52 protein-coding genes and 1 tRNA gene (1 of these 53 only partly in view) are annotated in these 56952 nt (G+C 62.1%); 26 read left to right on the top strand and 27 right to left on the bottom strand.

Annotated features, from left to right (window positions below):
* The 5 genes in view from H597_RS0106555 to H597_RS33980 are tightly spaced (at most 26 nt apart) and all read right to left on the bottom strand, a layout consistent with a single transcriptional unit that may run on beyond the window.
* Positions 1-853: the 5' portion of a DUF4350 domain-containing protein gene (locus H597_RS0106555; RefSeq protein WP_028101425.1), read on the bottom strand. 458 nt of this gene lie to the left of the window's left edge; the window shows 853 of its 1311 coding nt (coding positions 1-853); its start codon is at positions 851-853; its stop codon lies beyond the left edge, outside the window.
* Positions 850-2454 (bottom strand): hypothetical protein, encoded by a 1605-nt coding sequence (locus tag H597_RS0106550; protein WP_028101424.1) that lies wholly within the window; start codon positions 2452-2454, stop codon positions 850-852. The genes H597_RS0106555 and H597_RS0106550 overlap by 4 nt, the downstream gene beginning before the upstream one ends.
* The gene (locus H597_RS0106545; protein WP_028101423.1) at positions 2441-3400 is read right to left on the bottom strand and encodes a stage II sporulation protein M; all 960 of its coding nucleotides are present in this window, start codon (positions 3398-3400) and stop codon (positions 2441-2443) included. The genes H597_RS0106550 and H597_RS0106545 overlap by 14 nt, the downstream gene beginning before the upstream one ends.
* A complete protein-coding gene (locus H597_RS0106540; protein ID WP_028101422.1) occupies positions 3397-4089 on the bottom strand; it encodes an RDD family protein in 693 nt (230 codons plus the stop codon). The genes H597_RS0106545 and H597_RS0106540 overlap by 4 nt, the downstream gene beginning before the upstream one ends.
* Positions 4090-4115: 26 nt before the next feature.
* The gene (locus H597_RS33980; protein ID WP_083940978.1) at positions 4116-4901 is read right to left on the bottom strand and encodes a substrate-binding periplasmic protein; all 786 of its coding nucleotides are present in this window, start codon (positions 4899-4901) and stop codon (positions 4116-4118) included.
* Positions 4902-5066: 165 nt separating this feature from the next.
* Here H597_RS33980 and H597_RS0106530 point away from each other — a divergent pair, with 165 nt between their 5' ends.
* The 7 genes from H597_RS0106530 (at position 5067) to H597_RS0106500 (ending at position 12442) form a co-directional block, all read left to right on the top strand.
* Positions 5067-7619, top strand: coding sequence for a TonB-dependent receptor plug domain-containing protein (locus H597_RS0106530; protein WP_035373340.1), 2553 nt, complete (start codon positions 5067-5069; stop codon positions 7617-7619).
* A gap of 84 nt (positions 7620-7703) precedes the next feature.
* Positions 7704-8627, top strand: coding sequence for a class I SAM-dependent methyltransferase (locus H597_RS29990; RefSeq protein WP_051293590.1), 924 nt, complete (start codon positions 7704-7706; stop codon positions 8625-8627).
* Between the two features lie 16 nt (positions 8628-8643).
* Positions 8644-9462 carry a GNAT family N-acetyltransferase gene (locus tag H597_RS0106520; protein WP_229632115.1) on the top strand — a complete coding sequence of 273 codons (819 nt, stop codon included), beginning with the start codon at positions 8644-8646 and terminating at the stop codon, positions 9460-9462.
* A gap of 68 nt (positions 9463-9530) precedes the next feature.
* Entirely contained in the window at positions 9531-10220 is a 690-nt protein-coding gene (locus tag H597_RS29985; RefSeq protein WP_154667994.1) for an alpha/beta hydrolase family protein, read from the top strand.
* A gap of 48 nt (positions 10221-10268) precedes the next feature.
* Positions 10269-10427, top strand: coding sequence for a hypothetical protein (locus tag H597_RS35465; protein ID WP_211232018.1), 159 nt, complete (start codon positions 10269-10271; stop codon positions 10425-10427).
* 61 nt (positions 10428-10488) lie between these two features.
* Positions 10489-11100, top strand: a complete 612-nt coding sequence (locus H597_RS29975) for a DUF1579 domain-containing protein (protein ID WP_051293588.1) — start codon at positions 10489-10491, stop codon at positions 11098-11100.
* Between the two features lie 208 nt (positions 11101-11308).
* Positions 11309-12442 carry a hypothetical protein gene (locus tag H597_RS0106500; RefSeq protein WP_028101418.1) on the top strand — a complete coding sequence of 378 codons (1134 nt, stop codon included), beginning with the start codon at positions 11309-11311 and terminating at the stop codon, positions 12440-12442.
* A 72-nt stretch (positions 12443-12514) separates the two neighbouring features.
* Here H597_RS0106500 and H597_RS29970 read toward each other — a convergent pair whose 3' ends face one another.
* Both H597_RS29970 and H597_RS0106490 read right to left on the bottom strand, forming a co-directional pair.
* A complete protein-coding gene (locus H597_RS29970; protein ID WP_229632114.1) occupies positions 12515-14122 on the bottom strand; it encodes a methyl-accepting chemotaxis protein in 1608 nt (535 codons plus the stop codon).
* A 115-nt stretch (positions 14123-14237) separates the two neighbouring features.
* Positions 14238-15890: a M28 family metallopeptidase gene (locus H597_RS0106490; protein ID WP_028101417.1), complete on the bottom strand. Its 1653-nt coding sequence runs from the start codon at positions 15888-15890 to the stop codon at positions 14238-14240.
* A 176-nt stretch (positions 15891-16066) separates the two neighbouring features.
* Between H597_RS0106490 and H597_RS0106485 the strand changes: the two genes are divergently transcribed.
* Complete coding sequence (locus H597_RS0106485) at positions 16067-18091, top strand: M13 family metallopeptidase (RefSeq protein WP_028101416.1); 2025 nt, start codon at positions 16067-16069, stop codon at positions 18089-18091.
* 190 nt (positions 18092-18281) lie between these two features.
* Here H597_RS0106485 and trhP read toward each other — a convergent pair whose 3' ends face one another.
* The 3 genes from trhP to H597_RS29965 all read right to left on the bottom strand — a co-directional run bounded on the left by trhP (position 18282) and on the right by H597_RS29965 (position 20960).
* The gene (gene trhP, locus H597_RS0106480; protein ID WP_028101415.1) at positions 18282-19577 is read right to left on the bottom strand and encodes a prephenate-dependent tRNA uridine(34) hydroxylase TrhP; all 1296 of its coding nucleotides are present in this window, start codon (positions 19575-19577) and stop codon (positions 18282-18284) included.
* 73 nt (positions 19578-19650) lie between these two features.
* Positions 19651-20415, bottom strand: coding sequence for a ParA family protein (locus H597_RS0106475; RefSeq protein WP_028101414.1), 765 nt, complete (start codon positions 20413-20415; stop codon positions 19651-19653).
* A gap of 68 nt (positions 20416-20483) precedes the next feature.
* Positions 20484-20960 carry a hypothetical protein gene (locus H597_RS29965; RefSeq protein WP_154667992.1) on the bottom strand — a complete coding sequence of 159 codons (477 nt, stop codon included), beginning with the start codon at positions 20958-20960 and terminating at the stop codon, positions 20484-20486.
* Between the two features lie 172 nt (positions 20961-21132).
* Here H597_RS29965 and H597_RS0106465 point away from each other — a divergent pair, with 172 nt between their 5' ends.
* Positions 21133-22104, top strand: a complete 972-nt coding sequence (locus tag H597_RS0106465; protein ID WP_229632113.1) for an MYG1 family protein — start codon at positions 21133-21135, stop codon at positions 22102-22104.
* A 73-nt stretch (positions 22105-22177) separates the two neighbouring features.
* Positions 22178-25033, top strand: coding sequence for an EAL domain-containing protein (locus H597_RS33135; protein ID WP_051293586.1), 2856 nt, complete (start codon positions 22178-22180; stop codon positions 25031-25033).
* Positions 25034-25099: 66 nt separating this feature from the next.
* Here H597_RS33135 and H597_RS0106455 read toward each other — a convergent pair whose 3' ends face one another.
* The 6 genes from H597_RS0106455 to H597_RS29955 form a co-directional block, all read right to left on the bottom strand.
* Positions 25100-26680, bottom strand: coding sequence for an isocitrate lyase (locus tag H597_RS0106455; RefSeq protein WP_028101412.1), 1581 nt, complete (start codon positions 26678-26680; stop codon positions 25100-25102).
* A 240-nt stretch (positions 26681-26920) separates the two neighbouring features.
* A complete protein-coding gene (locus H597_RS0106450) occupies positions 26921-27904 on the bottom strand; it encodes a DUF4424 family protein (protein WP_028101411.1) in 984 nt (327 codons plus the stop codon).
* On the bottom strand, positions 27901-28914 hold the full coding sequence (locus H597_RS0106445) for a DUF4424 family protein (RefSeq protein WP_028101410.1): 1014 nt from the start codon (positions 28912-28914) through the stop codon (positions 27901-27903). Before H597_RS0106445 ends, H597_RS0106450 begins: the two co-directional genes overlap by 4 nt.
* Positions 28915-29045: 131 nt before the next feature.
* Positions 29046-29630, bottom strand: coding sequence for an outer membrane beta-barrel protein (locus H597_RS0106440; RefSeq protein ID WP_028101409.1), 585 nt, complete (start codon positions 29628-29630; stop codon positions 29046-29048).
* 200 nt (positions 29631-29830) lie between these two features.
* The gene (locus H597_RS0106435; protein WP_028101408.1) at positions 29831-30406 is read right to left on the bottom strand and encodes a PEP-CTERM sorting domain-containing protein; all 576 of its coding nucleotides are present in this window, start codon (positions 30404-30406) and stop codon (positions 29831-29833) included.
* Between the two features lie 219 nt (positions 30407-30625).
* Entirely contained in the window at positions 30626-31165 is a 540-nt protein-coding gene (locus H597_RS29955) for a hypothetical protein (RefSeq protein ID WP_154667990.1), read from the bottom strand.
* Between the two features lie 1051 nt (positions 31166-32216).
* Here H597_RS29955 and H597_RS0106425 point away from each other — a divergent pair.
* Genes H597_RS0106425 through H597_RS0106415 form a run of 3 tightly spaced genes read left to right on the top strand, consistent with a single transcriptional unit; the run spans position 32217 to position 33572 of the window.
* Positions 32217-32708 (top strand): Hcp family type VI secretion system effector, encoded by a 492-nt coding sequence (locus H597_RS0106425; RefSeq protein ID WP_028101407.1) that lies wholly within the window; start codon positions 32217-32219, stop codon positions 32706-32708.
* A gap of 10 nt (positions 32709-32718) precedes the next feature.
* A complete protein-coding gene (locus tag H597_RS0106420; protein WP_028101406.1) occupies positions 32719-33198 on the top strand; it encodes a penicillin-insensitive murein endopeptidase in 480 nt (159 codons plus the stop codon).
* Positions 33195-33572, top strand: a complete 378-nt coding sequence (locus H597_RS0106415; RefSeq protein ID WP_035373331.1) for a hypothetical protein — start codon at positions 33195-33197, stop codon at positions 33570-33572. Before H597_RS0106420 ends, H597_RS0106415 begins: the two co-directional genes overlap by 4 nt.
* A gap of 452 nt (positions 33573-34024) precedes the next feature.
* Here the strand turns inward: H597_RS0106415 and H597_RS0106410 are convergent, their stop codons facing one another.
* Positions 34025-34768: an SDR family oxidoreductase gene (locus tag H597_RS0106410; protein WP_035373432.1), complete on the bottom strand. Its 744-nt coding sequence runs from the start codon at positions 34766-34768 to the stop codon at positions 34025-34027.
* A 100-nt stretch (positions 34769-34868) separates the two neighbouring features.
* Here H597_RS0106410 and H597_RS0106405 point away from each other — a divergent pair, with 100 nt between their 5' ends.
* The 3 genes from H597_RS0106405 to H597_RS29950 all read left to right on the top strand — a co-directional run bounded on the left by H597_RS0106405 (position 34869) and on the right by H597_RS29950 (position 36773).
* On the top strand, positions 34869-35786 hold the full coding sequence (locus H597_RS0106405) for an AraC family transcriptional regulator (protein WP_028101403.1): 918 nt from the start codon (positions 34869-34871) through the stop codon (positions 35784-35786).
* A 269-nt stretch (positions 35787-36055) separates the two neighbouring features.
* Entirely contained in the window at positions 36056-36154 is a 99-nt protein-coding gene (locus H597_RS36200) for a hypothetical protein (protein WP_371850720.1), read from the top strand.
* Positions 36114-36773: a helix-turn-helix transcriptional regulator gene (locus tag H597_RS29950; protein ID WP_229632122.1), complete on the top strand. Its 660-nt coding sequence runs from the start codon at positions 36114-36116 to the stop codon at positions 36771-36773. Before H597_RS36200 ends, H597_RS29950 begins: the two co-directional genes overlap by 41 nt.
* 145 nt (positions 36774-36918) lie before the next feature.
* On the opposite strand, the gene H597_RS0106395 is transcribed toward H597_RS29950, so the two are convergent.
* Positions 36919-36994 (bottom strand) — tRNA-Phe (locus H597_RS0106395).
* A 75-nt stretch (positions 36995-37069) separates the two neighbouring features.
* On the opposite strand from H597_RS0106395, the gene H597_RS0106390 reads away from it, so the two are divergent.
* The 7 genes from H597_RS0106390 to H597_RS0106360 all read left to right on the top strand — a co-directional run bounded on the left by H597_RS0106390 (position 37070) and on the right by H597_RS0106360 (position 45517).
* On the top strand, positions 37070-38275 hold the full coding sequence (locus H597_RS0106390; protein ID WP_028101402.1) for an FAD-dependent monooxygenase: 1206 nt from the start codon (positions 37070-37072) through the stop codon (positions 38273-38275).
* A gap of 12 nt (positions 38276-38287) precedes the next feature.
* On the top strand, positions 38288-39010 hold the full coding sequence (locus H597_RS0106385) for a DsbC family protein (RefSeq protein WP_028101401.1): 723 nt from the start codon (positions 38288-38290) through the stop codon (positions 39008-39010).
* Between the two features lie 9 nt (positions 39011-39019).
* Positions 39020-39478, top strand: coding sequence for a (2Fe-2S)-binding protein (locus H597_RS0106380; protein WP_028101400.1), 459 nt, complete (start codon positions 39020-39022; stop codon positions 39476-39478).
* An 11-nt stretch (positions 39479-39489) separates the two neighbouring features.
* The gene (locus H597_RS0106375; protein ID WP_028101399.1) at positions 39490-41694 is read left to right on the top strand and encodes a xanthine dehydrogenase family protein molybdopterin-binding subunit; all 2205 of its coding nucleotides are present in this window, start codon (positions 39490-39492) and stop codon (positions 41692-41694) included.
* Positions 41695-41708: 14 nt separating this feature from the next.
* Complete coding sequence (locus H597_RS0106370; RefSeq protein ID WP_051293584.1) at positions 41709-42311, top strand: nucleotidyltransferase family protein; 603 nt, start codon at positions 41709-41711, stop codon at positions 42309-42311.
* A complete protein-coding gene (locus H597_RS0106365) occupies positions 42308-44095 on the top strand; it encodes a M61 family metallopeptidase (protein ID WP_028101397.1) in 1788 nt (595 codons plus the stop codon). The genes H597_RS0106370 and H597_RS0106365 overlap by 4 nt, the downstream gene beginning before the upstream one ends.
* Before the next feature lie 279 nt (positions 44096-44374).
* On the top strand, positions 44375-45517 hold the full coding sequence (locus tag H597_RS0106360; protein WP_028101396.1) for a hypothetical protein: 1143 nt from the start codon (positions 44375-44377) through the stop codon (positions 45515-45517).
* A 34-nt stretch (positions 45518-45551) separates the two neighbouring features.
* Here H597_RS0106360 and trpC read toward each other — a convergent pair whose 3' ends face one another.
* The 7 genes from trpC to rpe all read right to left on the bottom strand — a co-directional run bounded on the left by trpC (position 45552) and on the right by rpe (position 51695).
* The gene (trpC, locus tag H597_RS0106355; RefSeq protein WP_028101395.1) at positions 45552-46352 is read right to left on the bottom strand and encodes an indole-3-glycerol phosphate synthase TrpC; all 801 of its coding nucleotides are present in this window, start codon (positions 46350-46352) and stop codon (positions 45552-45554) included.
* 8 nt (positions 46353-46360) lie between these two features.
* On the bottom strand, positions 46361-47038 hold the full coding sequence (locus H597_RS0106350) for a LysE family translocator (RefSeq protein ID WP_028101394.1): 678 nt from the start codon (positions 47036-47038) through the stop codon (positions 46361-46363).
* A 3-nt stretch (positions 47039-47041) separates the two neighbouring features.
* Entirely contained in the window at positions 47042-48079 is a 1038-nt protein-coding gene (gene trpD / locus H597_RS0106345; protein WP_028101393.1) for an anthranilate phosphoribosyltransferase, read from the bottom strand.
* 14 nt (positions 48080-48093) lie between these two features.
* Positions 48094-48660 carry an anthranilate synthase component II gene (locus H597_RS0106340; RefSeq protein ID WP_028101392.1) on the bottom strand — a complete coding sequence of 189 codons (567 nt, stop codon included), beginning with the start codon at positions 48658-48660 and terminating at the stop codon, positions 48094-48096.
* A gap of 1 nt (position 48661) precedes the next feature.
* Complete coding sequence (gene trpE, locus H597_RS0106335; RefSeq protein ID WP_028101391.1) at positions 48662-50158, bottom strand: anthranilate synthase component I; 1497 nt, start codon at positions 50156-50158, stop codon at positions 48662-48664.
* 180 nt (positions 50159-50338) lie between these two features.
* Entirely contained in the window at positions 50339-51025 is a 687-nt protein-coding gene (locus H597_RS0106330) for a phosphoglycolate phosphatase (protein ID WP_028101390.1), read from the bottom strand.
* A gap of 4 nt (positions 51026-51029) precedes the next feature.
* Entirely contained in the window at positions 51030-51695 is a 666-nt protein-coding gene (gene rpe / locus H597_RS0106325) for a ribulose-phosphate 3-epimerase (RefSeq protein ID WP_028101389.1), read from the bottom strand.
* Positions 51696-51797: 102 nt separating this feature from the next.
* Between rpe and apaG the strand changes: the two genes are divergently transcribed.
* Both apaG and mltA read left to right on the top strand, forming a co-directional pair.
* Positions 51798-52172: a Co2+/Mg2+ efflux facilitator ApaG/CorD gene (gene apaG, locus H597_RS0106320; protein WP_028101388.1), complete on the top strand. Its 375-nt coding sequence runs from the start codon at positions 51798-51800 to the stop codon at positions 52170-52172.
* Positions 52173-52286: 114 nt separating this feature from the next.
* Positions 52287-53519 carry a murein transglycosylase A gene (mltA, locus tag H597_RS0106310; protein WP_028101387.1) on the top strand — a complete coding sequence of 411 codons (1233 nt, stop codon included), beginning with the start codon at positions 52287-52289 and terminating at the stop codon, positions 53517-53519.
* Here mltA and H597_RS0106305 read toward each other — a convergent pair.
* Both H597_RS0106305 and H597_RS0106300 read right to left on the bottom strand, forming a co-directional pair.
* The gene (locus H597_RS0106305) at positions 53516-55150 is read right to left on the bottom strand and encodes a hypothetical protein (protein ID WP_028101386.1); all 1635 of its coding nucleotides are present in this window, start codon (positions 55148-55150) and stop codon (positions 53516-53518) included. The two genes, mltA and H597_RS0106305, sit on opposite strands and share 4 nt — an antisense overlap.
* Before the next feature lie 59 nt (positions 55151-55209).
* On the bottom strand, positions 55210-55647 hold the full coding sequence (locus H597_RS0106300; RefSeq protein WP_028101385.1) for a universal stress protein: 438 nt from the start codon (positions 55645-55647) through the stop codon (positions 55210-55212).
* A gap of 116 nt (positions 55648-55763) precedes the next feature.
* On the opposite strand from H597_RS0106300, the gene H597_RS0106295 reads away from it, so the two are divergent.
* Complete coding sequence (locus tag H597_RS0106295) at positions 55764-56540, top strand: enoyl-CoA hydratase (RefSeq protein WP_028101384.1); 777 nt, start codon at positions 55764-55766, stop codon at positions 56538-56540.
* The last annotated feature ends 412 nt before the right edge of the window (positions 56541-56952 follow it).

The raw sequence follows: 56952 nt of genomic DNA, 5'->3' as shown, positions 1-56952 counted from the left end.
CCTTGGCGCCGCCTTGGCCGGCCAGCAGGAGCAGCAGCTCGGCGTGGTCGAACTGGCGCAGGGTGCCGTTGTCGAAATAGCTGTCGTCGTCGGCGGCAACCATCGCCACCTTGCCGCGGCCCTCGGCATAGACCAGCACGGCCAGCCCGTAGGTATCGCCCCACAGCGGCGCCGGGCCTTTGCCTTCCAAGCGCAGCAGGTTGTCGTCGTGCTGGCGCAGCTCGATGGTGTTGGGTGCGCCGGGCGCGTTCAGGCAGACCAGGCGCGCCGGCGCTTCCGGCTGCCCCTCGTCCTCTTCCTCTTCATCCTCGTCGTCCTGGTCTTTTTTCTTGGCCGCTTCGGCCTTCGCGGCAGCCAGTTTGGCGCGGCGCTTCGCTTCCACCGGGTCGAGGCGGCAGCTGTCGTCGACGCGCACGCGGCCCGACATCGCCACGCCGAAATGCTTGCCGAGCGGGTCGGCCAGCTCTTCGCTGATGGCGTCCGGCTGGTCCGCCTTGTCGACAGCGTTCTGAATCCGGCCCGGCGTCATGATCAGGGTATTGCCGCGCCGCACCCAGTCGAGCAGCAGCCTGGCCTGCTGTTCGTCCGGCTGGCGCGCATAGGGCGACAGCAGCAGCACGCCGTCCGGCAGCTTGTTCAGCAGCTGGTAGGTGAGCATCGGCTCGACGCGCACCGCGTGGCCGCCGGCCTCCAGCAGGCGGGTCGCCACCAGCATCGGATTCTTTTCCTGGGCCGGGGACGTGTAGAGTTCGCCGCGCCACACTTTGTGGAACAGTGCGTGCCACAGCTCGTAGCCGCCGCCGAGCAGCAGCAGGGAAACCAGGGCGATCAGGATGGCATGGCTGCGCTTCATGCTGCCTCGCCGTCAAAATGGGCTTGCCAGCGGCCGCACAGCGCAGCCACGGCATCGCCGTCCGGCCAGCGCGCGCCATAGGCGGCGTTCAGCCACAGCGTGGTGGCCTGGTCGGCCAGGGCCAGGCTGGCGCTATCGAGGGTGCCGGCCGTCTGCGCGCTGCGGGCAAGCGCCAGGCATTCGCCCTCGGTGGCGCCCTGGTGCAGCTGCAGTGACTGGCGGGTGACCAGGCGCGACAGCGTGGCGCGGTACAGCAGGGCCAGCGCGGCGCGCTGCTGCCCTTGCTGCCACAGGCTGCGCACGGCGCCGGCGACATCCGCCGGCAGGCTCTCTTCGCGGATATCGAGGCCGCCGATTTCGGTGGCCAGCTTGGGCGACGGCGCGGCCGAGAAGTTGAAACGCAGCGGCGCCGCGTAGCGCCACAGCAGCCAGGCCACCAGCGCCACGGCGCCAGCGATCAGGGCGGCCTTGAAGATGCCTGCCAGGATCGCGACCAGCCAGCGCGGCAGCAAGGGCGGCGACGCTTTCTTCTCTTTCTTCTCCTCCTTGGGCGGATCGCGCAATTCCCACACCTTGGTGCAGCGATAGCCGCGCAAATCCTCGTGGGCCAGCACTGCGGCCAGCTGGCGGCGTATCTCGGCCTGCTGCGGTGTGCGGGCCGCTGCCTGGCCGGTCTCTTCCAGCAGGAGGCCTTCCGGCGGCGTGCACTCGGCGGGAACCTTGGCGGCGACCACGGCAGGCGCCGCGGCCTGCACGGGCGGCGGCATGCCCAGCATGGCCATGGCCAGCAGCGGCGCCGCCATCAGCACGGCGGCGGCCGTCTGGCGCGCCGCGGGACGGGCTGCCGGAGCGCGCAGCTGGCGCAGCACGATTTCCAGATCCCAGGCTTCCAGCGTGGCGCGGCGGTTCAGGTACAGGGTGAAGGTGCAGGCAGTGTAAATCGGGCCCATTGTGCCGAAGGCCAAGCAGCCGGCGCCGGTGACCAGCGCCCATTGCAGCGCTAGATTGTCTTGCATGAGGAACACAGCGAACGGGTTAGACGTTTCGCCGGGCATGAACAGGCCGATCAGGGCCAGCACACCGATTGCCAGTACAAATTCAAACATCCAGAAGCAACCCATACCGAACCAGAAGGCGGAGCCGCCGGTGCCGTTGCGCGCGATGGTGGCGCGGCGCGCCGTGGCGGTCTTGCCGCGCGCCCGCTCCAGCACCCATACCGGCTGGTGCAGACCGCGCCCGGCCATGAATGGGCGCCACCAGGTCAGCATGCGGAACCAGCCGCCGCCCAGTTCGCGGGGCCAGGCGCGCAAGGCGGCACGCCAGCTGGTCTGCTCTCCGAACACCTGGCGCGCCAGCACGTACAGCGGCGCCCGTTCCAGGATAGGGCGCAGCCACCAGGGCAGCAGCAAGCCTAACAGGCAAGCCGGCGAGCCGGCGAAATGCCAACTGATCATGATGCCCAGCGCCGACAGCGGCAGCCAGAGCGCCAGCCAGGCCAGCCAGACGTCGGCGCCGCCAGCATGCAGGAGGGCAAAGCCGAGGTCCAGGCCTTGGGTATTGCTGCGCGGGCGCAGGTCCAGACGTACCTTATCGAGTTGCATGCGTGCCTTTCTCGCGCCCGGCGAACCCAAAGAACAGGAACACGCTGGCCCAGCACAGGGCGCCGACACTGTATTTGACGGCCGGCGCAAAGGCGCTGGCCGACCAGAAGGCCTCGAAGAAGGCGGCCAGCACGGTGAGCAGGGCGGCGCCCGCCACCACCGGATACATCTCGATGCTGGCTTCCTGCAGCGCGCGGCGGCGGCTCAGGCGGCCCGGTTTGATGAGCGCCAGCCCCAGGCGCATGCCGGCCAGGCCGGACAGCACCAGGCCGGTCAGCTCGAAGCTGGAGTGGGTCACCACGAAGGACCAGAAATTGGTGCGCGTGGCCGGATCAAGGCTGAGCCATGCGGCCACCACGCCCATCTGCATGCCGTTGAACAGCACGCTCAGCATGGCCGGCACACCGCCGAAGATGCCGCTGGCAAAGGTGCGGAAGCCGATCGAAACATTGTTCCAGATGTAGTGGCCGAACATCTGCAAGTCGCCTTCGCTGCCACCGCGGCCGGTCTTGACGCTAGAGGGCGAATACATCTGGTGCATGCGCGCCAGGTCTTCCGGCGACGAGAACAGGTAGGCGTTGTGGGCGTCGTGCCAGACCAGCAGGCCGATGGCGACGGCCGGGCCGAGCAGGCACAGCAGGACCAGCAGCAAGAGCTTCCACTCGGCGCGCACGCGGCGCGGCAAGTCGAGGCGCAGCCATTGCAGCAGCACGGTGGGCCGCTCGGCGGCCACGCCATACAGGGCATGGTGGCAGCGCGCCACCAGCCCGTGCAGGTAGGACACCAGCTGCGGCGAGTAGCCGCGCTGGCTGGCCAAGGCCAGGCACTGGCACAGCCGGCGGTATTGTTCCGGCAAGGCTTCGCGTCCGGCGGCGCCTTTGCCCAGCAGGAGGTCGATCTCGGTCCACAGCGGCCCGTAGGTGGATTCAAACTGCGCTTGTTTCATCGAACCAATCCAGCGGCCATGCCGCGCAAACGTTCCAGCGAGGCTTCGCCCTCGCGCCCCGTCAGCGGGGCGGCGATGTCGGCCAATTCCAGCATGCGCCCGTGCGGCAGGCGGCTTTCACGCGCGAACAGGTCAGCCAGGGCGCGCTGCTGCTCCACTGTGAGGGGGAAGGGCAGGGGCAGGGGCGTGGCGTCGGGCACGTCGACCCGCTGCGGCGCTTTGTCGCGGTACACCACCTGGGTGCCGGCCACGATATCGCCCAGGCGGCGGAAATGGCGGTCGCATAGCATGCTCAGCAAGCCGGACGCATAGAAGATCGGCAGGAAGTCGGCCACCAGCAGCAGGTTGCGCAGCACAGATTCGCGCCAGCGCAGCGGCAGGCCGTCGGCGCGCAGTACCTGCAGGCCGACCACATATTTGCCAAGGGTACGGCCGCCGGCGTACACCTCGCACAGCACCGGATAAGCCCAGTAGGCCAGGAACAGGCCAATCGAGAACAGGCCGCTAGATAGCTTGGCGGAGGGCACGATGGCGCCCAGCAGGGTGGCCAGCAGGGCGGTGCCGGCACCCCAGACGGCAAAATCGATTGCCCAGGCGTAGGCGCGCACCGCCGGCCCAGCGGGCGTCAGCTGCAAACGTACACCTTCGGGGGTTGTCAGGGAAAGGCGGCCATCAAGGAGGAAACTCATGCCATTTATTTAACCATAAAATTGCCTCAATGAAAATGTCTAACGCCGGCATCTTCCTCTAATTGTCGATAATCTTTGGATTGGCGCACGGTGCCGATGGCTTGCCAGATGGCTTCGATGCGCTGCGGATCGCGCTGGTAGACCCCGCGCGCCACCATCAGGTGCAGGTTGACGGTGGCATAGGGCAGCTCGGCCTGCTGGACGCGGCCGACGAAGCGGGCGTCCTCATGCGCCAGCCGGCTGGCCTCCAGGCCTTGCAGGATGGCGACATCGTAACTGCCGTTGGCCAACATGCGTAGCGCGTCGGCGGCCGATTTGACGCTGTCGCGGGCGGCAAAGCCCTTGTCGCGCAATTGCTGCGCGATCAGGTAGCCCGATTGCACGATCACCAGTTTGCCGGGGGCAATTAATTCATGGCCGTCCCAACTGCCATTTCCGCCGACGCGTAAAAATACCAGGGCGGCATCGTCAAATAATGCTCGCGAGGAATCTTCACGTCCATCGGGTAATTCGGGGATGCGCGACCAGGGGCGCCGGTCAACGGCATCGGCGGCTCCCACTACACCATCCACCTGGCCAAGTTTTAATTCGCTAAGGCAACGCTTCCAGGGTTTTGGGAAATAAATAAATTGTTCATTAAGGAGTGTTTCAACCCGCTTTAACAATTCGAAATTCAAGCCTTTTCCCTTGGGCGTACTCCAGGGGCGCTGGTCGACATCTTCGAAGCACAGGCGCAAAGGGGGCGCCTTCGCGGCATGGGCTGCCATGCCGGTCAGCAACGCCAGCATTATGCAGAGGCTTTTATAGCTCATGGCACAAAGATTATCACGCTGCTTTTTAGTTACAGCGCCGCTTCATAAAAAAGATCCATCGATGTTGTATTTGCGCATGTATTACTTGAAATAATGGACGTAAGAAAATGTTGCATATAAATTCCGGCTGGTAGCTTTATAAATCTGTATGGAAGAGAGATATACATGAATAAACATTTTCCGATTGCAGCATTGATGTTGTCGGCCAGCCCGTTTGTGCTGCTCGGCCAAGCGCACGCCCAGGCACAGGCGGCCGTGCCGGCCCTGGCGCAGCAGGCGGTAGACAGCACCACCGACGAGATCCAGAAGGTGGTCATTGTCTCGACCGGTAGCCGTGGCGCCCAGCGCACCATGGTCGATACGCCAGTACCGATTGACGTACTGAGCGCGCGCGAACTGACCAAGACCGGCCAGGTCACCCTGGACAAGTCGATGCAGTTCCGCGTCCCTTCCTTCAACACCGTACAGACCCCGGTCAACGACGCGACCTCCCTGCTGGACCCTTACGAAATCCGCAATATGGGCCCGAGCCGCGTGCTGATCCTGATCAACGGCAAGCGCAAGAACATGAGCTCGCTGGTCTACACCCAGACGTCGCCGGGCCGCGGCGAATCGGGCTCCGATATTTCCGCCATCCCGGCCGATGCCATCAAACGCATCGAAGTGCTGCGCGACGGCGCATCCGCGCAATACGGCTCGGACGCCATCGCCGGCGTGGTCAACATTATCCTGAAGGACAACTCGGAAGGCGGTTCCGTCACCGCGCGCACCGGCATCACGCACAAGCATGACGGCGGCATGGGCGGGCTGAGCCTGAACCAAGGCTTCCCACTGGGCGGCGACCGCGGTTTCTTCAACTACACCGTCGAGGCGTCGCGTGTGAACCTGTCGAGCCGTTCCGGCGCAGTCAGCGCCGAAGGCGAGGCGAGCGACTTCGGTGCCCCGCTGTCGCAGGTGCAGGCCTTCCTGTCCAAATACCCCGACGCGCGCAATATCAACGGCTCGCCGCGGACCAAGGCTTACAAGGGCTTGTTCAACACCCGCTATGACCTGGGCGAAGGCATCGCCATCTACGCCAACGCGGCCTACGTGAACAAGAAGATCAATTCTTTCGCGAACTTCCGTACCCCGTACTGGCGCCCGACCGACTACGGCCTGCTGCACCCGGCCGGCTCGACCTACGAAGGCTACCAGCCGACCTTCGACGGCACGCTGGATGACTACAACGCCACCGGTGGCGTGAAGATGGATCTGGCTGGCTGGACCGCCGACTTCAGCCTGACTTACGGCGGCAACAAGCAGAAATACGAGGTCGACCACTCGGTCAACCGCAGCATGGAAGACGCCGTGTTGGCCGGCACCAGCACCGAGCATTCGCCAACCCACTTCAACGCTGGCGGCGTGGAGTTCCAGCACTACGTATTCAACGGCGACATCTCCAGGCAGATCACCGATACCGTCAACTTCTACGCCGGTACCGAACTGCGCCACGAGAAGTTCGAAGTGAAAGCCGGCGAGCGTGCCTCGTGGCAGGGCAGCGGCGCCGACTCCTTCGCCGGCAACCACCCGGACAACTCCTTCCCTTCCTCGCGTTCCAACTACGGCGTGTACGCCGGCTCCACCTGGGACATCAGCAAGGAACTGCTGGTGGACGGCACCGGCCGCTGGGAAAAGTACACCGACTTCGGTTCGGCCTTCGTGTGGAAGCTGTCCACCCGCTACAAGGCGAACGACTGGGTCACCCTGCGCGCCTCGGCATCGACGGGCTTCCGCGCACCGTCGCTGGCGCAGATCTACACCCAGAAGGCACAGTACTCCTTCGTGCCTGGCGGCGGCATCCAGGTCTCCGGCCTGGTGAACAACGTGTCGGCGCAAGCTGCCGCGCTGGGCGTGCCGAAGCTGAAGGCTGAAAAGTCCGACAACATCACCCTGGGGCTGGGCCTGAAGCCGGATGCGAACACCAGCATGACCCTGGACTACTACAACATCAAGGTCAAGGACCGCATCGTGCTGGGCAAGGAAATCGTGCCGACCGGCGATGCGACCCAGCAGCTGGACAAGATCCTGGCGGCGAACGGCATCGTTTCCGTCAGCTTCTTCGTGAACGCGGTGAAGACCAAGACCGAAGGCCTGGACTACGTGCTGTCGCGTAAGAATATCGCGCTGGCAGACGGCAAGCTGACCCTGAACTTGTCGGGCAACTACACCCGCAAGAATGAACGCGACGGCGCTGTCAACAATCCTCCGATCGTTGCCGCCGCTGGACAGTCCGTGCTGGATGCGACCCAGGAAGCCCTGATGTTCACTTCCCGTCCGAAGTTCAAGACCATTCTTGGCGCCGACTGGGACTATCAGAAGCTGAACCTGTCGGTCAACAACACCGTGTTCGGCCCGACCCGTTTCCGCCAGGCTGGCCTGGATAGCAACCTGGAGACCAAGTTCAAGCCTAAGAACGTCACCGACTTCGCCATCAACTACAGCGTGATGCCGAACATGACCGTGTCGTTCAACATCAACAACGTGTTCAACACCACGCCAGAGTGGGAGTTCCGTGCGCTGAATGCCAATGGCCAGAAGATCATCGACGATCCGAACCTGCGCATGATCCAGCGTAACCTGATCACCTTCAACGGCCGCTACGATATGGTGACCTACGACGGTTCGCAGTTCAGCCAGCTGGGCCGCACCTACGCTGCATCGCTGAACTACCGCTTCTAAGCCGCTACCCGGCCGATGCGAAAACCGCCCCACGGGGCGGTTTCTTTATTGTAAAGTGGGTAATCCGTCCTAGAAGGGGAAGTCATGCGCGCGATGCGGCAGGCAATCACCAGCGGCGCCCAGCATGTGCGCCCGGTGCTCGACGATGCACTGTTTGCACGCTATGTCGAGATCGGCCTGGCCGTGCGCGAAGCGTTCTGCACACCCGCCTTGCGGGAGACCTTGATCGCACGCCTAAAGCCGCACCGGCGCCTGATTGCCGGCAGTGTGCCGGCCGGCATTCAGCAGCATGGCATGCTGCCCGAACGCGCCGCCACGCGCAGCCTGGCCGAGATTTCCGATTCGGACCTGGCGCAATGGCTGGTCGATGACGGGCGCCTGATCTACGGCGAATTCACGCAGCAGGAACTCGACAACTACTTCGAAGCGATTGCCCCATGGCTGCCGCCGCAAGGCCACTTTATCGACCTGGGCAGCGGCCTAGGCAAAGTCGTGCTGAATGCGGCGTTGGCCTTGCCCGGCATGCGCTGCACCGGCATCGAGCTGCTGCGCTATCGCCACGACATGGCCCAAGTGCGGCTGGCCGAGATGCTGGTGGCCGGCGCCGACGAAGACCCGGCCGCAGCGGCCTCGGTTGCCGCCCGCGTGCGCCTGCAGCAGCAGGACATGTTCGCGGCCGATGTCGGCGATGCCACCCTGGTCTACGTCTACAGCACCTGCTTCGCACCGTTGATGGACCGGCTGGGCGAAAAGCTGGCGCGCGAGCTGCAGCCGGGCGCGCTGCTCACCACGGTGACTTTTCCGATCATGCACCCGGCCTTCGAACTGCTGAAACAATTTGCGCCGCCCAGCGTTGCCTGGACCACCGTTTACCTGTACCGGCGCCGCAGCGTGCTGGAACCGGTGCCGCCAGCGGCGCCCAACTTCCTGTATGAACAGGACGGCGCAGCATGGGAGTATGCGCTGCGGGCAGCGTTCAGCGCATATGACGAAGCCAGGCGCGCCTGACATGGAAATCCGATCCATGAGCTTACCCGAGCTGGAGTCGGTCCTGGACTGGGCCGCTGCGGAAGGATGGAATCCCGGCTTGCAGGACGCCGCCAGCTTTTATGCCGCCGATCCGGATGGCTTCCTGCTTGGCACGCTGGAAGGGCAGGCGGTGGCCAGCATTTTCGCGGTGCGCTACGGCGCGGGATTCGGTTTTATCGGCGGCTATATCGTACGGCCGGAATTCCGCGGCAAAGGACTCGGCATGGCGATCTGGCAAGCCGGCATGGCGCACCTGGCGGGCCGCAATGTCGGGCTCGATGGCGTGCTGGCGCAGCAAGCCAATTACGCCCGCTCCGGCTTCAAGCTGGCGCATCGCAATGTGCGCTACGAAGGGCGGGGCAGCAATATGCCGCAGCATGACTGGGTCTTGCCCCTGGGGCCTCAGCATATCGCAGAGTTGCTGGATTACGACCGCGCCTTTTTCCCCGGCGACCGTACGCAGTTCATGCGGCGCTGGCTGCAGCAGGATGGTAGTGTCACGCTGGGCGTGCACGATGGCGGCGTGCTTAAGGGGTATGGCGTGCTGCGGCCCTGCCGCGCCGGCTTCAAGATCGGTCCACTGTGCACCGAGTCGCCGGCAGTGGCGGATGAATTGATGCACGCCTTGCGCGGCCGCGTGCCGCTCGACGAGCCGGTCTTCCTGGATGTGCCGGAACCCAACGCGGCGGCGGTGGCGCTGGCCGCGCGCCATGGCATGCAGGTCTGCTTCGAAACGGCGCGCATGTACACCGGCGCCGACCCCGGCTTGCCGCTGGAACGTCAATTCGGCATCACGACCTTTGAACTGGGCTGAAACAATGCTTGACCCTGACGTGGCGTGAGGCTTGAAGATGGTGGCATGTCCAACGTAGGGGAATGCTGATGATGACGGAAATGTTGAAGGATGGGGACGGAGAATTCCCGGTCTCTGTACACGAAGCGGCAGGCACGGCGCCGGTTGTGCTGTTCGCGGTGGGTTCGGGCGGCGTGCCGGAGCGGCATGCCACGCTGCTGCAGGCGCTGGTGGAATCGGGCTGCACGGTCATCGCGCCACATTTCGCACGGTTGGCGTCGTCATATCCCAGCGAGGGGGAATTGACGCTCAGGGCGCGGCGTTTGTCCAGGGCGCTCGATCTATTCGCCGAGCCGTCGGCAAGAATCAGCGGCGTCGGCCATTCGATTGGCGCCGCCGTCCTGGTCGCGATGGCGGGCGCGCAAATGTGGCTGGGGCCGGAGCGGCGTGCCGACATTGCAAGGGAACGCCGCCTTACCCGCCTTGCGCTATTGGCGCCGCCAACCGGCTTTTTTCAGGCGCCGGATGCACTTGATGCGGTCCGCATCCCCATGCTGGCATGGGCGGGCAGTGCGGACACGGTCACGCCGCCCGCGCAGAGCGAATGGCTGGCGCAAGCCTTGCGGGAGCAGCTTCCCATCACACTGCACGTCACCGATGGTGCCGGACATTTCTCCTTCATGGACCTTGCTCCGCCCCACACGGTCGAGCCCTTGCCAGACAAGCCGGCATTTCTTCGACAGTTCTCAAATGAAGTCTGCACCTTCGTGCTAGGCTGAAGTGCATGGCCGCCGCTGGATTGAATGGGGGATGCGATGATGAGAGACTTGCTGTTGGCCCTGGCGTGCGCCTTCGCCGCGTGGGCATTTTGGCACTACCTGGCTTCTGATGCCGTTTCCGTGCTGATGACACTTGCATTAGTGACGACAGTAGCGGACAACCTGCGCTTGCGCCGCAAGTTGCGCGAAACGCAGCGCCGCAGTTGACAGGGCAGCGCGGACACGCAGAGAATGGCTGCTCCACAACCCTGCTGGATAGGAGATAGCCATGAAGCTTCGCCGTATCGCGCAGTACCTGGTTGTTGTTTCCGGGTTCACCCTGGCTGGCACTGCGCTCAGTGCCGCGCCGGAAAAGAAGAAGGCCGCTGCGCCGCCTGATGAAAAGGCGGCGATGGAGGCGATGACCAAGGCCTCGACACCGGGTGAGGCGCACAAGAAACTTGAGGCGCTCGCCGGCAAGTTCACGGTCAAATCGAAAATGTGGATGGACCCATCCAAACCTCCCGAAGAAAGCGACGGCGCCACCGAGCGCAAGTGGATCATGGGAAATCGCTACCTGGAGGAGAATTACCAGGGCAAGTTCATGGGCCAGGCCTTCGACGGCTTGGGCATCCAGGGCTATGACAACGTCACCAAGAAGTACTTCGGCAGCTGGATCGATTCCGGCAGCACCAGCATGACGCTGGCGCACGGTACCATGAACGGCAACACCATCAAATACAAGGGCATGATGTCGGAGCCGATGATGGGCAAGGAAGTGCCGTACACCATGAACATCGTCATCGCCGACAACGACAACCACAAGCTGGAAATGTGGGGCCCGGGGCCGAACGGCAAGGAAATGAAGTGGATGGAAATGAGCTACACCCGCGTCAAATAAACCCCGCCCCTGCGCATATCCGGCGCCTGCCATGGCCTTGCCGGTATGCGCGTCCCCACGCCAGCCAGTCCTTGCGGTGCGCACGGTAGGACATTTGCCACCAAAAGTAGTGCAAGCTTGTAATATTAGGTAAAAGCTAACGCCGGCATGCGCGGCGCTGCTCGAGAACCCTTTTTACCTGCCCGGACTGGCAACACTGGAGCATCCCTTGGCACGAAATCTTCATCCCTTCCTCAAATATGGCATCGCCCTGATTTGTCTTCAACACGCTGCCTTCGCGGCGGCCGCCCCCTGCGACGATCATTTCGCCACGAGCGGCGGCCCGTTTTCCGCGAAGACGTATAAAACCTGGGCGGACTTGCCAGGGGCGGATGCCGGCAGCGCGTTTAATAATGCGTCGGCATTCACCGCCGCCAATGGTTTCAAAATTCTTTCCTCCGACAGGAACAAGGGCGCCATATCCGCCGTCCAGGAAAGCTCGTACAAGAAGGGCGACAGCATCCCCTTGGATATTGCTATCGCCCCTTCCGCCAGCGGCGTCCAGCTATCGATGACCTACACCACGCCGGTCGGCAAGCAATCCCCCGAATCCGCCATCAGGAATCACTTTTGCAAAACCATCGAGGCCGCTGCGGCGCCGCAGGCCAAGGAAGCCCGGCCCGTTGCGACGGCAAGCCCTGCCGACAGCCCGTCAAACGAGTATGTCAAAAACGGCATGCCATGCATTAATGGAATTTGCATCGGGGATGACATCGCCACGCTGGGGAAGGTCAAGTGGGACGTGAGCTACTACGTGAACTATGCCAACGGCCCCAAGCTACAGGTGCGCAACCTCAAGCTGGACGACGAAGGCGTGAGGGTCTATACCAGGGGGCTCGTGGCCGGGGCCAATTCAAAGGATGCCTTGCGCGCCGCTGCGCCGTATCTGATGCAAAGGAGTTTCGATAGCGATGGCATTCCGAAGCTGACGCATCTCAAAGGCTTCTGCACAAGTCCGAATGTGTATGGGCGGTACAAGTCGGAGAATGGTTTCGATACCACGGTGCTTGCGATTTTGCTCCCCGATGGAGACACTTTGCAGCAATCCTTCAGGGTCATGTCGATTACGCGCAGCTATCCGGCTACCTATACCCGGGAGCAGGTTCAGGAACTGGAGCGGCAGTTTGAACAAAGATATGCCGGCGTTCACCGCTACGCACCGAAAAATTCGCAGGACAAGGCCATTCAACCGTTTTGGAATATCGCCGGGCGGGAATTCAGCCTGAATGGCACGGCTGTTGGAGATATCCAGAACCAGATGAAGAAATATCCCGGATGCGGCCAGGAGTTGAAGCTGGATTAACCGTAGACCCGCCAAATCAGCGGACCAGGCTTGTTTGATCCTGGTCCTGCCTGTTAAGCCGCTTCAGCCGCTTCAGCCGCGTCCCAGGCGCGGCAGGCGGCGGGACGCGGCGCCGGCAGTATCCGATTCAACACGGAACACGCCGACCGCCTGCAGCAAGGCGGCCGACTGCTGCTGCATGCTGGCCGCGGCGGCGGCGGCCTGTTCGACCAGCGCGGCATTCTGCTGCGTCACCGCATCCATCTGCGAAATCGCTTCATTCACCTGGGCGATGCCGGCGCTCTGTTCATGGCTGGCGGTGCTGATCTCGTTGATGATCTGGCGCACGCGGTGCACGCTGTCCACCACCTCCTGCATGGTGCTGCCCGCCTGCGCCACCAGCGTATTGCCGACGCCGACGGTTTCCACCGAAGCGCCGATCAGGTCCTTGATTTCCTTGGCCGCGGCGGCGCTGCGCTGCGCCAGGTTACGCACTTCGGAGGCCACCACGGCGAATCCGCGGCCCTGCTCGCCGGCGCGCGCGGCCTCCACCGCCGCGTTCAAGGCAAGGATATTGGTCTGGAAGGCGATCCCGTCGATCACGCTGATGATGTCCACGATCTTGCGCGAGGAGCTGTCGATCGAGGCCATGGTCTCGACCACCTGCGACACCACGGCGCCCCCTTTCTGCGCCACTTCCGACGCGCTGGCGGCCAGCTCGTTGGCGGTGCGCGCGCTGTCGGCATTCTGGCGCACGGTGGCGGTCAGCTCCTCCATCGAGGCGGCGGTTTCTTCCAGCGAGCTGGCCTGGTTTTCCGTGCGGGCCGACAGGTCGCTGTTGCCGGCCGCGATCTCGCTGGACGCCGTGGCGATGGTCTCGGTGGCCGTGCGCACCGAGCCGACGATGCGCGCCAGATCGTCGCGCATGCCTTTCAGCGCATTGACCATGCTGCTATCGTCATCGCGCTTGACGCTGATCGGTACGGTCAGGTCGCCGCCCGCGATGCTGCGTGCGATGGAGGAAGCGTAATCCGGTTCGCCGCCCAGCTGGCGCAGCAGGCCGCGCGCGATGAACACGCCGACGCCAAGCAAGAGCGCCGCCAGCAGCACGGCACCGATGGCAAAGGTGACGGCGCGTCCGCGCACGGTGGCGTCGACCGTGTCGACATACACGCCGGAGCCGAGGATCCAGCCCCAGGGTTCGAAGCCTTTCACGTAGGAGACTTTTTGCACCGGTTTGTCGCTGCCCGGTTTCGGCCACATGTAATCGACCGGGCCGGCGCCGGCCTTCCTGACCATATTGGCGAATTCCACGAACAGGAATTTGCCGGTCGGGTCCTTGTTGGTGCTGAGGTCCTTGTTGTCCAGCTCCGGCTTGATCGGGTGCATGATCATCTTCGGCTGCATATCATTGAGCCAGAAATATTCGCCGTTGCCATATCGCAACACCTTGATCGCTTCCATGGCCTTCTTCTGGGCGTCGGCACGGGGCAGGGCGCCGCTGGCTTCCTGCTTTTGGTAGTAGTCGAGCACTCCGTAGGCGGTTTCGACCGCCTGCCGCACATTGCTGGTCCTTTCTTCCAGGATCAGGGTGCGTTCGGAAATGAGGAAAGTGGCCGTAAGGATGATGATGCCAAGGATGGCACCGGCATTCAGCACCGCCAGCTTGCGGGCGATGCTCATCGACTGCGTGAAGTTCATGGTTGTCTCCAGCAAAAACGATCTAGTTGTGAACCCAGCATGGCATGCCGGGTCGTCTGGAGTCAACTGTGACGCTGTAATGAAAACGCCCTCCGTGGCGGAGGGCGTTCGGGGATTACCTGGAGCGTTTGGCCGCGCTCTGGTCGCGCACCGTGCGGAACTCGGAATCGCTGGACCAGTTCGGCCAATCCTGCGATTCAGCCAGGTCGCGGCCCAGGCTGTACAACACGCCCAGGTCGCGCGCCATGCCGGTGAACGGCCACTTGGCATCCCACTCGTCCGAAGGCTGGTGGTAGTTGTTGCTGGTGTAGGCTTCCTGCGAGGCCTTGCCCGCTGCCAGGCCGCCGTCTACCCAGTCTTCGCCGGAATCGAGGGAGAACGCGGGTACGCCGCGCTTGGCCATCGGGAAGTGATCGGAGCGGAAGAAGTAGCCCGCTTCGGTGTGCGGATCGGGCGTGTAGCTGACATCGATCGCCTTGAATTTGGCCACCAGCATATCCAGCAGGTCCAGCTTGGCGCTGCCGGAGATGGTGAAGTTGCGCGCCGGGCCGTGCGGGCTCATGGCATCCATATTGATCATGCCGACGGTGGTGGCCAGCGGGTAGACCGGGTTCGCGGCGTAGTACTCGGAACCGAGCAGGCCTTTTTCTTCAGCCGTCACGGCCAGGAACACCACGCTGCGCTTGGGCGCCGGGGCCTTGCCGTAAACGCGGCCCAGTTCCAGCAAGGCGGCGATACCGGTGCCGTTGTCGATGGCGCCGTTGTAGATCTTGTCGCCCTTGGCATCCGGCTCGCCGATGCCGAGGTGGTCCCAGTGGCCGCTGTAGATCACGGTTTCCTGTGGAGCGGCCGCGCCTTCGCGCACCGCCACCACGTTTTTCGACTTGATCACCTGCGTATCGACCGCATAGTGGGCCGACAGGCTCACGCCTTTCAGCTCCAACGGCTTGAAGTCGCGCGTTTGGGCCTGCTTCTTGGCGGCGTCGAAATCGAGGCCGGCGCGCTTGAACAGGTCGGCCGCCACATCGCGCTGGATCCACGCTTCCATCGGCGCGTGCGATTTGCCGGGCTGCTTGCGCACGATGTCGTACATCACATTGGTGTTGGAATTCTTCACCGTCGCCCAGCCGTAGGAAGCCGGTGCGGTTTCATGCACGATCAGGGTGCCGATTGCGCCCTGGCGCGCCATTTCCTCGAACTTGTAGGTCCAGCGGCCGTAGTAGGTCATGGCCTTGCCGCCGAAATCGCCGGCGCCGGTTTCGAAGTCAGGATCGTTGATCAGCACCACAGCCAGCTTGCCCTTCAGGTTCACGCCCTTGAAGTCGTTCCATTTGCGCTCGGGCGCGGTCACGCCGTAGCCTACAAAGACCAGTGGCGCTTTTTCGAAGTCCACGCGCTTGGCGCCGTTCATGGCGGCGCGCACCGCCAGTTGCTCGCCCTGGGCGAACGGCATGCTGTCCTGGCCGGCATGCGCGGTCAGCGCCACCGGGCCCTTGATTTCAAAGCGGCCCAGCGGCACTTCCTGATACCAGCTGCGCTTGCCCTTGACCAGGTCGCCGCCCGGCTTCAGGCCGGCCGCCTCGAACTGTTTGGCGATGTAGGCGACGGTCTTCTCCTCGCCGGCGGTGTTCGGGCCGCGGCCCTCGAATTCGTCCGATGCCAAAATTTTAACGTCCTGCGACAAGCGCTGCGGATCGATCTTCGGCACGTCCTGCGCGTGCGCCGCAGTTGCAGCGAGCAGCACGGTGGCCAGTACGGAATATTTCACTGCTTACCTCCTGGTTGGGGTGAATGGATCAAAAACCCGGCAAGTATCGGCCCTGCGCCGCCGCAGGTCAAATGCCGGCCGCCGTGTAACACACTGTTGCTGCGGCGGCTGTCATTCCCCCAGGACGCGCCGCCTGCGGCATACTGCCGGAAGTATTTTTTCACCGGAGTTGATCTATGAAACGCACCATCCTCGGCGGCCTGGTATTCGGCCTGGTTTGTTCCCACGCATTCGCAGCGGACCTGCAATCGGGCGTCGACGCCGCCGGCATCGACCCGCAAGTCCGTGCCCAGGACGACTTCTTCCGCTATTCGCAAGGCAAGTGGCTGAGCGGCGTGGACATCCCTGCCGACCGTTCCAGCTGGGGCGCGTTCAACGTGGCGCAGGAAAACGTGGAAGGGCAGGTGCGTTCCATCATCGAAAAGGCGGAACACGACAAGGCGCGCAAGGCCGGCTCCGACGCGCAAAAGATCGGCGACTACTACGCCAGCTTCATGGATGAAGCGCGCCGCAACGCGCTGGGCCTGAAGCCGCTGCAGGCGGAGCGGGCGCGCATTGCCGCGCTGTCGGACAAAAAGGGCATCGGCGCCCTGGTGGCGCACCTGAACCGCATCGACGCCGTCGGCCCGATCGACATGAGCGTACGCCAGGATGCGAAAGACTCGACCCGTTACGTGGTGGGGATTCGCCAGTCCGGTCTGGGTTTGCCGAACCGCGACTACTTCCTGTCCGATCAGGATGCGCGCCTGAGCGAGATCCGGGCGAAATACCAGCAGCACATCGAGAAGATGCTGGCGCTGGCCGGCCACGCGCAAGCGGCCAAAGAAGCAGCGCAGATCGTGACCCTGGAAACCGACATCGCCCGCGCCCACTGGTCGGCCGTGGAAAACCGCGACCCGGTCAAGACCTACAACAAGCTGACGCTGGCCGAACTGAAAACACTGATGCCGGGCTTCGACTGGGACGCATACCTGAAGGGCGTCGGCGTAGCGGGCAAGATCGATGCCGTGGTCGTCAGCCAGCCAAGCTACCTGGCATCGCTCGACAAGGTGATCGCAGCCACCCCGCTGCCGGTATGGCAAGCCTATTTCGAATTCCACTTGCTCAGCTCTTTCGCCCCTTACCTGTCGCAGGCATTCGTCGACGAAAGCTTCGCCTTCCGCGGCGCCGTGCTGTCCGGTGCCAAAGAGAACCGTTCGCTGCAAAAGCGCGCCATCGCGGAAGTGAACCGTGCGTTGGGCGAAATGGTGGGCAAGGCCTATGTGCAGGAATACTTCCCGGCCGAGCGCAAGCAGCAGGTCGCGGACATGGCGCAGAACTTCATCACCGCCTTCCGCGAAGGTATCGACACGCTCGAGTGGATGAGCCCTGAAACCAAGCTGCAGGCGAAGGCCAAGCTGGACAAGATCAACGTCAAGGTCGGCTACCCGGACAAATGGCGCGACTATGCGCGCTTGAGCGTGGCGCGCAAGGACCTGGTCGGCAACGTGCTGCGCTCGCGCGACTTCGCGCACAACTTCAGCATCGACAAGCTGGGCAAGCCGGTCGACCGTTCAGCATGGAGCATGACGCCGCAAACGGTGAACGCCTATTACAGCCCGTCGCTGAACGAAGTCGTATTCCCGGCGGCGCGCCTGCAATACCCGCTGTACGACCCGAAGGCCGAACCGGCCATCAACTACGGGGCGGTCGGCATCTCGATCGGCCACGAAATCAGCCACGCCTTCGACGACAAAGGATCGCAATACGACGGCGACGGCAACCTGCGCAACTGGTGGACCCAGGACGACGGCGAGAAATTCGCCGCGCGCGGCAAGATGCTGGTGGCGCAGTACAACGGCTACAGTCCGCTGGCCGGCTACAACGTGAACGGCGAGCTGACCCTGGGTGAAAACATCGCCGACAACGCCGGCCTGATCATGGCGACCCGCGCCTACCAGATATACACCAAGGGGCAGCCGGGTCCGGTAATCGACGGCTACACGGCCGAGCAGCGCATCTTCATGGGGATGGCGCAGGCGCGCCGCGGCAAGGCGCGCGACGCCGCGCTGATCCAGCAAGTGAAATCGGACCCGCACTCGCCGTCCGAATTCCGGGTGAATGGCAGCCTGAAGAACCACCCCGGCTTCTACGACGCTTTCGGCGTGAAAGAGGGCGACAAGATGTACCTGCCGCCGGAACAGCGCGTCACCTTCTGGTAAAAATCGGGGCCAAAGTCGGGGTCAGGTCTGTCATTTGGACAGCTAGCGCTAGCATTTAATCTACCTCAATACGCAAAATCGACTAATTTTGCGTATTGAGGAAGATCAAAGAAGCTGTTTCGCTGTCCGAATGACAGACCTGACCCCGGTTTTGGACCCCGGTTTTGCCCCCGCGATCAACCTGCAATAATCAAAGGTAGCGCGACAACAGCGCGCCATCGAGCCCGGCATCGAGCTCGATCCGTACGATGTGGCCGCTGCCCGGCGCGATCGTGATGTCGCTACCATCGTCCGCCAGCAGGCGCTCGATGGTGATGGCGCGGTTGCCGCCCGGGTGCATGACTTCGATGCGGTCGCCCACCGCGAAATGGTTTTTCACATCGACGCGCGCCCAGCCGTCGGCGATCGAGAGCACATCCCCCACGTACTGGCTGCGGTCGGTCTCCGACGCGCCGCGCATATAGTTCTGGTGCTCTTGCGAGTGGTGGCGTTGGTAGAAGCCGTCTGTGTAGCCGCGGTTGGCCAGGCCTTGCAGCTGGCCGAGCAGGCTTTCGTCGAAGGGCCGGCCTGCCACGGCGTCATCGATGGCTTTGCGGTAGACCTGGGCGGTGCGCGCGGCGTAGTAGGCGGACTTGGTGCGGCCTTCCACTTTCAGCGAGGTGACGCCGATCTTCACCAGGCGTTCGACATGCTCCACCGCGCGCAAATCCTTTGAGTTCATGATGTAGGTGCCATGTTCGTCTTCGAAAATCGGCATCAGTTGCCCGGGGCGGCCGGCTTCTTCCAGCAGGTAGGTCTGGTCGGCCAGCGGGTGGCGCGGCTGCTGGTGCAGTACCGAGATGTCGCCGGTGGCATCCTGGCAACCTTCGCCGACCTTGTAATCCCAGCGGCAGGCATTGGTGCAGCTACCCTGGTTGGCGTCGCGGTGGTTGAAATATCCGGACAGTAGGCAGCGTCCCGAGTAGGCCATGCACAGCGCGCCGTGCACGAAGACTTCCAGTTCCATGTCCGGGCAGCGCTGGCGGATTTCCTCGATTTCGTCGAGCGATAGTTCGCGCGACAGGATCACGCGCGTCAGGCCCATGCGCTGCCAGAATTTGACGTCGGCCCAGTTGACGGCGTTGGCTTGCACGGATAGGTGGATCGGCATGTCGGGCCATGCTTCGCGCACCAGCATGATCAGGCCGGGATCGGCCATGATCAGCGCATCGGGCTTCATGGCGATCACCGGCGCCATGTCGCGCAGGTAGGTCTTGAGCTTGGCGTTGTGGGCGAAGATATTGCTGGCCACGAAGAACTGCTTGCCGCGCGCGTGGGCGCCATCGATGCCTTGCTGGAGCGCCTGCAGGGTGGAGAAGTCGTTATTCCTGACGCGCAGGCTATAGCGCGGCTGGCCGGCGTACACGGCATCGGCGCCGTAGTCGAAGGCGGCGTTCATCTTGGCCAGCGAGCCGGCGGGCAGGAGGAGTTCGGGGGCGTTCAGCATGACAGGCAAAATCCGCTAGCCTAGCCATGCCGCCGCGCTCCAGCCATGATCTGGATCAAGTTGTCACGGAGTGTCAGCGCAGCTCGCCGTACAGGGCCAGGAATTCCTGGCTCAGCTTGTGGTTGCGGTCGAGGTGGATCATCGGCAGGTTGCGTTCGTGCGATTCGCGGATGCGGATCGAGCTGGAGAGTTTGTTCTCGAATACCGGCAGGCCTTCTTCCTTGAGCTGGTCGACCATGCGCTGGGGCAGCAGGGCACGCGGCTGGAACTGGTTGACCACGATGCCTTCGATCTGCAGCTTCGGATTGTGGTCGGCCTTGATTTCCTTGACGTTGTTGACCAAGGTGTAGAGGGCCTGGCGCGAGAAATCGTCGCAGTCGAAGGGGATCAGGCAGCTGTCGGCGGCGATCAGGGCCGATTGGGTGAAGAAGTTATAGGCTGGCGGTGTGTCGACGTAGATGTCGTCGTATTGCTGTTCCAGTTCGTTGAGCGTGTCGCGCAGCTTGTAGATCTTGTGGCGCGATTCGAGCTTGGATTGCAGGTCGCCCAGTTCGGGATGGGCCACCATGATCGAGAGATTCTCAAACGGGGTGGCGTGCACATACTCGCCGGCCGGCCTGGCAAACATGCTGAAGCTGAGCATTTGCTCGAAGTAAGCGCCCAGGGTGGGCGCCGTGCCGGCGCTGGCCTCGCCCAGCAAGTAGCGGCTGGAATTGCATTGCGGGTCGATGTCGATCAGCAGCGTGCGCTTGCCATGGTGCGCCGCGATGGCCGCCAGGTTCACCGCAATGGTCGATTTGCCAACTCCGCCCTTCTGGTTGAAGATCACGCGCTTCATTTGCTGGCCTCCGCTGTGGCTAAGATTGCAACAATTCTATCATGATGCGGCGCAGCAAAAGCAAGCGTTCAAGCCTTTTGGCAGGAATTCGATTCCATGATGCCTTTCAAGTAACCGCGGCGGATCTTGCCGGCCAAGACGGCCGATTGCGCATGGCGCGATGCACGCTCGGCGCCGCTCAGCTTGCGCAGCCAGCCACGGAAGGGAATGGCGCCTTCCACCGTGCGCTGCAGGGCGCCGGTCGCTTCCTTTTCCAGAAACTGTTTGGAGGCGTCCATGTGGTCCAGCTTTTCTTCCGGCGCATCGATATCCGGGCCGAGTTCTTCATCCAGGTCGGCCACCTGGGCCAGCAGGGCCGGGCAGGTCTTTTCGGCCGGCGCTTTGTAGGGGTTGTCCATCGCAGTGCGCAGGATGTCCGGGATTTCCACTTTGGCGATATTGAGGTCGCGCAGTGGGGTGGCGCCGATTTCCTGGATACGGTTTTGCTCCTTGGTGGCGCACGCGCTCAGGGCCAGCGCGGCGATGGCCAGAATCACTCGTTGCATAGATTTCATCGATTAAAAAATATGCAAGTATAGCGAATCCGGAGACACGCACGCCAAAATCGCTGTGCGGCAGCGCCGCTGCATGCGCAGGCGCTGGGCGGTTAGCGGCACGGCGGCGCGCAGACCGCTTTTCGATGCCAACGCGGGAAGCGTCGTCTAGTATCATGTGGGGATGCCGAAGCAAATTCTCATCGTTACCCACAGCGGCAAGTTCCACGCAGACGATGCGTGGGCGGTCGCTGCCCTGACTGTCCTGCACCCGGACGCCGACATCATCCGCACGCGCGATCCGGCGCTCATCGACACGGGCGATTTCGTGGTCGATGTCGGCGGCGTCTGGGACCCGGCCGCCGGCCGTTTCGACCACCATCAAAAAGGCTTCGGCGGGGCGCGGCAAACGGGCGTGCCCTACGCCAGCGCCGGCCTGGTGTGGCGCGAGTATGGCGCCCGCTGCGTCAGCACGCTGGCCCTGGCCCACACCGGTCATCAGTTGACGGAAGACAAGGCACGCGAAATCGCCTACGGCATTGATGCCGACGTGGTGCAGTATCTCGACCTGTCGGACGTGGGCGCGGCCAAGAGCGCCCCCGGCGGCTACGGCTTGTCGGCGGTGATTTCCGGTTACAACAGCAACTGGCTCGACGAGCAAAGACTGGGCTACGGCGCCGCCGCGGAGGCGTTCCGCCTGGTCCAGTTCCGCCGCGCGATGGCGGTGCTGACCGACGTGATGATCAATGCCGTGAAGTACCGGGTCGGTGCCTTGCTGGCGCTGGAGCAGGTGCGCGCGGGCGAGAAGCTGGAAGGCGGCAAGGTCCTGTTCCTAAGGAACGGCGCGCTGCCGTGGAGCCAGGTGGTGCGCAAGGAGATGCCGAAGGTGCTGTTCGTCATCAGTCACGCCATCGCCGAACAGCGCTACATGCTGAACACCGTGCCGGCTAGCCCGGACAGCTTCGATGCGCGCGCCGATCTGCCCGAGGCCTGGGCTGGACTGCGCGATGCCGAGCTGGCGGCGGTGACGGGGGTGGCCGATGCCGGCTTTTGCCACAACGGCCGCTTCATCGCGTCGGCAAAATCGTACGAAGGCATACGCGCCATGGCGTCGCTGGCGCTGCAAGATGTCGCTGCAAACTTGAAAGCCAATTAGGCTGCCTTGCGAAGCGCATTTCCCGCGGGCGAAATCGGCTAATCTATAGCCTCAGCTCGCTAGAAAGGGCGCCATGCGTATTTCGACCAAGCTTACCGCCGTCGTTGCGACGGTATTCACCGTGATCGGCGTTGCCGGCGTGCTGACGATCGGCCAGATGCGGGAACTGGCGCGGCATTCCATCGGCGCCGAGGCCCGCTATCTGGCGGAAGCCATGTCCAGCCTGGCGGCATTCGAGGTTTCCAGGGCCGCGCCGGAAGATAACCGGAAGCGCTACCAGGAATTTATCGATTTCATGGCCGCCCGCGAAAAGCGCGACCTCGAAATTGTCGGTCCCGACCTCACCATCCTTGCCGACGTCACCGCGGAACATATCGGCAGCCAGATCGAAGCCGGCGAGCGGCGCAGCGTCGTCAGCCAGGTCTTGCAAGACGGCGTTCCGCGCATGACCAAGGAAGCGGCCACCGCAACCGAACCGGAAATGCGCCAGGTCGTCGTGCCCGTGCGCGATTCGGCCAACCGCATCATGGCCGCCCTGGTATTCGAATACACGCCGCTGTACGAGGATATGTCGGCACTGGTGGCGCGCGCCCTGCGCCATTTGAGCACCTTGGCCCTGGCGGGCATGCTGCTGGCGCTGGCCATTTCGCTCTATCTGGCGCGCGCGGTTTCGGCGCCCCTGCGCCAATTGACCAACGCCGCCATGCAACTGGGGCGCGGACAGCGCGCGCACGCCAGGGTCAAGAATACGCACGACGAAATCAGCGAGCTGGCAAGCGTCTTCAACTCCATGAGCGACGCGCTGCACCTGCGCGAACGCGCCATGGAATCGACCTTCAACGGCATCATGATCGCCAACCTGGGCAAACCCGGCTTCCCGCTCGAATACGTCAATAAGGCGTTCGAACGGATCACCGGCTACAGCGCGCTGGAGGTGCTGGGAAAGCCGGCCGAATTCCTGGTGCACGGCGATCTCGACCAGCCGGGGGTGCACGAAATCCGCCTGGCCATGCGCGAAGGGCGCGTGGCCCACGCCGTACTGCGCGGCTATCGCAAGGACGGCACGAGCTTCTGGAACGAAGTCAGTATTGCGCCGGTGCTCAGCGAGGACGGACCGCCCAGCCATTGCGTGGCCATCATCAGCGACATCACCGATGCGCGCAACGATGCCGACCAGCTGGCACACCAGGCCCAGTTCGACACCCTGACCGGCCTGGCCAACCGCAGCCTGATGCTGGACCGCCTGAACCAGGCCATCGGCCATGCGCTGCGGCACAACGGCCGCATTGTGGTGGCCTTCCTCGACCTGGACGACTTCAAGCTGATCAACGATAACCTGGGCCATGAAATGGGCGACCAGCTGCTGCGTGAAGTGGCGCTGCGCCTGCAGTCCAGCATCCGCGCCAGCGACACGGCGGCCCGTTTCGGCGGCGATGAATTTGTCCTGCTGCTGCGCGACGATGGCGAACCCGGGGCGTTGGCGGAGGCCCAGCTGACCGAACTGGTACGGCGCGTGCTGGAGCGGGTTGCCGCGCCGCTCACGCTGGCCGGGCGCGAGATCCAGGTCAGTTGCAGCATGGGCCTGGCCGCCTACCCGCAGGACGGGGCGGATGGCGATGTCTTGATCAAGCACGCCGACACGGCGATGTACCGCGCCAAGGAGCTCGGGCGCAACGGCTTCCAGTTCTTCACCGAGGAATTGCAGCTGCGCGCGCAGCAGCAACTGGAACTGGGCGCCAGCCTGCGCCTGGCGCTGGAACGCGACGAGTTCGAACTGCATTACCAGCCGCAGGTGAACCTGCGCAGCGGCCGCGTGGCTGGGGTGGAAGCCCTGCTGCGCTGGCGCCACCCGGACAAGGGGCTGCTGGGACCAGGGCATTTCATTTCCTTCGCCGAGGAGTCGGGGCTGATTATCCCCATCGGCGAGTGGGTGCTGCGGCGCGCCTGCCGGCAGAATAAGGCCTGGCAGGACGCCGGCCTGGCGCCGATTCCGGTGGCGGTGAATATTTCGGCGCGCCAGTGCGCCCATGCGGGCCTGGAGGCCGTGGTGCGGTCGGCGCTGCAGGACAGCGGCCTGGCGCCCCACTATCTGGAGCTGGAACTGACCGAGAGCATTTCGATGGCCGACCCCGAGCACAGTGTGCCCATGATGGAAAGCATGAAGTCGATCGGGGTCGAGCTGTCGATCGACGATTTCGGCACCGGCTACTCGAATATGAGCTACTTGAAGCGCTTCCCCATCGACCGCCTGAAACTCGATATCTCCTTCGTGCGCGAAATCACCACCGACCCGGGCAGCCTGGCCATATCGGACGCCATCATCACCATGTCGCACAGCCTGCACCTGGAGGTGGTGGCGGAGGGCGTCGAGACGGAAGGGCAGTTGGCGCTGCTGGCCCAGCGCCACTGCGATATCGTGCAGGGCTTCTACTTCAGCAAACCGCTGGCGGCCGGCGCGCTGGCGGAACTGCTGCGCGCGGACTACCGCCTGCCGGGCCACCTGACCGGGCGCGTGCCCGACGCGCCAGCCTTGCTGGTGCTGGACGACGATCCCCACATGCTGGCCCTATTGGACCTGGTGTTGAGCAATGAAGGCTATAGCGTGCACGTCACCGCCGACCCGGAGCAGGCGTTTGAAATCCTGGCCTGCCGCGAAGTGGCGGTGCTGCTGTGCGACCAGCGCATGCCGGCCATCAGCGGCGTCGAGTTCCTGAGCCGCGTGCGGCGCATGTATCCGGCCGTGCTGCGCATCATGCTGAGCGCCTGCGACGATGCCGAAGCGACGCGCCAGGCCATTAATATGGGCGCGGTCTACAAATTCATTGAAAAGCCGGTGCAGCAGGGGACGCTGGTCGCTATCGTGGACGAGGCATACCAGCTCTATCGAGCCCAAGGCGCCGCTCTTGACCTGCCGTCGAACTATGCCTGACCCGTGCGCGCCAGCAAACGAAAAACGCCACCCGAAGGTGGCGTTTGTGCTTGCGCTGAAGCGTGCTTAGAACTGGTTCATGGTGTTGTCTTTGCCGGCCGCCTTCAGGGCTGCTTCGCCGCTGAAGTATTCCTTGTGGTCGTCGCCGATGTCGGAACCGGACATGTTCTGGTGTTTGACGCAGGCGATGCCCTGGCGGATTTCCTTGCGCTGCACGCCAGCCACGTAGCCCAGCATACCCTGGTCGCCGAAGTATTCCTTGGCCAGGTTGTCGGTCGACAGGGCCGCGGTGTGGTAGGTCGGCAGGGTGATCAGGTGGTGGAAGATGCCGGCTTCGCGGGCTGCGTCGGCCTGGAAGGTGCGGATCTTCTCGTCTGCTTCGAGGGCCAGCGCGCTTGCGTCGTACTCGACATTCATCAGCGCGGCGCGGTCGTAGGCCGACACGTCCTCGCCCGCGGCCTTCATGCGGTCGTAGGCTTGCTGGCGGAAGTTCAGGGTCCAGTTGAACGATGGGCTGTTGTTGTACACCAGCTTGGCGTTCGGGATCACCTTGCGGATTTCCTTGACCATGCCGCCGATCTGGCCGATGTGCGGTTTCTCGGTTTCGATCCACAGCAGGTCGGCGCCATTCTGCAGCGAGGTAATGCAGTCCAGGACGCAACGCGCTTCGCCGGTGCCGGCGCGGAATTGGAACAGGTTCGAAGGCAGGCGCTTAGGACGCAGCAGCTTGCCGTCGCGCTTGATGATCACGTCGCCGTTGCCCAGGGCATCAGCGGCCACTTCGTCGCAATCGAGGAAGGCGTTGTACTGGTCACCCAGGTCGCCCGGCTGGTTGGTGACGGCAATCTGCTTGGTCAGGCCGGCGCCCAGGGAGTCGGTACGGGCCACGATGATGCCGTCGTCCACGCCCAGTTCCAGGAAGGCGTAGCGGATGGCGCGGATCTTGGCCAGGAAGTCTTCGTGCGGCACGGTGACTTTGCCGTCCTGGTGGCCGCACTGCTTCTCGTCCGACACCTGGTTTTCGATCTGGATGCAGCAGGCACCGGCTTCGATGAACTGCTTGGCCAGCAGGTAGGTCGCTTCGGCGTTGCCGAAACCGGCGTCGATGTCGGCGATGATCGGCACGACGTGGGTGACGTGGTTGTCGATCTTGTCCTGGATGGCTTTCTTGGCGTCGCCGCTGGCGGCGTCCAGCTGGCGGAACAGGCCGCCCAGTTCGCGCGCGTCGGCTTGGCGCAGGAAGGTGTACAGCTCCTTGATCAGGGCCGATACGGCGGTTTTTTCGTGCATCGACTGGTCAGGCAGCGGGCCGAATTCGGAACGCAGCGCGGCAACCATCCAGCCCGACAGGTAGAGGTAGCGGCGGTCGGTGCTGTTGAAGTGCTTCTTGATCGAGATCATCTTTTGCTGGCCGATGAAACCGTGCCAGCAACCCAGCGACTGGGTGTACTGGGATGGATCGGCGTCGTAACGGGCCATGTCGGCGCGCATGATCTTGGCGGTGTAGCGGGCGATGTCCAGACCGGTCTTGAATTTGTTCTGGGCGCGCATGCGGGCGGCCGCTTCCGGGCTGATGGCGTTCCAGGCGCTGCCGTTACGTTCCTTGAGGGCGGCGATGGCGTTGATGTCGTCTTGGTAGTGGGACATGGTCATTTTCCTAGCGTTTGAAAAAGAAGAAGCACTTGGAATAATGATAGGCCGTTCTTTTGCGTTGCACCCATGTCTTATATAAGACATATAAGCTATATTTTATCGTTTAAATTCAATAGTTTAATTTTCATTTGCCATGATATGAAATGATTTTTCGTCCCGTGAACTCAGCGGCATGGTGCGCCGCCGAGCGATTTTCTGCAATGTGGGATCCGAATTTCGTGATGTGGAATTTGCCTAGTGGGGCAGCACCGGCATGACACCCGCGTTTTCGTCCTGGCCGCCCTCGATATTGCCGAAGTGGACCTCCAGGTTTTTCGTGGGGTGGAAATTCGACAAATGGACCTGGTAGGTGTGGGCATCGATTTTCTTGAACGTGCCGGGGAAACACAGGCTGACCAGCTCTTCCGGCCTGCGTTTGATGATATTGAGCGTGAAGTCTTCAATGCCGCGCTTCCAGGTATTTCCCGTCTTGAGGATGTAGGAAACATTCCGCGTGTCGAAGTAGGCGTTCTCTTTATTTTCGATCCTGGCGCGGGCTTTCAGATAGCTTTGGTCCGTGCAATAAGTCTGCGCGAACCCCTCGCCCATGCGGGATTCGCCCGGGCCTGCGGCCACGAAGGGGCGGTAGTCGTGGTGCACGCGGATGATTTGCCGGGCCGGGAATTTCTGCTTCCAGACATAGTTGACCTCCACCTGCCAGGTCGGTGCGCCGGTATCCTCGTCCAGCAGGTTCAATTGGCGCAGCTGCTTCGATTGCGCTGGCGTGAAGCCAGGGACGGCGCCGGACGTGGCGGAGAATTCCGGCGTGTAGGCGATTTGCCGGTTGCTCAATCCCAGCTTTTTCAGCTGCGCCGTGATATCTGTGCCATCGGGGCTGCGGGCCACCATTCTGCTGGTAAAGGCGACGGGCTTGCCATCCACGCGAATGGAGAAACCATCCGGCTGGCCGTAATAAGTCTCGCTGCCCTGTTGTGCCGCGGTATAGGGCGGGAGCGGGAAGACGATGGTCTCTTCCACCTCGCTGGCCGATTCGTTCAGGAATTCATAATCGACACTGATGAGGTTATGGCTGATATTCAGGACTTCCTTCTTCATGGCGATCACATCGGTCTTGCCGAAGACGATGCCGCCGACGCCGACTGCGGCAATGCCGTCATTGGCCAGGGCAAAATTGGGAAGCGTCAGTGCCGCAAGGGCGAATCGCCAGGAGATCTTCATGGGTGGGCAGTGGTGGTGGTTGACAGGGTTTCTTGAGGCAGGCGCGGCATGACGCCGTCAGCGCTTTCATTGTCCGCGACATTGCCGAAGGCGACGTCGAGGTCTTTGCTTGGGTGGAAATTGCTCAAGTGGAAGCGGTACGTCAGGGCGTCGACTTTCTGCGCCTTGCCCGGGAAGCAGAGGCTGACCAGCTCATCGGGCTTACGCTTGACGATGTTGAGCGTGAAGTCCTCGATGCCGCGTTTCCAGGTGTTGCCGGTGGTGAGTATGTAGGCAACGTTAGCGACATCGAAGCCGCCTTCCTTGCGTTCGACAATGCGCCAGTAAGCGTCGACATAGGCCTGGTCGGCGCAATATTTCTTTTCGAATTCCTCGTTCATGGCCGATTCGCCAGGCCCGGCGGCGACGAATGGCTGGTAGTCGTGGTGAACGCGAACGATCCGATTGGGCGGGAACTTTTGCGTCCAGACGTAATTGACTTCCACTTCCCAGCTGGGATCCCAGCTGTCCTTGTCCAGCAGGCCAAGCTCGATCATCTGCCTGGCCTGCTGTTCTGTGAACGCGGCGACTTTGCCCGACTTACGGGCAAAGCTAGGCGTGTAGGCAATTTCTTTATTGCTCAGGCCCAGCTTGCGCAACTGCGCCGTGACATCCTTGCCCTTGGGCGAGCGGGCTACCAGCCGGCTCTGGAATGCGACCGGCTTGCCGTCCACGCGGATGGAAAATCCGTCGGGCTGGCCGTAGTAGGCTTCGCTCATTTGCTTGGCAGCGGTATAGGGTGGGAGCGGGAAGACGATGGTCTCCTCCACATCGTTGGCGGATTCGTTCAGGAATTCATAGTCGACACTGACCAGGTCATGGCTGATCGTCAGCACTTCCTTTTTCATGGCGATGGCGTCGGTCTTGCCGAAGACGATGCCGCCGATGCCGACGGCCGCAACGCCGTCATTGGCGAGGGCTGTGCTGGGAAAGACGAGTGCCGCGATGGCGAACCGCAGGGAGTTGTGCATAGGCGCATGGTTAGCCGGGAAAACGGATGTGTATTATATTGTCAACACCCACCGGGCGTCGGCACAAACAAAAACGCCGGCCACAAGGACCGGCGTCGTCGCCTGCACAGCGTGTTTCAGCGTACCGCTGCTTAGAAATAGATGTTGCCGGAGATGCCGACGTGGTTGGCTTTTACATCGCGAATGCCGGGGGCTTTGAAGGTTTCTTTCACATAGCGCAATTTCATGCCGAAGTTTGGCACCCAGAAGTACTCGGCTTCCGCCACGCTGCTCAGGGTATCGTCGAACTTGGTGTTGTAGCCTTCCGCCGCACCGCTGCTGCTCAGCTTTGCGCCGCTGACATAGCGCAGGCCGGCACCAATGCGCAGCTGATCGTTGATATGGTAATAACCCAGCACTTCAAGCGGGAAGCGTTGGAACTTGATGCTGCCATTATTGGCGCTGGTGTCGTCGACGTGGAAGTTGACGGTGCCCTGCAGCGAGAACTCCTGGGTCATTTGGTAATTGACGCCGGTGGTGAAGTAGAAGCCGCCGCCGGCTTTGATTTTTTGCGAGGTGCCATTGGTAAACCTGGCGGTGGCCAGATTGTCGCCGCCGCCGCTGATACCCATGCCGGCGAGGAAGCTCACGGCCGAAGGCTGGGTAACCTGGCTTTGCGCGTATGCTGCGCCCATGGTTGCAAACAAGGCGCCCACGGCAAATACAAACTTTTTCATGCTAACTGGTAGTGATGGGTTAAGGAAGCAGGAGTGTAAAGATTTGGTTGCCAAAAGGCAATTATTGTTAAGTAAATTTAAAAGAGCAATGTTCAGGCGTTGTATTTTCGGCGAAGGCCGGGAGGCTGGGCACATTGATGGGCAAGCAGAACGTTCCGGGTATCACAAGCGCCACCCTTGGGCGGCGCTTCCGCGTTTGCTTACTTGTTGCGCTTCCTGGCCAAGGCCAGGCCGCTCAAGCCCAGGCCCAGCAGCAGCATGCTGCCCGGTTCCGGTACGTCGTTGGCTGGATTGCCGCTGTTGGTATTCGTGAATGAGAAGCTGAGGTCGTTGAAATCGAAAGGACCGCCGTGCAAGTCTTCAAAGCTGACCAGGGTGGTATTGGTGTCCCAGTTGGCTTGCACGCGTGCGTGGAATTGCCCGTCCGGGTTGCGGCTGGCCAGGCCAGTAAAGTAGTCGAAGCCGGTGTTGTTTACATGCAGGCGGAACACCAGTTCAGTGCCGAGCGCAAACGTGCCCAGGTTGTAGGTCGCGCCAACGGCCGAGCCGTGGTTATTGAACAGGAAAATGTCATTGTTGTCGATGCCGTCTGGCGTCACCAGGTACAGGTCGTTGCTGTACGAGGCGGAGTTGCCCTGGTAGGTGGCGATGATGGCAGAATTGCCGCTGACCACAACCGGATTGCCTTCATTGCCCGGGGAGGCGATCGGGAACGCCAGAAGAGGCAAAGGAAGGGCTAACGCGGCAACAGCAAGCAACTGACTTAGAATTTTCATGTCGGACCTCGTAATAGGGGTGGAGTCTGCTTATAAGCATGCATCGTGCCACCCTCGATCCGCTGGGGAATGTTTCTTTAAATTCAACGACTTGCTGAACGGTAGCGATTATTCATTTGTAAGAGCTTGTAAGGATTTCCGACAGAAAACAATGACGGGCAACTGCGGCGGCTTATGCGCGATGATCCGCGTACAAGCGGACCACCGGCGCAAGGAGGTTCAGTTTTTGCTGTTGGCCTGCAAAGGGGGCAAAGGATTGTCGCTGGATTCGCGGCCAAACGTTTCGGCCAGGATGGAATAGCGCTTGCCGTCAAATAGCAGGATGAGGTTGTTGATGCCGCGGGCGATAACGGGCCCGTCCGGCGTCTTGCGCGATTCGTAAGTGCTCCACACATGAACCGATGGACCGAACTGGCGCACGGTGCGCTCAACTTCCTTCTCGTAGAAGCCTTCCTTGAACGCGGCGGCCGAGTTGCGGTGGTACTCCTCGACACTCATGACGGTGACGCGCGCGGAGCCGTCGCTGGCGCTGCCCGGGTAAAACACGCGCGCGTCGGGATGATGAATCGACTTGTCGCGCGCCACATCGCGCACCTGGCTGCCGGGACCGGACACAATATCGTAATAAGCCTTCATCAGGCCGTCGATCGAACTGACGTCCGCGGCCAGCGGGTAGGTGGCCGTTTCAGCATGCACGAAAGTGCTGGTGAGCATTGCCAGCGCCAGGGGCATGGTTGCGAGAACGCGTAGCTTGGACATGGAAGGTGCCTCGTGTGGAGTGAAAGAAGTGGCCAGAATAGCATCGGATTGGCGGGTCGGCCGAAACGGTAGAAGCCGCAGGGGGAGCTATTCGGGCCAACGCTTGTCGACCGGTTGGCAGGAGCATTTGCCCGAAAAAACAAACGCCTACCTGATTTCGCCGTTCAGCGCTTCCTAGATCATGCCCCATATCATGAATGCCACCATGAGTGCCGGCGCGGCGATCCAGAGCCAGCGAGGGACGGGAGAAGTGGCGCCGGTGGCGGCGGGACGCGGTCCCGATCCAAGTGTATCGATCGCTGGCTTCGCTTAGAATCTCGGCTTGCTTTACCTTGCCGCTTGCGGCACGGACAGCATCCGTGCTCAGGCGCTCGTCGCCGATCAGCGCCAAGCGTGACATCCATACCAGTGCTGCGGAAGGCGATACCAGAGTATTGGCGGCTGGGGTTTTGTCTTACCACCTCTTCTTCAGCGCCGGGGCGCGCTCTGCCGGGGAAATAAGTTCTTCCGCTACCAGCACGTCAAGGCATTGCTTGGTAAGACTTTCCCGGAAACTGTCCAGCATCAGTACGGCGCGGTCAAGTGTCTCCCGATGGAGATGGGCCGCGTCCCTGCTGCAGCTTGCCGATTTTCAAGACCAGCGCCTGGAAAAGGTGGACTCTTCGAGAACGCTGCATCAAGGATGATCTATGGAGCGAGGGGAAAGATGAAATGGATCAAGTCGATCCTTGGCACATTGGTTTTTTGGATTTCGTCAGGAAGTTAGGCTATCCAAGCTTGTTGAGCAAGGCCTGAAAGCAGCGTCATCGCACGATTTTTCTGCTCAAGAACCGGGAGTGGACAGCGGAGCGACGTGTTACCAGATTTGTCGCGGCAGGAAAGTCGTTCAGGAAACCAGCTTAGCGCGTCCCGTGTGATAGCACCTTCATGTGCTGCGGACAGTGGAACGACAGTGAGCGCCTTATTCTTGCTAAGTTTGCGTGCGGTCAAAAATCTGTGTCGAATCGACAAATACAATGACCTTACTCAAGCAGACTGAAGGAGCATTATCATGGCGATCGACGTCTACCTGCAAATCGATGGCATCAAGGGCGAATCGGCAGACTCAAGGCATCAAGGATGGATAGAGTGCACGTCGGTACAGCTCGGGGTTAAGCAGCCTAAGAGTGCGACCGCCTCGACGGCTGGAGGGCATACGGCGGAACGTTGCGAGCATAAAAGCATCGCTATCGGCAAACTTGCTGACTTGTCTTCGCCGATATTGATGCAGACCTGTTCCGCTGGCCGAACGATCCCGAAGGCAAAGCTTGAGTTCATGCGCGCGGATGGCAACGGAGATCCGGTGAAGTATTACGAGATCGAGCTCGAAAACGTTTTGGTTGGTAGCGTTGACCAGGTCGTCCACTCCGAAGTAGGGTTGCAGGAATCGCTAACGCTCAAATTCTCCAAGGTGCATTGGAAGTACACGCAGCAGAAAATTGGTGGTGGCATTGGGGGTAACACGACCGGCGGCTGGGATCTTTCCACTAATCGGGTTGTGTAACGGAGCGTCTATGGAACCTCTATCGCAGCTTCAACCCCATGACTCCCGCAGCTATTTCATGTTGCCCCAGGCTCCCGAGGAGGCTGGCTATTACGTGCATGGCACACCTCCCAACGGGGGCGGGCAGTACGCGCACCCAGCAATGATGACTATGATTTTATTTGTTGAGAGAGAATGGGCGAACATAGACCACCGCAAGTTCGGCGTCGGTAATATTAGCTTGGCAAATGGGCCTGAATACAAGAAGCACGAGTCTCATAAGAATGGGCTTCAGGTCGATATCCGTCCGATTCGAAAGGATGGGCGTCGCGAGGCGGTGTACTGGTATCAGGCAGACGACTATGACCAAGTCGCTACAGGGAAGTTGATTGCTCTCTTCCACGCATACCCTGGCGTGCACAGAATCCTCTTCAACGACAAGCACGCATCGCCATTTGTCACTCCCTTCAAGGACCACGATCACCATTTCCACGTTGAGTTGACTGTATGAAGCAATTTTCGCGACTTGTACTTGGCATATCGTTTCTTGGTCTTTCCGCCGCCTATGCTGGTGAGAAATATGAATGGTGGCAATACAAGCCATTTAAGGGGAGCTACCTTGTTTATTCAGGTTCTCTAGGAGAAGAGCAGCAAGCGACGTCAAATGACCGTAAGGTGTCGTTTAACGTCGGCGGACCGCTTGCCAAGGAGATGTTCGATGCCATGTACCCTGATGTGAAGGCGCAAGAGAAATGCAGCAGCGACAAGGACTATCGGGAACGGAGCAAGGGAGAGCTCTCTTGCATACACGACCGAGACGGCTACAGGTGTTTCTTTGGGTTTGATCTTCGATCTGGCAAAAGCATCTCTGGTGCTACATGCTGATCACAGCAGCCTGCATCTGCCGCCGCCCGATGCGGATTGAATGCAGCAAAAAAATTGGGCCGAGATCGCGTGATCACGGCCCAACTACTCGTGGATGGTCGGGGATATGTTGAACCGACCAAATTGGCAACCATCTGCGAGGTGCTGCGCAGCGTACTCGAAGACAGATGCGAGTAGCGGGGATGAGAGGGAGAAAATTTTAGGAGTGCTTCGTGAAACCGGAAATAGACCGGACACGAGGACTTTTGTTTGGCAAACAAAAACGCCAACCGGTGATGGTTGGCGTTTCATGAGATATGTTCTTGGTGGCCCGGGGCGGAATCGAACCACCGACACAAGGATTTTCAAGACGGTTGTCTAGTGTACATATTTTGTAGGCCGGTGCGGCAATCTTGCGGAAGTCCCGGTCGAGTTTGATTTGCCCATGAGGGCAGACCAACGCAGATGCCGCTTCAGCTTGGCCGCGACAGCGAGACGGCGTCGGCACCGGCAGGAAGGCGAAGCGGGCACGACGGATCGGTCGCCGCGCGCCATACCGCCTCTGCCACGTCGACCGGGTGAGTGACCTCAGTCGACTGTCCCCATGCCTCGAAGATATTCTTCGCCAAGGCGGCGTACGGCTCAGGGATGGCACCCTGCATGAATGGCTGGGCGTTTTCACTGAACTTGGTCTGTGGAGCGCGTCCCGGCAGCACCAGGTTCACGCGCACATTGAATTGCTGAAGCTCCAGGGCCAGTGACTCGGTGAATGCATTTATCGCCGCCTTGCTCGCCGTGTACACGGACAGCAGAGGGAGCGGTATCGAGGTCACGCTCGAGGTTAGGTTGATGACGACACCCGCCTGCCGCAGCCTGAACTGCGGCAGCACCGCCTGGGTCATAGCGATCGTGCCCAGCGTGTTCGTTTCGAAGACAGCGCGGGCGGTTTTCATTGAGGTGCCCTCCAGGGCACCCAGTGTGCCTATGCCGGCGTTGTTGACCAGCACGTCGATCGCTCCCGCCGCGTCCACGGCGCGACGAATGCTGTTTGGATCGGTCACGTCAAGGGCCAGCACGCGCAGGTGCTCGGATCGTGGCAGAAGGTCTTCGCGCGGCGTGCGCATGGTGGCGATGACCTTCCAATCGCGATCGAGGAAGAGTTGGGCGGTCTTGAGGCCGAAACCGGATGAGCATCCGGTGATGAGGACTGTTTTCATGGCGACTCCTGTTGAGTGTTTGGCGGTAAGCAAACTGTAGTGCGCCATGGTCGGACTTGCTACAATCAGGAGTTCATATTTCATTAGCGAGAGTCCAGATATGGTTGATCCGCTCGCGGAGGTTGTCCTGCTCCTGCAACCGCAAGCCAGGCTCTCGAAGCTCGTCAGCGCCACAGGGCCGTGGCGGGTAAGGCGCCCGGAAAACGGCCAACCGTTCTACTGCGTGATCCTGGATGGAACGTGCCGCCTCGAGGTCAAGGGGCGCGAGCAGATCCAGCTGCAGCAAGGCGACTTCGTGCTGATTCCGGCGGCGTACAGTTTCACGGTGTCCAGCCTGGAGCCGCCGATGCCGGAGGAATTGGATATTGCGCCAGCGCCGCTGGCGGGTGGCGAATACAGACACGGCGTTGAAAATGGGACGCCCGACGTTCAGCTGCTTGTGGGTTACTGCTCCTTCGGCTCGCCCGACGCGGCCTTGCTGGTTTCGCTACTGCCGCAACTCGTACACGTCCGCGGCGAGAAGCGTCTGGCCACTCTCGTGCAGCTGGTGGGCGAAGAAACGCGTGCGACGCGGCCCGCTCGGGAGGTGATCCTGGCGCGGCTGCTGGAGGTGCTGCTCATCGAAGCGCTGCGGTCCGCGGCACCGACCGCGGCGTCGCCGGGCCTGCTGCGTGGCCTTGCCGACGAACGCCTGGCGGTGGCAATCCGGCGTCTTCACGAAAATATCACCAAGCCCTGGACGGTTGCGCAACTGGCGAAAGAGGCAGCCCTTTCACGCTCGGCGTTCTTCGAGCGATTCAGTCGCGCATTGGGTGTTACGCCGATGGCCTACCTGCACGCTTGGCGCATGGCTTTAGCGAAGAGCCTGCTGCGGAGACAAGAAGGGGGCATCGCCGAGGTCGCTGAACGCGTCGGCTACGGCTCGGCGAGCGCATTCAGTGTTGCGTTCACCCGGCATGTCGGACAGCCGCCAGCGCGTTATGTGCGCGAGCAAATGGTATTGCAGCGCTCATATTAGTCGCGAAGCGCTCGCGGATTCCCGATCGGGCAGCGCCGCATCGGCCCTGCCTGCGGCGTGTATGCTTGCCTGGCGCGGCTTGTGAACGCGGTCGAGACAGGCCAGGGACAGCTTGCGCTGGTGCCGCTTATTTCCAACGGATATTTGTTGTTGAATCGCCCCCCCCAGCGCTGTGATGGGACATTTCCTGTTCCGGCAACAACAGGAGGCCCATCGCATGAAGCGTTACACCCCTGACACTGGGCGCCGCCACCAGTGCAGGTGGCAAAGTGATTCCCGCCTCGAGCCATGGCAGTATCAACGGAGTCAGCATCGCCCTTGAAGGCGATGCCATTTACTGTCCCGCATCAGGCCACGGTCATCAATGACTTCATCGATCCCTCCACGCGGCCGCCGGTAGTGTTTCTGTTGTTCAAGCTGGTGTTCTTTGTTCAGCTGGCGCGCTTGGCGACGCGTACATCTGTCCAGCCACTACGCGTCAGTTGGCCTTTTCATTCCATCACCGAAGCGGATGCAGATAAATACGCCTCGCACTTCGGCATGGCAGTGACCAATTCGCAGCTGGCCACGTTGGTCTTTGCCAACGAGGATATGGACCGCCCATTCCTGACCGAAAACCATAAGATGTGGCTGTTTTTCGAACCATCATTGCGGCAGCGGCTGGTCGATCTGGATCGCAGCGCAGGCATGCTGGAGCGGGTCCGCAGCATGGTGCTGGAATGCCTGCCGGCCGGCGACGTATCGATGCTGACCGTCAGCCGCAAGCTGGCAGTCAGCACGCGCACGCTGCAACGTCGGCTGCAAGAGGAAGGCACTACGTTCCAGCAAACGCTGGATGCGCTGCGCAGTTCACTGGCACACCACTATTTGCGCAACACGCATATGTCAGGCGCGGAGATCTCCTTCCTGCTGGGCTTCGAGGATTCCAACCTTGGTCGGGTGGGGGGCGTGAGCGCTGGAATCGGAGGAATTGCGGACTTCTCTTGATGAGGTGGTCTTGCGCGTCGAGTCGATGCATCTTCAGTGCTTTGACTTGGCGAAGTAACCTTAAATGGACCGGCACAAGGAGTTTTTGTGCCATAGAAACAAAAACGCCAACCTGCATGGGTTGACGTTTTGTGAGAGATGTTCTTGGTGGCCCGGGGCGGAATCGAACCACCGACACAAGGATTTTCAATCCTCTGCTCTACCAACTGAGCTACCAGGCCAAGAGGCAGCATTATAGCAGGGTTTCCATGGCTTGCAATAGCCTTTTTCCGTTGCAGGAAAGCTATAATGTTCGGATGAACAAGCCCTCGCATCACCATATGCAGACTGCGGTCTGCATTGTCGGCAATGGCGCCATTGCCAAAACGGCAGCCCTCGCGTTTGCCCAGTCCGGTTTGAGTGTGACACTGCTGGGGCCGCCGCCGGCGCCCGCCCGGCCAGACGAGGCGAGCTGGGATGTACGCGTATTCGCGCTCAACCATACCGCCCAGCGCCTGCTCGATTCCCTAAAAGTCTGGGGCGCCCTGGACCAGGCCCGCATCGCCCCGGTCGACGCCATGCTGGTCAACGGCGATGGCAGCAGGGCCGGCGCCCTGAATTTCGACGCCTACGGCGCCCACGCCGGCACCTTGTGCTGGATCGTCGAAGACCGCAACCTGAACCAGGCCCTGGACGCGGCGCTGCGCTTCGCCCAGAACGTCCACTTCGTGCACGGCAAGGCGGTGGCGCTGAAGCATGACGACGAGGGGGCGGTGATCACCATGGACGACGGCTCCCACCTTGGCGCGGCGCTGGTGGTCGGCGCCGACGGCGCCCAGTCCTGGGTGCGCGGCCAATGCGATATCGGGCTCGATTACCGCCCATATAACCAGAGCGGCGTGGTCTCCAACTTTGCCTGCGAGCTGCCGCACCACGGGGTGGCGCATCAGTGGTTCACTGGCGAACAGGGGATCGTGGCACTGCTGCCTTTGCCCGGCAACCAGGTTTCCCTGGTATGGTCGGCGCCCGATATGCTGTCCGATACGCTATGCCGTGAGGGCGCGGCGGCGCTGGCGGAACGCCTGGCTCCTTTCGCCGGCCCGAAGCTGGGCCGATTGACGCCCCTGCAGCCGGAAGTGGTGCGTGCTTTCCCGCTGCGCCTGATGCGCCCGCATGCCATGGTCGCGCCGCGCGTGGCCCTGGTGGGCGACGCCGCCCACGTGGTGCACCCGCTGGCCGGCCATGGCATGAACCTGGGTTTTGGCGATGTGCATGCGCTGGTGAAGGCCGTGGCGGAACGCGAAGAGCACCGCTCGATCGGCGACGACCGCGTGCTGGCCCGCTATGCGCGCGCGCGCAAGGAAGAAGTGAGCCTGATGGTGGCCGCGACGGATGGCCTGGAGCGCCTGTTCGGCGCCGATCTCGAACCTGTGCGCGCGGTGCGCAATTTCGGGCTAAACTTGCTGGATAAATTGCCCGGCGTAAAGCGCCGGCTGATTTCACATGCCCTTGGAAAGCTGTAAAGCGGAGAAATTATGAAGAAAAGTAAACTGGTATTGGCATTGGCTTCGGCCATGCTGATGTCCTGTGCCGATGCGCAAAATGGAAAAGACGAAGCACAACTGCGCAAGGTCCTGTCGGAACGCCTGGGCGAGGCCAGGATCGATTCGATCAAGAAGACCCAGTATGCCGACCTGTATGAAGTGCGCGTCGGCAGTGAAATCCGCTACACCGACAAGACCGGCAGCATCCTGGTGGTGGGCCATATCTTCGACCTGAAAACGTCGCAGGACTTGACCCAGGCCCGGATCGACGACCTGAACAAGATCAATTTCGACGACCTGCCCAAAGAGCTGGCGCTGAAGACCGTCAAGGGCAACGGCAAACGCGTCATGGCCATCTTTGAAGACCCGAACTGCGGTTATTGCAAGCGCTTCCGCCAGACGACGCTGGCCAATGTCGACAATGTGACCGTGTACACCTATTTGTACAACATCCTGTCGCCGGACTCGGCCACCAAGTCGCAGAATATCTGGTGCTCGGCCGACCGCAACAAGGCCTGGGACGACTGGATGTTGAACGGCAAGGCGGCGCCGGCGGCCCCGAACGGCTGTACCGCGCCGAACGACAAGGTACTGGCGCTTGGCCAGAAGATGAATATTAACGGCACCCCGGCGATCTTCTTCGCCGACGGCAGCCGCATTGCAGGAGCAGTTGATCAGCGTACCCTGGAAGCGAAATTAGCCACCATCAAATAAGGAGCTCGAATGGTCACATTGAATATCAACGGGCGCGACGTGCAAGTCGACGCCGATCCCTCCACCCCGATCTTGTGGGCGCTGCGAGACAACCTCAATATGACCGGCACCAAATTTGGCTGCGGCATGGCGATGTGCGGTGCGTGCACCGTGCATCTGGAAGGGCAGGCGATCCGCTCCTGCGTGACGCCGATTTCCGCCGCAGTGGGACAGAAGATCAGCACGATTGAAGCCATGTCCGCCGACAAGGTGGGCAAGGCGGTGCAGGATGCGTGGGTCAAGCACGATGTGCCGCAATGCGGCTACTGCCAGAGCGGGCAGGTGATGAGTGCGACAGCCCTGCTGCGCACGAACAAGTCGCCCAGCGACACCGATATCGATAACGCGATGTCGGGCAATATCTGCCGCTGCGGCACCTATCAACGGATCCGCGCGGCCATCAAAGACGCCGCCAAATCCATCGCTTAAGGGAGCCCGCCATGCGCAAAGAATGGTTCATGGCAGCTCAAGCGGACGGCGCAGGTAATGCTGAAGTATCGCGCCGTACCTTCCTCAAGGCTGGCAGCGGCCTGATTCTCGGCTTTTATCTGGCCGGCGGCGGCGGGCGCTTTGCCCGTGCGCTTGCCGCCGACGCCCCTGCCAAGCCGCCGGTGGCGCCCAACGCCTTCCTGCATATCGCACCGGACAATACCGTCACCATCCAGGTCAACCGCCTCGAATTCGGCCAGGGCGTGCATACCGCATTGCCGATGCTGATCGCCGAGGAGCTCGATGCCGACTGGTCGCAGGTGCGTTCCGCGCTGGCGCCGGCGGGCGATCCGTACAAGGATCCCAATTTCGGCATCCAGATGACGGGCGGCTCCAGCGCCGTCAAGCACTCCTGGCGGCAGCACCGGGAAATCGGCGCCCGCGCGCGCGCCATGCTGGTCGCCGCGGCGGCCGAGCAATGGAAGGTGCCGGCGGCGCAGGTGCGCGCCTCGAAAGGCATGCTGTACGGCCCCTCCGGCCAGAGCGCAACCTTCGGCGCCATGGCCGACGCGGCAATGAAACAGCCGGTGCCGCAGGAAGTCAGACTGAAGGACCAGAAGGACTTCACCATTATCGGCAAGCCGACGCCGCGCCTCGATGCGCGCGCCAAGGCCACCGGCATGCAGCAATTCGGCATGGACTTCAAGCCCGAAGGCGCCAAGGTGGCGCTGGTGGCGCGGGCGCCGGTCTTCGGCGGCAAGGTGAGGACATTCGACGCCTCCAAAGCCAAGGCCATACCGGGCGTGCTCGACGTCATCAAGGTCGATACCGACCGCGGCGGCAGCGGCCTGGCGGTCGTGGCGAACGGCTACTGGCCGGCCAAGCAGGGCCGCGACGCGCTGCTGGTCGAATGGGATACGGCTGGATTGGAAAAGGTCAGCAGCAAGCAGCAGCTGGCCGAGTACAAGGCGCTGGCGAAAAAAGCCGGCACGCCGGTGAAGAAGGCTGATATTGCCGCCATCGCCAAGGCGCCGAAGAAAATCAGCGCCACATACGAATTCCCCTATCTGGCGCATGCGCCGATGGAGCCGCTGAACTGCGTGGTGGACTTGAAGGGCGATTCCTGCACCATCTGGGCCGGCAGCCAGTTCCAGACGCTGGACGCGGTGGCAGCAGCCAAGGCGGCCGGGCTGACGCCGGACAAGGTCACGCTGAATACCATGATGGCCGGCGGGGGCTTCGGCCGCCGCGCCGTGCCGACTTCCGACTATATCGTGGAAGCGGTCAATGTGGCCAAGGCATGGGGCAAGGGCCCGGTCAAGCTGATCTGGAGCCGCGAGGACGACATCAAGGGCGGCTATTATCGTCCGTCCCACGTGCACCAGGCCGATATCGGCTTTGACGCCAAGGGCAATATGATCGGCTGGAACCATGTGATCGTCGGCCAGTCGATCATCACGGGCACGCCGTTCGAACCGATGATGGTCAAGGACGGCGTCGATGCGACGATGGTGGAGGGCATGGGCGAGCCGTATTCCGTGCCGATGAACCTGAGCGTGCATAACGTGAAGGCGAATGTGCCGGTGCTTTGGTGGCGCTCGGTCGGTTCGACCCACACCGCCTTCGTGATGGAGACGCTGATCGACGAAGCAGCCCACGTGGCCAAAATGGATCCGGTGGAGTACCGCCGCAAGATGATCGATCCCAAGCATGTGCGCCAGCTCGCAGCGCTGAACCTGGCGGTCGAAAAGTCCGGTTATGGAAAGACCAAGCTGCCCAAGGGCCAGGCCTGGGGCGTGGCCCTGCACGAATCGTTCGAAACATCCGTGGCGTATGTGGTGGTGGCATCGATGAAGAACGGCCAGCCCAAGGTGCACAAGGTCACCGCAGGCGTGCACTGCAACCTGCCGGTCAACCCGATGACGATCGAGGCGCAGGTGCAGGGCGCGGCGCTGATGGGGCTCGGGACCACGCTGCCCGGCGCTGCGATCACCTTGAAGGATGGGATGGTCGAGCAGTCGAATTTCAGCGACTACACGGTGGCGCGCATGACGGATATGCCGGTGGTGGAAGTCTTCACCGTTGCCTCGACCGACAATCCGACGGGCATGGGCGAGCCGGGCCTGCCGCCGCTGGCGCCGGCACTGGCCAACGCTGTGTTCAAACTGACCGGCAAGCGCGTGCGCAAGCTGCCGTTCGACCTGGCCAAGGCATAAGGCAGGCGCCGCGCGTGGCTGCTCCGATTCCCGGCTCGCCGGCCGGCTTTGCCGGCATCTTGCTGGCGGCCGGACGGGGCAGCCGTTTCGATCCGAGTGGTGCACGCAGCAAGCTGTTGCAAGAGCTGCCTGGCGGCGAGCGGGTTGCCGCAGCCAGCGCCCGCGCCTTGCTGGCCGCCGTGCCGCGCGTGGTTGCCGTGGTGCGGCCGGACGACGAAGCGACGGCGCACCTGCTGCGCGATCTCGGCTGCGAAGTCCTTGTCTGCGCCGATGCCGGCAGCGGCATGGCAGCATCGCTCGCGTGCGGCGTGCGGCGGGCGCAGGATGCCAGCGGCTGGCTGATCGCCCTGGCGGACATGCCATTCGTGCGCGCGGCAACAATGGCTGCCCTGGTGCAGGCTGTGGCGCAGGGTGCGGAGGCGTCAATCGCCGCACCGATGCACGATGGGCGGCGCGGCAACCCGGTCGCCTTCGGCCGCGCCCACCTGCCTGCCCTGCTGGCGCTGACGGGGGACCAAGGCGCCCGCAGCATCCTGAACAATAATCCGGTTAACGAATTGGCGGTGGACGATGCCGGCATCCTGCTGGACATCGACACACCGTCCGACATTCAATGAAAAACAAAAAAATCAGCTATACCATCACCGCCAAAGACCTCGCGGCCCACATGTTCCAGGTCAGCATGACCATCGAGGCGCCCGCACCGGAAGGCCAGGTGCTAATGCTGCCGGCCTGGATTCCGGGCAGTTACATGATCCGCGAATTCTCGCGCAACATCGTCCAGATCCGCGCCGAGGCCAATGGCCAGGCGGTTGAACTGGCGAAGCTGGACAAACACTCCTGGCAAGCCGCGCCCTGCAAGGGCAAGCTCACGGTGCATTACGACGTGTATGCCTGGGACCTGTCCGTGCGTGCCGCCCACCTGGACCAGACCCACGGCTTCTTCAACGGCACCAGCGTCTTCCTGCGCGCGCTTGGCCAGGAGGACGAGCCGCACGTGGTCGATATCCAGCGCCCGGCGCACGCGGCGGCCACCAAGTGGCGCGTCGCCACTGCCTTGAAGGAACTGAAAGCCCGGCGCTACGGCTTCGGCACCTATATCGCGCAGGATTACGACGAGCTGATCGACAGCCCGGTGGAAATGGGGACGTTCGAGATGGCCAGCTTCAAGGCGCTCGGTGTGCAGCACGATGTGGTATTCACCGGCCGCGTGCCCAATCTCGATATCGCCCGCGTATGCGCCGACCTTAAGCAGATTTGCGAAACGCAGATCGCCTTCTTCGAGCCGCGCACGAAAAAAGCCCCGATGGAGCGCTACGTCTTCATGACGATGGTGGTGGGCGACGGCTACGGCGGCCTGGAGCATCGCGCCTCCACGGCGCTGTTCTGCTCCCGCGCCGACCTGCCGACCACGGCGCAAAAAGGCAAGGAGCCGAGCGAGGGCTATATGAAGTTCCTCGGCTTGTGCAGCCACGAATATTTCCATACCTGGAACGTGAAGCGCATCAAGCCGGCGGTGTTCGCGCCGTACGATTACCAGGTGGAGAACTACACGCCGCTGCTATGGCTGTTCGAAGGCTTCACCAGCTATTACGACGATCTGCTGCTGGTGCGCGCCGGGCTGCTGTCGGAGGAAGGCTACTTCAAAATGCTGGGCAAGACGGTCGGCGCCGTATTGCGCGGCAGCGGCCGCACCAAGCAAAGCGTGGCCGATTCCAGTTTCGACGCCTGGGGCAAGTACTATCGCCAGGACGAGAATTCGCCGAACGCCATCGTCAGCTATTACGCCAAAGGCTCGCTGGTTGGCCTGGGGCTCGACCTCACCATCCGCGCCAAGACCGAGGGCAAGCGCTCGCTGGACGACATCATGCGCGCCCTGTGGCAAAAATATGGCCGCGACTTCTATAACGGCAAGCCGCGCGGCGTGACGCCGGAGGAAGTGGAAGCTTTATTCGATAGCGTGGCCGGCTTCAAGCTCAAGACCTTCTTCGACAAATACATCAACGGCACAGACGACGTGCCGCTGGCCAAGCTGCTGCCGCAGTTCGGCGTCGGCTACAAGGACGAACGCAAAGCGTCCAAGCCAAGCATGGATGTCAATCTCGGCCGCGAAGGCGCCGACTGCAAGCTGAGCGCCGTGCATGACGGCGGCGCCGCGCAGAAAGCCGGCTTGTCGGCCAACGACCTGCTGGTGGCGATCGACGGCCTGCGCGTGAGCGGTAATCCGGCCAATGTGGACGGCCTGCTGGCGCGCTATAAGGTGGGCGATACCGTGCAGGTGCACGCCTTCCGCCGCGATGAGCTGATGGCCTTCGACGTCACCCTGCAGGGCGAGCGCGTGCCGGGCATTACGATCGCCGTCGAGCAGCAGAAGGGCGCGCTGCGCAGGCCGACCGCCTGATCAGCGCTTTGCCGCAAGCCGGTCCTGGATGCGCGGCAGCGCCTCCTTGGCGCCCGTGCCACGACCGGCTTGAGGCCTGCTGTCTTCCCGCTGCGTTGCTGCGCCAGTTCGACCCTGCGGTCAGGTGACTGCAATTTCATTGCAATTTCCTCAATATTTTTACGCCAGAACACTGGGCGGCTGCCTGGACCTTGCGGAACTGTCGTTTTCACGCAGCAACTCGCTTCTGTTTTGCCATAGGGTAATCTATCATAGACATTTGGCTAGGCTTTTGAACGTATGGCATATTTACTGCAGCTCGTCGCGCGCGAAGTTCCCGTGAACGATGCGGAAGTTTTCCCTTTCCTGGAAGAGATCGCCGGCCATACGGTCAGCATGGCCCCTTCCCAGCAACTGAAGAGTTTCCGGGAAGCGATCCTGAAACTCTTCCCCTGTCTGAGCAGCTACGGCCCGGCCGATGCCGCGAAGGCGCAGTGTCCTTGGGCGGACGGGCCGTTTGGCGATAACTTCAAGGGCGGCTTTGGCAGTGTGGCGATTGCGCGCCGCCATGACGAAGTGATTCCTCACTTGCTGCGTATTGCCAGCGATCTTGGCATGACGGTGGTGGATGAACAAAGGCGGACGGTGCACCGTCCGCAGACTTTCCAGGTCGTGCTGGAGGGCCCATTGGATGGCGTGCAGGTGGACGTCGCGGCGCCGAAACTGGCGGAGCTGATGAATCAGCCCATGCCGCATATGATCCTGCTGCTGCATTCGCGCCGTCGTACCATGGTCAAGCGCGGCCTCACGCGTACCCAGGGCGAAATCTACATCGAAGCCTTGCGCCAGCGCGCCAGCTGCAAAGCTTCGCTGGTTCCCGATCCGCGCAAACCGGATGCGGTCCCGGTTCCCCCGGCGGCCAACGCCAAGGCGCCCGTGCGACCGGCGCAGCCCTTCGCCAATCCGGTGGCGCCCACCGCGCATGCCGGCATCGAAGCCGATGACGAGCTGTTCACGGCGGCCGAAGCCCAGCGTTCGGCCTTGGTGGCGGCGCTTGGCGGCGCTGCGCTGTCCGCGCTCGTGGCTCTCGACTACCAATCCCTGTACGTCTTCGCGGCCCTGGCGGCTATGGGCTTGCTGGGGATGATTGCGGTCTTCCAGCTCGGCCAGGCACAGGGCGGCGGCTTGCTGCGCACCTTGCGGGCGCCGCTGGCCCTAGTGCCGGGCCTGGGCATTTTGCTGCTGCTCTGGACGTATTTCAGCGCCGCCGGAATCTTGAAAAACAAGGGCGTGAGCACCGGAAGCGGCATGCCCGCCGCCGCCGTGGTGCGCGAACTGGGCGGCCTGCCGCACGGGGCGATGCTGCCCTCGATCAAGAAGCTGCTGGGGCTGCTGGTTCTGGCCGCTGTGGTCGCTGCAGTCTTCATGCCCAAAGGGCATTGAGCTGCCAGGGCCGTGAACCCGCAGCGCTGCGGACTTAATCGAACAGCTTGCGCAGCTCGGCACCCGGATCGGGCGCGCGCATGAAGGCTTCCCCCACCAGGAAGGCGTGCACGGCGTTTTCCCGCATGCGTTGCACGTCGCCTGGGGTCGTGATGCCCGATTCGGTGATCACCATGCGCTCTGGCGGGATGCGCGAAAGCAGCTGGAGCGTGGTGTCCAGCGTGACCTCGAAGGTGCGCAGGTTGCGGTTGTTGATACCGATCAGGCGGCTTTTCAGCTTCAGGGCGGCGTCCAGCTCATCGCCGTCATGTGATTCGATCAGCACATCCATGCCCAGTTCGTGGGCGCATGCTTCCATCTCCGCCATCAAGCCGTGATCCAGCGCCGACACAATCAGCAGGATGCAGTCGGCGCCCATCGCGCGCGCTTCATAGATCTGGTACATGTCGACCATGAAGTCCTTGCGCAGGACCGGGATCTCGCATGCGGCGCGCGCCTGTTGCAGGTATGCGTTGGCGCCCTGGAAGAAGTTCACATCGGTCAGCACGGACAGGCAGGCAGCGCCGGCATTGGCATAGCTCGCGGCGATATCGGCGGGGCGGAAGTCCGGGCGCAGCACGCCTTTGGACGGCGAGGCCTTCTTCACTTCCGCGATCACGCCCGCGTGGCCCGCCTCAATCTTCCGGCGCAGGTTGGCTTCAAAGCCGCGCAGGCCGGCGCGCAGTTCCACATCGCCTTCCACTTCGTCGCGCAGCGATTGCAGGCTGCGGTGCTTCTTGGCGGCCGCAACTTCGTCGGCCTTCACGGCCAGGATTTTGTTCAGGATGTCGGACATGATGACTCTTAATGTTGTTCGGCCAGGGCCAGGCGCGCGCCGAGCGCGATGAACAGGCCGCCGGTCGCGCGGTTCAGCCACAGCGCAAGCAGCGGTTTTACTTTCAACTTGGCGCTGGCAAAGGCGGTGAAGATGGCAAGGCCGTTACACCACAGCATGCTGTTGAAATTGAAAATGCAGCCGAGGAGCAGGAAGGCCAGGGGCTTGTTTGTGGCGCCGGCGTCGATGAACTGCGGCACGAAGGCCAGGAAGAACAGCGCGACTTTCGGATTCAGGACGTTGGTCAGGAAGCCTTGGGCGAAGATCTTGCGGTAGGGAAGTGCAGCCTGCGCATTGAACCGGTTGTGCGATGTCTGACCCAGCGGGTCATACAGCTGATTGCCGGTTTCAGCGGCGTTCAGCCGCGCGCGCAGCATGGCGATGCCGCACCAGACGATATACGCCGCGCCCACCCATTTGACCACGGTGAAGGCGGTGGCGGATGTCGCCAGCACGGCGGACAGGCCGAGTGCCGCCGCGCCGACATGCACCATCGTTCCCGCGCCGATCCCGAGCGCCGCCGCGCAGCCCGCGCGCCAGCCTTGCGTGGCGCTGCGTGCCATGATCAGCAGCGAATCCGGTCCCGGCATGATGTTCAGCAGCAGACCGGAAATCACAAACAGCGTCAGGTCATGAATGCCGAACATCGCTTAACCCTCCCGGCCCAGTTCCTGGGTGACGCGCACAAACTGCTCCAGCTTGGCGACGGCCGCGCCGGATTTCACGGCGTCGCGTGCCCGTGCCAGTCCGTCCTCGATGGAGGACGCCACGCCCGCCGCGTACAGCGCCGTGCCGGCGTTCAGTGCCACGATATCCGAAGCAGGCCCCGGCTCGCCGTGCAATGCCTCCATGACGCGCGCCTTCGATTCCTGCGCATTCGCTACTTTGAGATTGCGCGAAGCGATCATGGACAGGCCGAAGTCTTCCGGATGGATTTCATATTCGCGGACCTCTCCGTTGACCAGCTCACCCACCATGGTGCCCGCGCCGAGCGACACTTCGTCCATATTGTCGCGGCCATAGACCACCACCGCATGCTGCGCGCCCAGGCGCTGCAGCACGCGCACCTGGATACCGACCAGATCCGGATGGAATACGCCCATCAGGATATTCGGCGCGCCGGCCGGATTGGTCAGCGGCCCAAGAATATTGAAGATCGAACGCACGCCGAGTTCGCGGCGCACCGGCGCCACATGTTTCATCGCAGCGTGGTGGTTCGGCGCGAACATGAAGCCGATGCCGGTCTGCGCGATCGACTGGGCGATCTGCTCCGGCTTGAGATTGATATTCGCGCCCAGCGATTCGATCAGGTCCGCGCTGCCGGACGACGAGGACACGGAACGCCCGCCGTGCTTGGCCACGCGCGCGCCGGCTGCCGCGGCAACAAACATCGAAGCGGAAGAGATATTGAAGGTATGGGCGCCGTCGCCGCCGGTGCCGACGATGTCGACCAGGTTGCGGGTATCGGCCATCGGGACTTTGGTCGAGAATTCGCGCATGACCTGCGCCGCCGCGGTGATCTCGCCGATGGTTTCCTTCTTGACGCGCAGGCCCATGGTCAGCGCCGCCACCATCACGGGCGACATTTCGCCGGACATGATCTGGCGGAACAGGTGCAGCATCTCGTCGTGGAAGATTTCGCGGTGCTCGATGCAGCGAACCAGTGCTTCTTGATGCGTAATTGCCATGATGCTTCCTTCTCTTATTTGCGGTCGAGGAAATTCTTCAGCAAGGCGTGGCCGTGCTCGGACAGGATGGACTCGGGGTGGAACTGCACACCCTCGATGTCGTACTCCTTGTGCCGCACGCCCATGATTTCGCCGTCGTCGGTCCATGCTGTCACTTCCAGGCAGGAAGGCAGCGAGGATCGCTCGATTGCCAAAGAGTGGTAGCGGATCACCGTGAACGGGCTGGGTAAGCCCTGGAACACGCCCACACCCGTATGCGCGATAAGAGAAGTTTTGCCATGCATGACTTGCTTGGCGCGGATCACTTTGCCGCCAAAGGCTTCGCCGATGGCCTGGTGTCCCAGGCAGACGCCCAGGACGGGTTTCTTGCCCGCGAAATGCTTCAGCACTTCCAGCGAGATGCCCGCTTGCGCCGGATCTTTGGGACCTGGCGAGATGCAGATGCGGTCGGGATTCAAGGCCTCGATTTCGGCGATGGTGATCTCGTCGTTGCGGTACACGCGCACGTCTTCGCCCAGCTCGCCGAAATACTGCACGATGTTGTAGGTGAAGGAGTCGTAGTTGTCGATCATCAGCAGCATTTCAGAACTCCCCATCCAGGCCATCTTGTACTTGCTCGGCCGCGCGCAGCACGGCACGCGCCTTGTTTTCAGTTTCCTGCCATTCCATTTCCGGTATCGAGTCGGCGACAATGCCGGCGGCGGCCTGCACGTACAGCATGCCGTCCTTGATCACGCCGGTGCGGATGGCGATCGCCACGTCCATTTCGCCGCCGAAGGACAGGTAGCCGCAGGCGCCGCCGTAGATGCCGCGCTTGCAGATTTCCAGTTCGTCGATGATCTCCATCGCCCGTACTTTCGGCGCGCCGGTCAGGGTGCCGGCGGGGAAGGTTGCGCGCAGCACGTCCAGGTTGGACATGCCTTTCTTCAGCTTGCCCTCCACGTTGGAGACGATGTGCTGCACGTGCGAGTACTTCTCGATCACCATCTTGTCGGTCAGCTTCACGCTGCCGGTTTCGGAGATGCGGCCTAGGTCATTGCGCGCGAGGTCGATCAGCATCACGTGTTCCGCGATTTCCTTCGGATCGTTCAGCAGCTCTTCGGCCAGCGCCGCATCGCGCTCCGGCGTGCTGCCGCGCGGACGGGTGCCGGCAATCGGACGCAGCGTGACCTTCTTCTCGCCGTCCGGCAGGGTCTCGTTGCGCACCAGGATTTCCGGCGACGCGCCGACGATCTGCATATCGCCGAAATTGTAGAAGTACATATACGGCGACGGGTTCAGCGAACGCAGCGAACGGTATAGCGTGAGCGGCGAATCCACATAAGGCTTGCGGATGCGCTGGCCGATCTGCACCTGCATCAGGTCGCCGGCCAGGATGTATTCGTGTGCTTTGGCGACGGCCTTCAGGTAGTCTTCTTTGGCGAAGTCGCGGATGATTTCCGTACGCACCGACGGCGTGGTCACCGGCGCGTCGACGCCGCGGCGCAGCAGGGCGCGCAGGTCCTTCAGGCGCTGGCGCGCTTTGGAGTAGGCTTCCGGCTGCGTCGGATCGGCATAGACGATCAGGTACAGCTTGCCGGACAGGTTGTCGATGACGGCCAGCTCCTCGGTCACCATCAACTGGATTTCCGGCAGGCCCAGGTCGTCCTTCGGCTTGGTTTTCGCCAGCGTCTTTTCGATATGGCGCACCGTGTCGTAGCCGAAGTAGCCGGCCAGGCCGCCGCAGAAGCGCGGCATGCCAGGACGCACGGCGACTTTGAAGCGCGCCTGGTATTGCTCGATGAATTCAAGCGGATTGCCTTCGTGGCTCTCGATCACCTTGCCGTTCTTGAGGATTTCGGTCAGTTTGCCGCTGCTGCGCAGGATGGTGTTGGCAGGCAGGCCGATGAAGGAGTAGCGCCCGAAGCGCTCGCCGCCCACCACGGACTCCAGCAGGAAGGTGTTCTTGCCGTAGTTCTGGGTCTGGGCCAGCTTGAGGTACAGGGTGAGCGGGGTTTCCAGGTCGGCGAAAGCTTCCGCGATCAATGGGATGCGGTTGTAGCCTTCCGCGGCCAGGGATTTGAATTCGAGTTCGGTCATGTGTCTCTCCGTTCCGCCGTGGATGTGGTGGTGGCGGGAAGGTTACAAAAAACCTGCCGGAGCAATGACACGCACGTGCGCCGACAGCAATCAGGGACTAGGTCACGATTGCCAGCGTCGCCACAGCCAGGCCTCAATCGAGCCCCGGTGGGTTACATTGTGTCTTTTGTTGAGAAACATTTAGTTTGCGTTTGCGATTAGATCGGCTGCATGAAGAAGCGTGTCAACTATACCATCGGAATCTGTTTCGTGTATACCCACGCCGTGGTTATAACCATATGGCACCGTGAGCACTGGGCAGCCGGCCGCGCGGGCCGCTTCCGCGTCGTTTGAAGAGTCGCCGATGGCCACCACTTGGGCGGGCGGCAGGCCGAAATGTTCGCAGGCCTTCAGCAGCGGCATGGGGTGGGGTTTCTTCTTTTCGAAGGAATCGCCGCCGAACAGCACTTCGAAGTAGCCGTCCAGCCCCTTCAGGGCGAGCAGCGGTTTGGCGAAGGCGATCGGCTTGTTGGTAACGCAGGCCAGGCGCAAGCCGTTGGTCTTCATCGCCTGCAGGCCCGCCATCACGTCGGCATACACCGCGCTGTGGCGGCCGTTGACCACCAGGTAATGGCGCTGATACGCCTCCATCGCCTGGGCGAACATGCGCTCCACGCCGGCCTCGTCGAAGTCCAGGGCAAGCACCCGCCGCACCAGGTTTTCGGAGCCTTTGCCGACCATCAGTTCGATCTGCGCCACGCCGATGGGCGCCAGGCCGAGTTCTTCGCGCATCAGGTTGATGGCCACCTCGAAGTCCGGCATGGTGTCGAGCATGGTGCCGTCGAGGTCAATAATGGCGGCCCTTACGCCGCGCAGGACCGCCGCCATACGATTACAGCGAAGCCAGTTGGGTGCGCATCGCGTCGATCACGGCCTTGTAGTCAGGCTGGCCGAAGATCGCCGAACCGGCAACGAAGGTGTCGGCGCCCGCTTCCGCGGCGGCCTTGATATTGTCGACCTTGATGCCGCCGTCCACTTCCAGCATGATGTCGCGGCCGGATTCGTCGATGCGGCGGCGCGCTTCGGCAATCTTCTTCAAGGCTTGCGGGATGAACGACTGGCCGCCAAAGCCGGGGTTCACCGACATGATCAGAATCATGTCGATCTTGTCCATCACGTGGTCCAGGTAGCTCAGTGGCGTGGCCGGGTTGAAGACCAGGCCTGCCTTGCAGCCGTTATCGCGGATCAGCTGCAGCGAGCGGTCGATATGGTCCGATGCTTCCGGATGGAAGGTGATGATGTTGGCGCCGGCCTTGGCGAAGTCGGGGATGATGCGGTCGACCGGTTTGACCATCAGGTGCACATCGATCGGAACTTGCACGTGCGGGCGGATCGCCTGGCATACCAGCGGGCCGACGGTCAGGTTCGGCACGTAGTGGTTATCCATTACGTCGAAGTGGATGATGTCGGCGCCTGCGGCAACAACGTTGCGAACCTCTTCACCCAGGCGGGCGAAGTCGGCGGACAGGATGCTCGGAGCGATACGGAAAGTGGTCATGGCTGGTCGGCTGGTAAAAAAGATGCGTTATTTTACGCTGGTGTGCGGACGGTGTCCCTTTGCTTGGACTAGAATTGCCCAATTGTTATGAAGGAAACCCTTATGGCCCAGTATGAATTTGCGGTCACGGTACGCACCCAGTACCTGCCGGAGCAGTCCAACCCGGACCGCACCAACTTTGTCTTTACTTACACTATCACGATCAAGAACACCGGCACGGTGCCGGCTCAGTTGATTTCCCGCCATTGGGTGATCACCGATGCCAACAACCATGTGGAAGAAGTGCGCGGGCTTGGCGTGGTGGGCCACCAGCCTTTGCTCGCGCCAGGGGAGGTGTTCGAATACACCAGCGGTACCCAGCTGCGCACGCAGCAGGGCTCGATGTACGGGGAATACTTCTGCGTGGCCGAGGATGGCCATCAGTTCGAGACCAAGATTCCCGAGTTCGTGCTGTCGCTGCCGCGAACCCTGCACTGATTATTTGTCGCCGTCCTTCTTTTTCTTGGACGGCAGCGTCCACCAGACGATGAATACAAGCAGGAACAGCGCCACCAGCGCTTCAAGCATCAGATACCACATAGACCATACCTCATGTTTTTGACACGCCGTAGTTTAACCGTTTGCGCCGCCGCCGTCGCCTTGACGCTGGCCGGCTGTACCACGCCACCGCCACCACAGCCGGCAAAACCGGCCCAGCCGGAACCGCCCGCCCCCGTTCAGCCGGCGGCGCCCGTTACTCCCGTCACGCCGCCAGCGCCAAGCGCGCCGCAACCGCCGGCCAAGGCCGAATTCGTCCTGGCCCGTTTCTCGGACTTGCCGGGCTGGGACCGCGATGACCTGCGTGCTGCCTGGCCGGCCTTCATGCTGTCGTGCTCCAAGCTGGCCAGTAGCGCGGACTGGAAAGAGCCCTGTGCCATCGCCAAAACGGTCGACGCCGGCAGCGAGAAGGCGATCCGCCTCTTCTTCGAGTCCTTTTTCGATCCCCACCAGGTCATCGCGCCGGACGGCGACAATACCGGGCTGATTACCGGCTACTATGAGCCTTTCCTGCGCGGCGCGCGCAAGAAGGGCGGTCCGTACCAGACGCCGTTGCATAAGGTGCCGGACGATATGGTCATCATCGACATCGGTTCGGTGTATCCCGCACTGGCGGGCAAGCGCGTGCGCGGCCGCCTGAAGGGAAAACGCGTCGTGCCCTATCCAGCGCGCGAGGAAATCGCCCGCGCAGGGCTGCCTGGCAGTGAACTGATTTGGGTGGACGACCCGGTGGACGCCTTCTTCCTGGAAGTGCAGGGCTCCGGGCGTGTGCAAATGGCCGATGGCGAAACCGTGCGGATTGCCTATGCGGACCAGAATGGCCGCCCATATGAATCGATCGGGAAGTGGCTGGTAAAGAAAGGCGAACTGACCACCGAGCAGGCCACCATGCAAGGCATCCGGGCCTGGATCGACGGCCACCCGACACGCAGGCAGGAGCTGTTCAATGCCAATCCAAGCTATGTCTTCTTCAGGGAAGAGAAGCTGCCCGATCCGAAAGTCGGGCCGAAGGGGACGCTGAACGTGCCGCTGACGCCGCAGCGCTCTGCGGCGATCGACCGCAACCAGCTGCCGCTCGGCGCCCCCATCTTTCTGAGCACGACACTGCCCGGCGCAGGCGACATGCCGCTGCAAAGGCTGGTGATGGGGCAGGACACGGGCGGCGCCATCAAAGGCGCCATCCGGCTTGACTTCTTCTTCGGCTTTGGCCCGGAAGCCGCGGACCTGGCGGGCCGCATGAAACAGCGCGGAAATATGTGGGTGCTGCTGCCTAAGGTCGCGCGCTAACGCTTGTCCGGGACTTGCGGTACGCCCAGTGCGCGCATGATTTTGCCGATATCCGCGGCATACATGCGCGCGCTGGCGTTGTAAGGAGTACGGCAAGGCATCGCCATTGTCGTGCCATCCTTCAGTCCCAGCACCACCTCGTGGCGCGCCGCGCAAGCCTGCGACATGGCAGGCAGCGCTTGCGGACCGCCGAACAGCGGCAATCCTTCCACCTGTACCACCTCCACATTCTTACGCAGCGTCGTGCACCCGGGCAGCGTGTCCAGCAGCACGCTGCCGTTGGTCGGGGTGATGCTGGCCTTTCCCTGGCAGTCTTCGCGCATCAGCTTACTCATCGCCCGCAGCGCCATCGCATCGGTCTGTCGCTGGGTGGGGGCGACCGGCATCGCAAGCCCGGTTTCATCGAGCACATTTGCCCATTGCTGGCGCATGGGGCCGGCGCCGTCCAGTACTGCGGGCAGTACCTTGGGCTTGCATGCCTGTTCGCCGCATTCCATCGCCTGAGCAAAATCGGGCTTGGCCCCTTTGCGCAGCTGGCGGTAGAAATCATCGATGCGCGCGATGGCATCGCCCTTACCCTGGCGCGCCGCCATCGCGTAGACATAGGCTGCCAGCCCGCATTGATATTCAAGCTGGTTGCTGCCGATTTCAGCGCGAGTCAGATCGTGCCAGCGTCGATCGTCGGCAGTAAGCATGCATGTCGCCAGAGCGTCGTCCAGCTCGGCTGCAGCTTCCTGAGGCGTCAGCCAGCCATGATGCAGCGACACCATCCAGCGCAGAAACTCGCCGCCGCCTTCGTGGATCAAGCGCGCGTCGGTATAGTCATCCACTGCGTCGCGCATCTGAAAGCGATGGCTCATTTCGTGCGTGGCCAGTTTGGTGGCCAGGCGCATTACTTCGGGCGAGGGCTCGGCTGGCCAATTGAAGAGCGCCAAGTGCAGCATATCGCCGGAACTGCCACCCACATTCGGATCCCCTGGCGCCTTTGCCACAGCGGCCGTGACGATGGGGCGCTGGAACTGTGCGCCGGGCATGCGATTGTGGAGCCAGCGCGCGGTTTGGTCGGCCAGCTCGCGAATATGGGCGGTCGTAGCCGCCGGCACTGCCGGATCGAAATAATCGAGGCTGGTGCCTGCTTTGGGGAGGCGCATTGGGAAAAGCAGTGCAGGGGAGCCGGCAAGCGCCGCAGCCGTATCCTCATGCCTGGCCATCCCGGTGAGGATGGTGCCGGGGCCTGCAAAACGGTAGCTGACCGCACCGCAGCTCTCTTCCACCGCGTAATTCGACATGTGCGCGTAAATCCCTTCTCCCGTAGGGAAGGAGCCGGGGTAGCCTGCTACCTTATCGCTGGCGGCGGGAACGCGGAAGTTAAGGGCTTTGCAGGTCTTGGTGCCGCGTGCAAGCGTATCGCCGCCGGCCTTGCCGCAATTGTCCAAGGCTTGCCAATGCGAGCGGATTTGCGCCGCGCCGCTGCCGGTTTTGACGAACGGGAGCTGCCGGCACGTAGCCGGCAGTTCGTATCGGACTTGCAGGGCATCGGGCGCCACAAGGTAAACAGTGACATGGACATTTTCGGCGGAGGCGCTGGATGTTGCCAGTATCAACCCTGCCAGGATGCTGATGTGCCGCATACATCTCCTTGTGAATTGCGAATTTTACAAATATTACCAAATTCGCAATGGCAGGAGGATCAGCGCAGCACAAGCACCGGTAAATGCGTATGGGCGAGGACTTTCTGGGTCTCGCTTCCAAGGAATAGCTTATTCAAGCCTGAGCGGCCGTGGGATGCCATCAGGATGATGTCGCAGTGGCGTTCCTCGGCGGTCTTGACGATCACTTGATAGGGGCTGATTGCCTCGTCCAGCACGGCCTCGCACTCCACTCCGGCGGCACGGGCAGCGGCCAGTACCTTATCCAGAGCAGCTCGCAGCCCTCGCCGGAACTCCTGGTCAAACTGGCCGGGATCGGGCAGCACGGCGGCGTCGGCGAGGGGCACGAAGGGCAGGGGCTGGATTACCGATACGGCCGTGATACGTGCACCGTGGATTTTCGCGAAGTCAATCGCAGTCACGGTTGCCCGTTCCGAAAGTTGCGAGCCGTCGGTGGGCAGCAAAATCGATTTGAACATGGCAAATCTCCGGACAAATTCTCCAATCCAGTGTAGGTCTGCCCCTGATTCAAAGGCGCACGCTTCGACCACACCAGCTACAATTGCCCGATAGTTAACCTACCGGAGGAGAGTAAATGGAATACCAGGACCTGCTAGTAGAAGTGCACGATAAGGTAGCGCTGATCCGCTTGAACCGTCCCAAGGCGCTGAATGCGCTGAACGACAATATGATGAATGAGCTGGGCGAGGCGTTCGCGAAGTTCGAGAAAGACCCGGCGATCCACGTGATCGTGCTGACTGGCAGCGAAAAGGCATTCGCCGCTGGCGCCGACATCGCCGCGATGAAGGACTACACCTACCAGGATACTCACCGGGACAACTATATTGGTCGTAACTGGGAGCATATCCTCAAAGTGCGCAAGCCAGTGATCGGGGCGGTGGCAGGTTTCGCCCTGGGCGGCGGCTGCGAGCTGGCGATGATGTGCGACTTCCTGGTCGCGGCGGACAACGCCAAGTTCGGCCAGCCGGAAATCAAGGTTGGGGTAACCCCGGGCGCCGGCGGCACCCAGCGCCTGCCGCGCACCATCGGCAAATCGAAGGCAATGGACCTGCTGCTGACGACTCGCATGATCGATGCCGCGGAAGCCGAGCGCATCGGCCTGGTATCGCGCGTCGTCCCGGCAGACAAGCTGATTGAATCGGTGCTGGAGATTGCCCACGGTATCGCACAGATGCCGGTTTCCGTCGCCATGCAAATCAAGGATTGCGTGAATCGCGCCTTCGAAACCACGCTGAGCGAAGGCGTGAACTACGAGCGCCGCCTGTTCCATGCGGGCTTCGGTACCCCGGCCCAGCGCGAAGGCATGTATGCCTTCCTGGAGAAGCGCAACCCGAATTTCGATGGGCTGTAATTATCTTTCGCGCCGCCCTTGCGGGCGGCGATTTGCTTTGCTATAGTTCTGTCCCTCGCAACGCAGCGCTGACAACTCAGCGAAGCGAAACGAGAAAAAGATAGGGTTGACGAGTTGCACGCTGTACCGCATAATCTCGCTTCTCTGCTGCTGACGAACACAACGCTTCGTCAAACAAACAAGCAGCGATCTTTAAAAATCAACAGTCGATAAGTGTGGGCGTTTGACGATATGCCCGGACCTTCGGGTCCGATGCTCAAAATATACGTTATAACGCTCGCACAAAATATATTAAACGTAATCTCGCAAGAGATTCGTCAGTATTTTGAGTGAGTGACCTCCGGTAGCAATACCGGAAAAACAGAGATTGAACTGAAGAGTTTGATCCTGGCTCAGATTGAACGCTGGCGGC

Origin of the sequence: Pseudoduganella violaceinigra DSM 15887, from assembly GCF_000425385.1 — a bacterium.
Lineage (GTDB): Bacteria > Pseudomonadota > Gammaproteobacteria > Burkholderiales > Burkholderiaceae_D > Rugamonas > Rugamonas violaceinigra.
The sequence above is the reverse complement of the archived record's forward strand: the minus strand, read 5'-3'. Positions and strand labels throughout refer to the sequence as shown.

Coding starts and splice junctions, on each gene's coding strand:
- H597_RS0106550 (WP_028101424.1), bottom strand. CDS start 2,454: ATGCAACTCGATAAGGTACGTCTGGACCTGCGCCCGCGCAGCAATACC.
- H597_RS0106545 (WP_028101423.1), bottom strand. CDS start 3,400: ATGAAACAAGCGCAGTTTGAATCCACCTACGGGCCGCTGTGGACCGAG.
- H597_RS0106540 (WP_028101422.1), bottom strand. CDS start 4,089: ATGAGTTTCCTCCTTGATGGCCGCCTTTCCCTGACAACCCCCGAAGGT.
- H597_RS33980 (WP_083940978.1), bottom strand. CDS start 4,901: ATGAGCTATAAAAGCCTCTGCATAATGCTGGCGTTGCTGACCGGCATG.
- H597_RS0106530 (WP_035373340.1), top strand. CDS start 5,067: ATGAATAAACATTTTCCGATTGCAGCATTGATGTTGTCGGCCAGCCCG.
- H597_RS29990 (WP_051293590.1), top strand. CDS start 7,704: ATGCGCGCGATGCGGCAGGCAATCACCAGCGGCGCCCAGCATGTGCGC.
- H597_RS0106520 (WP_229632115.1), top strand. CDS start 8,644: ATGAGCTTACCCGAGCTGGAGTCGGTCCTGGACTGGGCCGCTGCGGAA.
- H597_RS29985 (WP_154667994.1), top strand. CDS start 9,531: ATGATGACGGAAATGTTGAAGGATGGGGACGGAGAATTCCCGGTCTCT.
- H597_RS29975 (WP_051293588.1), top strand. CDS start 10,489: ATGAAGCTTCGCCGTATCGCGCAGTACCTGGTTGTTGTTTCCGGGTTC.
- H597_RS29970 (WP_229632114.1), bottom strand. CDS start 14,122: ATGAACTTCACGCAGTCGATGAGCATCGCCCGCAAGCTGGCGGTGCTG.
- H597_RS0106485 (WP_028101416.1), top strand. CDS start 16,067: ATGAAACGCACCATCCTCGGCGGCCTGGTATTCGGCCTGGTTTGTTCC.
- trhP (WP_028101415.1), bottom strand. CDS start 19,577: ATGCTGAACGCCCCCGAACTCCTCCTGCCCGCCGGCTCGCTGGCCAAG.
- H597_RS0106475 (WP_028101414.1), bottom strand. CDS start 20,415: ATGAAGCGCGTGATCTTCAACCAGAAGGGCGGAGTTGGCAAATCGACC.
- H597_RS29965 (WP_154667992.1), bottom strand. CDS start 20,960: ATGCAACGAGTGATTCTGGCCATCGCCGCGCTGGCCCTGAGCGCGTGC.
- H597_RS0106465 (WP_229632113.1), top strand. CDS start 21,133: ATGCCGAAGCAAATTCTCATCGTTACCCACAGCGGCAAGTTCCACGCA.
- H597_RS33135 (WP_051293586.1), top strand. CDS start 22,178: ATGCGTATTTCGACCAAGCTTACCGCCGTCGTTGCGACGGTATTCACC.
- H597_RS0106455 (WP_028101412.1), bottom strand. CDS start 26,680: ATGTCCCACTACCAAGACGACATCAACGCCATCGCCGCCCTCAAGGAA.
- H597_RS0106450 (WP_028101411.1), bottom strand. CDS start 27,904: ATGAAGATCTCCTGGCGATTCGCCCTTGCGGCACTGACGCTTCCCAAT.
- H597_RS0106445 (WP_028101410.1), bottom strand. CDS start 28,914: ATGCACAACTCCCTGCGGTTCGCCATCGCGGCACTCGTCTTTCCCAGC.
- H597_RS0106440 (WP_028101409.1), bottom strand. CDS start 29,630: ATGAAAAAGTTTGTATTTGCCGTGGGCGCCTTGTTTGCAACCATGGGC.
- H597_RS0106435 (WP_028101408.1), bottom strand. CDS start 30,406: ATGAAAATTCTAAGTCAGTTGCTTGCTGTTGCCGCGTTAGCCCTTCCT.
- H597_RS29955 (WP_154667990.1), bottom strand. CDS start 31,165: ATGTCCAAGCTACGCGTTCTCGCAACCATGCCCCTGGCGCTGGCAATG.
- H597_RS0106425 (WP_028101407.1), top strand. CDS start 32,217: ATGGCGATCGACGTCTACCTGCAAATCGATGGCATCAAGGGCGAATCG.
- H597_RS0106420 (WP_028101406.1), top strand. CDS start 32,719: ATGGAACCTCTATCGCAGCTTCAACCCCATGACTCCCGCAGCTATTTC.
- H597_RS0106415 (WP_035373331.1), top strand. CDS start 33,195: ATGAAGCAATTTTCGCGACTTGTACTTGGCATATCGTTTCTTGGTCTT.
- H597_RS0106410 (WP_035373432.1), bottom strand. CDS start 34,768: ATGAAAACAGTCCTCATCACCGGATGCTCATCCGGTTTCGGCCTCAAG.
- H597_RS0106405 (WP_028101403.1), top strand. CDS start 34,869: ATGGTTGATCCGCTCGCGGAGGTTGTCCTGCTCCTGCAACCGCAAGCC.
- H597_RS29950 (WP_229632122.1), top strand. CDS start 36,114: ATGCCATTTACTGTCCCGCATCAGGCCACGGTCATCAATGACTTCATC.
- H597_RS0106390 (WP_028101402.1), top strand. CDS start 37,070: ATGAACAAGCCCTCGCATCACCATATGCAGACTGCGGTCTGCATTGTC.
- H597_RS0106385 (WP_028101401.1), top strand. CDS start 38,288: ATGAAGAAAAGTAAACTGGTATTGGCATTGGCTTCGGCCATGCTGATG.
- H597_RS0106380 (WP_028101400.1), top strand. CDS start 39,020: ATGGTCACATTGAATATCAACGGGCGCGACGTGCAAGTCGACGCCGAT.
- H597_RS0106375 (WP_028101399.1), top strand. CDS start 39,490: ATGCGCAAAGAATGGTTCATGGCAGCTCAAGCGGACGGCGCAGGTAAT.
- H597_RS0106365 (WP_028101397.1), top strand. CDS start 42,308: ATGAAAAACAAAAAAATCAGCTATACCATCACCGCCAAAGACCTCGCG.
- H597_RS0106360 (WP_028101396.1), top strand. CDS start 44,375: ATGGCATATTTACTGCAGCTCGTCGCGCGCGAAGTTCCCGTGAACGAT.
- trpC (WP_028101395.1), bottom strand. CDS start 46,352: ATGTCCGACATCCTGAACAAAATCCTGGCCGTGAAGGCCGACGAAGTT.
- H597_RS0106350 (WP_028101394.1), bottom strand. CDS start 47,038: ATGTTCGGCATTCATGACCTGACGCTGTTTGTGATTTCCGGTCTGCTG.
- trpD (WP_028101393.1), bottom strand. CDS start 48,079: ATGGCAATTACGCATCAAGAAGCACTGGTTCGCTGCATCGAGCACCGC.
- H597_RS0106340 (WP_028101392.1), bottom strand. CDS start 48,660: ATGCTGCTGATGATCGACAACTACGACTCCTTCACCTACAACATCGTG.
- trpE (WP_028101391.1), bottom strand. CDS start 50,158: ATGACCGAACTCGAATTCAAATCCCTGGCCGCGGAAGGCTACAACCGC.
- H597_RS0106330 (WP_028101390.1), bottom strand. CDS start 51,025: ATGGCGGCGGTCCTGCGCGGCGTAAGGGCCGCCATTATTGACCTCGAC.
- rpe (WP_028101389.1), bottom strand. CDS start 51,695: ATGACCACTTTCCGTATCGCTCCGAGCATCCTGTCCGCCGACTTCGCC.
- apaG (WP_028101388.1), top strand. CDS start 51,798: ATGGCCCAGTATGAATTTGCGGTCACGGTACGCACCCAGTACCTGCCG.
- mltA (WP_028101387.1), top strand. CDS start 52,287: ATGTTTTTGACACGCCGTAGTTTAACCGTTTGCGCCGCCGCCGTCGCC.
- H597_RS0106305 (WP_028101386.1), bottom strand. CDS start 55,150: ATGCGGCACATCAGCATCCTGGCAGGGTTGATACTGGCAACATCCAGC.
- H597_RS0106300 (WP_028101385.1), bottom strand. CDS start 55,647: ATGTTCAAATCGATTTTGCTGCCCACCGACGGCTCGCAACTTTCGGAA.
- H597_RS0106295 (WP_028101384.1), top strand. CDS start 55,764: ATGGAATACCAGGACCTGCTAGTAGAAGTGCACGATAAGGTAGCGCTG.